The sequence below is a fragment of the Microbacterium sp. IO18 genome (genome assembly GCF_049099505.1).
Lineage (GTDB): Bacteria > Actinomycetota > Actinomycetes > Actinomycetales > Microbacteriaceae > Microbacterium > Microbacterium aurugineum.
The window spans coordinates 112166-158151 of sequence record NZ_JBMJAF010000001.1 but is presented as its reverse complement, the minus strand read 5'-3'; the positions used below and the strand labels follow the sequence as shown (position 1 = coordinate 158151).

The following is a 45986-nucleotide window of genomic DNA, read 5'->3' as shown; positions in this document are numbered from 1 at the left end:
GACCGGTGCGCACCGGTCGAGACGCCGCAGCGTTCGGAGAGATCCGCGGACGCGGATCAGACCATGCTCTTGGTGTGCCAGACAGTCTTCACCTCGGTGAAGGCACCGATCCGCTCCGGGGAGGCGACCACTTCCCCCGGGGTGAGCACGCGCTTGAGCGTGTCGGCGGCGGCGATCTGCATGTCGACCCAGTCGAGGTCGCCCGCGCCGGCCAGATCGAGGGCGTTCACGTCCTGATGCGAGGCGAGCCACGGGGCGATCTCGGCCGGCGAACCGGTGAGCACGTTGACGACGCCGCCGGGGACGTCGCTCGTGGCCAGAACCTCCGCGAGGCTGATGGCCGACAGGGGGTGCTGCTCACTCGCGACGACCACGACGGTGTTACCCGCGACCAGAACAGGCGCGACGACCGAGACCAACCCGAGCAACGACGAGTCCTGGGGGGCGACGATGGCCACCACACCGGTCGGTTCCGGTACGGAGATGTTGAAGTACGGACCGGACACCGGGTTCGCATTGCCCGCCACCTGGGCGTACTTGTCGCACCATCCGGCGTACCAGACCCACAGATCGATCGCCTCGTCGACCTGAGCGGCAGCAGCGGACGACGAAGCCCCCTCCTGCGCCACGATCTCGTCGATGAACTGCGCCCTGCGGCCTTCGAGCACCTCGGCGACGCGGTACAGCACCTGCCCGCGGTTGTAGGCGGTCGCACCCGACCAGCCCTTCACCGCGGCACGCGCGGCGACCACGGCATCGCGGGCGTCCTTGCGTGACCCCTTGGCGGCGTTCGCGAGGAACGCGCCCTTGGGTGAGAGCACCTCGTAGGTGCGTCCGGACTCGCTGCGCGGGAAGGCGCCGCCGATCGCCAGCTTGTACGTCTTCGGAACGGTCAGACGCTTGCTCATGCTGCGGCTCCCTTGAGGTAGGCGGTGAGTCCCTGACGTCCGCCCTCGCGGCCGTACCCGGATTCCTTGTAACCGCCGAACGGGCTCGACGGGTCGAATCGGTTGAACGTGTTGGCCCAGATCACACCGGCGCGCAGTCGATCGGCTACCGCGAGGATGCGCGATCCCTTGTCCGACCAGATGCCGGCGGAGAGGCCGTACGGCGTGTTGTTCGCCTTCGCGATCGCCTCCGCCGGGGTGCGGAAGGTCAGCACCGACAGCACAGGGCCGAAGACCTCATCGCGGGCGATGCGGTGCGACGCCTCGACCCCGGTGAAGATCGTCGGAGCGAACCAGAACCCCTGTTCGGGGATGGCGCAGTCAGCGGTCCACCGCTCCGCGCCCTCCGCCTCACCGATGTCGCTGAGCTCGCGGATCCGCGCGAGCTGCGCGGCGGAGTTGATCGCACCGATGTCGGTGTTCTTGTCGAGGGGATCCCCCAGCCGCAGCGTCGACAGGCGAGTCTTGAGTCGGTCGACGACCTCGTCGTGGATCGACTCCTGGACCAGCAGACGGCTTCCGGCACAGCACACATGGCCCTGATTGAAGAAGATGCCGTTCACGATGCCCTCGACGGCCTGATCGATCGGCGCGTCGTCGAACACGATGTTCGCCGCCTTGCCGCCGAGCTCCAGGGTGACCTTCTTGGCGGTTCCTGCCACGGCCCGGGCGATGTCACGACCGACCCCCGTGGAACCGGTGAAGGCGACCTTGTCCACGTCGGGGTGGCGCACCAGCGTCGATCCGGTCGCGCCGGCTCCGGTCACGATGTTCACGACACCGGCCGGAAGGTCGGCCTGCTGCAGGATCTCCGCGAAGAGGAGCGCCGTCAGCGGGGTCGTCTCGGCGGGCTTGAGCACGACGGTGTTCCCGGCCGCGAGAGCGGGCGCGATCTTCCACGCGAGCATCAGCAGGGGGAAGTTCCACGGGATGATCTGTCCGGCGACGCCGAGCGCGCGCGGGTTCGCCCCGAGTCCGGCGTGATCGAGCTTGTCCGCCCACCCTGCGTAGTAGAAGAACCAGGAGGCGACGAGGGGCACGTCGACGTCGCGGCTCTCCTTGATCGGCTTTCCGTTGTCGAGGCTCTCGGCGACCGCGAGTTCACGGGCGCGCTCCTGCACGAGGCGGGCGATGCGGAAGAGGTACTTCCCGCGGTCGCGTCCGCTCATCTTCGACCACGTCTTGTCATAGGCGCGGCGCGCAGCGGCGACCGCACGGTCGACGTCCTCGTCGCTGGCGGAGGCGATCTCGGCGATGTGCTTCTCGCTCGACGGCGAGATCGTCGAGAAGGACGAACCGGAGCCGTCGACGAACTCGCCGTCGATGAACAGACCGTAGCTGTCCTTGAGGTTCAGGATCGCGGTGGACTCCGGTGCCGGAGCGTATTCCAGAAATGACATGTTCGTCTTCCCGTCAGTCGATCGTGACGTAGTCGGGGCCCGAGTAGTGGCCGGAAGTGAGCTTCTGACGCTGCAGGAGAACGTCGTTGAGGAGGCTGGAGGCTCCGAAACGGAAGAGGTGCGGCTGCAGCCACTCCTCGCCCACCGTCTCGGCGACGGTGACCAGGTACTTCACCGCGTCCTTCGAGGAGCGGATGCCACCGGCGGGCTTCACACCGATCTTCTCCCCGGTCCCGCGATACCAATCGCGGACGGTCTCGAGCATGAGCAGCGTCGTGGGGAGCGTCGCGGCTGGCTGGACCTTGCCGGTCGAGGTCTTGATGAAGTCGCCACCGGCAAGGATGCCGAGCCAGGACGCGCGCTTGATGTTGTCGTACGTGTTCAGCTCACCGGTCTCGAGGATCACCTTGAGAGAGGCGTACGAGCCGTCCTCACGCCGGCAGGCTTCCTTGACCTGGGCGATCTGGTCGAACACGAGCCCGTAGCGGCCGGAGAGGAATGCCCCGCGGTCGATGACCATGTCGATCTCGTCAGCGCCGGCGGCGACCGCCTCAGCGGTGTCGGCGAGCTTGATCGCGAGCGACGAGCGCCCACTCGGGAATGCCGTGGCCACCGCCGCGACCGAGATCAGACCGTCGTCGGGGTCGCCGTGCAGACCGCCGAGCGCGCTCACCGCGTCGCCGACCATGTCGCCGTAGACGCAGACAGCAGCAACGCGCGGTGTCGACGGATCGGCGGCATCGGGGGTCTTCGCCTTGGCGACGAGCGAGCGCACCTTGCCGGGGGTGTCCGCTCCCTCCAGCGTCGTGAGGTCGATCAGCTTGATGATGGTGTCGAGCGCCCAGGCCTTCGACGTGGTCTTGATCGAACGCGTGCCGAGTCCGGCTGCGCGCTGTTCCAGACCGACGGCGTCCACTCCCGGAAGTCCGTGCAGGAAGCGCCGGAGAGTGGCGTCGTCCGGCTCGGCGCCGAGAACATCCACCGCCGCCCTGCGGCTGAGTTCTTTGGTCGTCACTGTTCCTCCAACAATGCTCGTGCTGTGGTCTCATCGGTCACCAGAACGCCGCACAGGCCACTGGTCACGACTGTACGTGCGATGTCGTGCTTGGCGGGACCCGCCGTCACGAAGATCGCATGGGTGGCTCCGCGAAGACGGTCGAGCGAGACGCCGACCGTCCGGGCGTCGAGTTGCGAGTCGACGATGTTGCCCTCCGCGTCGACGTAACGGCCGAGAACGTCGCCGACCGCGCCTCGGCGTGCGAGTTCCTCCACGTCCTCCGCACGGAGGTATCCGTTCTCGACATGGGCGGACGAGGCATCGCAGGGGCCTGCGGTGAAGAGGAACGCCTGCGCCTCCGCAGCCTCTTCGAGCACGGCCGCGACCGTGCGGTCCGACTCGATGGCCTGCTTGGTCTCGACTCGCTCGAGGATGGCGGGACTGGGGAGCAGCGATACCTGACCCGAGGCCCGCTGGGCGATCGTGACGGCCAGCCCCGCGGCGCCACCGGAACGGCGGTTCAGGCTCACTCCCCCATTGAGCTGCACCACGGTGACACCGTTGGCCCACCCGTCGGGAAGGGCCTCCGCGACGGCGCGCAGGGTGCGACCCCAGCTCACGCCGAGGGTGCGGGGAACCGGTCGCAGAGCGGTGAGGAAGTCGGCCGCGGCTTGCGCGACGCGCTCCAGCGTCCCGTCGTCACCCTCCGGCGAAGGAACGACGACGGCGTCCGTCAGTCCGAACCTCTCGACGAGGAGCCGTTCGAGGCCGAGGCGCCGGGCCCGAGGATGCACGATCTCGATACGCACGATTCCACGTTCCCTCGCCTGAGTGAGCAGACGACCGACCTTCCAGCGGGAGATCTTGAGAAGTCCGCCGATCTCGTCCTGGGTCTTGCCCTCGTCGTAATACAGCTCGGCGACGCGAACCATGAGCAGATCTTCTTCCACGGCATCCTCCTTCCTCCTCCAGGGTAGGCCCAATACTGCGTCCGCGCACCTGTGTGCTCATATGCGCAGATCGAGCGAAGGAGGTTGCACATCCGCCGGAGACGACGAAAGGACGCCCGTCAGATCCGACGGGCGCCCTTTCGATGTCATAGACGCTCAGACGCGCTTGCGCGTGGTGAGCACCTGGTCGACGATGCCGTACTCGAGTGCCTGCGTGGCGGAGAGGATGTTGTCGCGATCGATGTCGCGGTTCACCTGCTCCGGGGTGCGGTTCGTGTGCCCGGCCAGGGTCTCCTCGAGCCAGGTCCGCATGCGGAGGATCTCCGCGGCCTGGATCTCGATGTCGGAAGCCTGACCGTGACCGGCTTCGCCCATCGCGGGCTGGTGGATGAGCACGCGAGCGTTCGGAAGCGCGAGTCGCTTGCCCGGCGCACCGGCCGCGAGCAGCACGGCGGCCGCCGAGGCCGCCTGCCCGAGGACCACGGTCTGGATCTGCGGCGCGACGTACTGCATCGTGTCGTAGATCGCCGTCATCGCGGTGAACGAGCCACCGGGCGAGTTGATGTACATCGTGATGTCGCGCTCGGAGTCCTGGCTCTCCAGGACGAGGAGCTGAGCCATCACATCGTCGGCAGACGCATCGTCGACCTGCACGCCGAGGAAGATCACGCGGTCTTCGAACAGCTTGTTGTACGGGTCCTGACGCTTGAAGCCGTAGGCGGTGCGCTCCTCGAACTGCGGGAGCACGTAGCGGCTGGAGGGCAGGTCACCGGATGAGCGGAAGGTGGGTGTGTACATGAGCGTCCTTTCGCTTTCCGTTACTCGGTGTCCTGGTCGGTTCCGCCGCCGCCGATGACGTCGGAGGCCGATTCGCGGATGTGGTCGACGAAGCCGTATTCCAGCGCTTCCTCGGCGGTGAACCAGCGGTCGCGGTCACCATCGGCGTTGATCTGCTCGACCGACTTGCCTGTCTGGGCCGCGGTGATCTCCGCGAGACGGTTCTTCATCGACATGATGAGCTGCGCCTGGGTCTGGATGTCACTCGACGTCCCGCCGAAGCCACCGTGCGGCTGGTGAAGCAGCACACGCGCGTTCGGGGTGATGTAGCGCTTGCCCTTGGTGCCCGCGGTGAGGAGCAGCTGCCCCATCGATGCGGCCATACCGATTCCGACCGTGACGATGTCGTTCGGCACGAACTGCATCGTGTCGTAGATCGCCATGCCGGCGGTGATCGAGCCACCGGGCGAGTTCACGTAGAGGTAGATGTCTCGCTCGGAGTCCTCTGCGGCGAGAAGAAGGATCTTCGCGCAGATCTCGTTCGCGTTCTCGTCTCGCACCTCCGAGCCGAGCCAGATGATGCGGTCCTTCAGCAACCTGTCGAAGACGCTCGTTGCGAGGAGGGGTTCTGCAGCCATGTCAGCTCCTGATTCCGTGTTTCAGTGATTCGAATCTACCGGCGCAGGCGCGGCACCCAGGCCGTGTTCGCCGTCGGCATATCAGGTGTCGGCGTCAGCGATCTCGAGGGCGTATGCCGTCATCGACCGGTGGTAACGCGGAAGGTGGGGCACCAGGGCGAGCAACGCCACGGAGAGGCCCTGTGCCGGCCGACCCGCGCTCGCGAGGATGAGCGCGTGCACCGTGGCGACGGCATCGCGGTACGGACCGTCGGCCGACCGTTCCTCCTCCGCGCGGATGACGGCGAGGGCGTCGTCGTACTCACCGAGGTTCCGCAGCGAACTCGCCAACTGGATCACGCACTGCGGACGGTGCTCCTCGTCGAGCCCCAAAGTGAGAGCCCGTCGATACAGCGCGACCGCTTCGGCCGGCAAGCCCGCAGAGTCGCGGGCACCGGCCCGTTCGAACTCCGCACGGGCGTCATCGGGTCCGCGCTCCGCGGCCAGTGCGTCGATGCGCGCGATCGTGTCGGCGCCGACCTCCTCGCCGGAGGCCTGCGCCCACACCTCATCCACGCGCTCGTCCCAGCTCTTCGTCATGGTTGTCCCCTCGATAGGAAAAGAGGGCGGATGCCGCAGCATCCGCCCTCTTCACTGGATCGTGTCGATCACTCGGCCTTGTCGGCAGCCTTCTTGGCCGGAGCCTTCTTGGCAGCCGGCTTCTTGGCGGCCGGCTTCTCGGCCTCGTCAGCCTCGTCGGCCTTCTTGGCCGGAGCCTTCTTGGCGGCCGGCTTCTTGGCCGGGGCCTTCTTGGCGGGCTTCTCCTCGGCCTCGGCGGTCTCAGCCTCAGCCTCAGCGGCCTCGTCATCGGTCACGATGAAGTCGGACAGGTCGACGGCCTTGCCGTTGCTGTCGACGACCTTCACCTTGCCGAGCGCGATCGCGAGGGCCTTGTTGCGGGCGACCTCACCGACGAGCGCGGGGAGCTGGTTCGAGGACTGCAGAGCCTCGACGAACTCCTGCGGCGCCATGCCGTACTGCGCAGCCGACTGGATGAGGTACTGGCTGAGCTCCTCTTGCGAGACCTGCACGTCGGCCTGCTCGGCGATCGTGTCGAGCAGCACCTGCGTGCGGAACTGCTTCTCGCTCGCCTCGGTGACCTCGGCACGGTGCACGTCGTCCTCGAGACGGCCTTCGCCCTCGAGGTGGTTGTGGACCTCGTCTTCGATGAGCTGCGGCGGAACCGGGATCTCGATCTGCTCGAGAAGCACCTCGACGAGCTTGTCGCGCGCCGCGGAGCCCTGCGTGAAGACGCCCTGCTGAGCGACACGCTCGGCGAGGCTCTCGCGGAGTTCCGCGATCGTGTCGAACTCGCTCGCGATCTGAGCGAAGTCGTCGTCCGCCTCGGGCAGCTCGCGCTCCTTGACGGCCTTGACCGTCACGGAGACCTCGGCCTCGGAGCCGGCGTGGTCGCCGCCGACGAGAGCCGAGCGGAACGTGGTGTCCTCACCCGCGGTGAGGGACTCGATCGCGTCGTCGATGCCCTCGAGCAGCTCGCCGGAGCCGATCTCGTAGGAGACGCCCTCGGCGCGGTCGATCTCGGCGCCGTCGATGGTGGCGACGAGGTCGAGGTCCACGAAGTCACCCTTCGTGGCCGGACGGTCGACCGGGACGAGCGTGCCGAAGCGGGCACGCATGTTGTCGAGCTCAGCGTCGAGCGCAGCGTCATCCGCCTCGACGGCGTCGACGGTCACCGTGATGCCGTCGTAGGAGGGGAGCTCGATCTCCGGACGGACGTCCACCTCGATGTCGACGAGCAGATCGCCCGAGAAGTCCTTCTCGCTCGGCCACTGGGTGATGTCCGCCGCGGGACGACCGACGACACGCAGCTTGTGCTCGACCGTGGCGTCGCGGAAGAACTTGTCCAGGCCCTCGTTGACCGCGTGCTCGATGACGGCACCGCGGCCGATGCGCTGATCGATGATGGGCGCCGGAACCTTGCCCTTGCGGAAGCCGGGGATCTGCACGTCCTGAGCGATGTGCTCATAGGCGTGCGCGATGCTGGGCTTGAGGTCGTCCGGGGTGACCGTGATGGTGAGCTTGACCCGGGTCGGGGTCAGCTTCTCGACGGTGCTGTTCGCCATGCTGGTGTGTTCTCCTTGTGATTTCCGCGCGGTATCGCGGCTGTAAGGTCCGTGGGGCCGTGTCGGGGCGACAGGAGTTGAACCTGCGACCTCCCGCTCCCAAAGCGGGCGCTCTACCAAGCTGAGCTACGCCCCGGGGAATCCGCACGCAGATTCAGCCCCACCGAGTCTAACGGACCGGAGCATGCGCCAGAGTCCGGTATAGTCGTTGAGTCGGTACCGAGACTTCCGGAGTCTCGGATCCGGGGCTGTAGCTTAGTGGTAAAGCCTTAGTCTTCCAAACTAATGATGCGGGTTCGATTCCCGTCAGCCCCTCCACTCCAGAAGGCCCCCACCCCCGCGGTGGGGGCCTTCTCGTCTCTCCGCCCGACAGTCGAATACGCTGACAGCATCGATGCAGGCAGCCACCGGCCGGAAGGCCCCACCGAACGGGCACGATGTGACAATCCCGACCCCGCCACCTCTCGACACGCCGATGCCTTCTTCCGGCGAGCATCGACTACCCGTCGCGTTCTGGTCCACCCCGCCTCCCCTCTCCCCTCCCGCACAGCGGAAGAACCGCCGTGGGCTGATCCTGGGACTGGTCGGCGGTGTCGCGGTGATCGCCGCTCTCTCGATCACGCAGGTGGCTGCGAACCTCGGCTACGACAACGCCGCATCGCGGTACGCCGAGGCCGCGGAGACGGCGTCCACGGCGAAGACGGAGGTTCGCAGCGACATCACCGAACTGCGCGATGTCACCGATGCGGCGGAACAGATCCTCTCCGTCGAGAAGCCGGCTGTCGCCGTGGACGCGGAGCTGGGGGCCGCGCTGACCACAGCATCCGAGGAAGCGGAGATCGTCGCCGTCTCCGCCGAGGAGATCGTGGCGACCGAGGTTCCCTCATCCGGCGAGAAGCCGGTGTGGTTCTGGGAGCTCTTCGGAGCGACGACGCTTCTGGAGCAGCACCTGGCATCGACAAGCCGCCTCTCCGACGATCTGCGCACGGTGACGACCGAGATCGCCACCGTCGGTGACGGTGTCTCCCGGAGCGGGGTGGCCCTTCTCGCGACAGCGGGCGAGGCCGCCGCCGGCTTCGAGAAGGCGCATCTCTCCGCGAGGAACGATGCCGTGATCGCGTTGCGGAACGCCGCTGCAGACGCCGCCGCGACGACCACCCTGGACGCCGCTGCGGCGACGACGTACCTGTCCCTGCAGGGAGCCGCCGCCGAGGTCGTCGCCACCGAGGCCCAAGAGCTGGCGGAGAAGGCGGGGCCCCTGCAGAACGCGAGACTGGAGATCGAGGCCTTCGCGCGGTCACTCGCCCCCGGGGTCCTGTTGGAGTTCGACTGGGCTCCCGTGGTGAACGGCGCGGGGTACAACGGCAGCATGGGCGGCTACACGACGTGGTGGTGGGACGACCCGGATCGCGCGATCATCGAATTGTCGAACTCGGTCGCCGAACAGTGGCCCGCCGAGCGGAGCAAAGCACTCGTCGCACACGAGGTAGGCCACGCGATCAGCGTGAAGTGCGAGGACATGTACGACGCCTCCACGCAGGACAGCATCGAGAAGTGGGCGACCGCCTGGGCGATCAGCATGGGATACACCGATGACGCCAACGGAGTCTGGGCATACGGCTACCCGCCACAGGAGTACATCGACGCCGCTGCCGGGTGCCGCTGAGCGCCGCACCCGGGCGAGACGAAAGAAGCCGCCGCGATCACTCGCGGCGGCTTCTTCGATGTCAGGTCGAGGTCACTGACCCCGACGCTCACGCAGCTGCGTGAGCGCGTCGTCGAGCAGCTGGACCGCTTCCTCGTCTGTACGACGCTCCTTCACGTACGCGAGGTGCGTCTTATACGGCTCCGCCTTCGCGAGCGCAGGCGGATTCTCCTTGTCGCGTCCGGCGGGCAGACCGGACTGCGGGTGGTCGATCGTCTCCGGGATCTCCTCTTCCGGGAGACCGGCTGCGAAGTAGCGCACGGTCTCGTTGCCGAGCCCGTCCCAGTACGAGACCGCGATGCGGTCGGCGTGATAACCGTGGTCCTGCTCCCCCATCGGACCGGAGCCCACGCGGGTGCCGCGGATCGCGTTTCCACCGGTAGCCATCAGATGACCTCGAATTTCGTGATGAGGCCCAGCGCGACGATGGAGATGAACCACGTCAGAGCCAGGACGACGGTGAAGCGGTTCAGGTTCCGCTCCGCAAGGCCGGAGGAGCCGACGGCAGACGTCATGCCGCCACCGAACATGTCGGACAAGCCACCGCCGCGACCTTTGTGCAAGAGGATGAGGAGGGTCAGCAGGACGCTGGTGATACCCAGCACGACCTGCAGGACGAACTCAAGAATTGCCACGAGAAAGAGCCTTTCGATGGGGCCGGAGCGCCCCCGTAACGGTCAAGTATACGGTGCAGCGGGGCCGCAGCCCCGCTGCACTCACACGCCGACGTGCTTCTCGAAGCGGATGATCGCCGCGAACTCGTCCACGACGAGGCTTGCCCCGCCGACGAGAGCGCCGTCCACATCGGGCTCACGCATGAAGCTGGCGATGTTCGCCGCCTTCACGGATCCGCCGTAGAGGATCCGCGTGCGCGCCGCGGCCTCGTCGCCCAGAACCTTTGCGATGACCCCACGCAGTGCGGCGCAGACATCCTGCGCCTGCTGCGGAGTCGCCGCCTGACCGGAGCCGATGGCCCACACCGGCTCGTACGCCACGACGATGTCCGCCTGCGCGGAGACGCCCTGGAGTGCGGCCTCGAGCTGACCGGCGGGAACCGCGCTCGCACCGAACTTCTCGAGGTCCTCTGCCGTCTCACCGACGCAGATCACCGGAACGAGGCCATGCTTGAGGGAAGCCTGCACCTTGGCCGCCACGACGTCGTCGCCTTCGGAGTGGTACTCGCGACGCTCGGAGTGGCCGATGATGACGTACTTCGCGTCGAGCTTCGCCAGGAATGCGCCCGACACCTCGCCGGTGTACGCACCGGAGTCGTGCGCCGAGACATCCTGCGCGCCGAGAGCGAAGGGGATCTTGTCCGCATCGATGAGCGTCTGCACGCTGCGGATGTCCGTGAAGGGAGGGAAGACCGCCACCTCGACGGACCCGTCTTCGTGCTTCGCATCCTTCAACGTCCAGTGCAGCTTCTGCACGAACGCGACCGCCTGAAGGTGGTCGAGATTCATCTTCCAGTTTCCCGCGATCAGCGGGGTACGGGAGTTCACGCCCATCCGAGGACCTCCAGCCCAGGTAGTTTCTTGCCCTCGAGGAATTCGAGGCTCGCGCCGCCGCCGGTCGAGATATGACCGAACTGTTCATCGGAGAAGCCCAGCTGACGCACCGCGGCAGCGGAGTCGCCCCCGCCGACGACACTGAGACCGTCGACCTCGGTGAGCGCCTGCGCGACGGCCTTGGTCCCCGCTGCGAAGGCGGGGAACTCGAACACGCCCATCGGGCCGTTCCAGAACACCGTCTTCGAGCCGCGGATCACCTCGGCGAATCGCGCAGCCGTCTCGGGACCGATGTCCAGGCCGATGCCCGAGGCGCCGAACGGCGTGGATTCGATCGCGTCGGCCGCAGCGACCTCGTGTGCGGCGTCCGCGCCGAAGGACGCGGCGACGACGACGTCGGTGGGGAGCACGAGCTCCACACCGCGCTCGGCGGCCTCGGCGATGTAGCCGCGCACGGTGTCGAGCTGGTCCTCCTCCAGGAGGCTCGATGCCACGGCGTGGCCCTGTGCCTTGAGGAAGGTGAACAGCATCCCGCCACCGACGAGGATCTTGTCGACCCGCGGAAGCAGATGCGAGATGACGCCGAGCTTGTCGCTGACCTTCGAGCCTCCGAGCACGACCGCGTAGGGACGCTCCGGATTCTCGGTCAGACGGTCCAGCACATCGAGCTCGGCTGCGATCAGCAGACCGGCAGCGGAAGGCAGCAACTCGGCGAGTTCGTAGACGCTCGCCTGCTTGCGGTGCACCACCCCGAACCCGTCGGAGACGAGCACGTCGCCGAGCTTCGCGAGCTCTGCCGCGAAGGCCGCACGCGTCGCCTCATCCTTCGAGGTCTCCCCCGGGTTGAACCGCAGGTTCTCGATGACGACGACTCCACCGTCTTCGAGCGACTCGACGGCATCCGTCGCCGACTCGCCGACCGTGTCGCGTGCGAACGCGACCGGGGAGCCGAGGAGTTCGGAGAGGCGTTGCGCCACCGGCTCCAGGCTGTACTGCGGGTCGGGCGCGCCGTCCGGGCGTCCGAGGTGGGAGCACACGATGACGCGGGCGCCCGCGTTGATCAGTGTGTTGAGGGTCGGCAGCGAGGCGCGGACACGGCCATCGTCCGTGATGATCCCATCCCGCAGGGGGACGTTGAGATCACAACGGACGATGACACGCTTGCCCTCGAGCGACCCCAGAGTGTCCAGGGTGCGCAGAGTCATGTTTCTGAGTTTAGAGGCGCTCGGCCACGTACTCGGTCAGGTCGACCAGACGGTTGGAGTAACCCCACTCGTTGTCGTACCAGCTGGACACCTTGATGAGGTTTCCGCTGACGTTGGTGAGAGTGGAGTCGAAGATCGACGAGTGCGGGTTGTGCACGATGTCGCTCGAGACGATCGGGTCCTCGTTGTACTGGAGGAAGCCCGCGAGGCGACCCTCGGCCGCAGCCTTCTTGTAGGCCTCGTTGACCTCGTCGACCGTCAGGTTCTCGCGGTCGGTGATGAGGGTGAGGTCGACGATCGAGCCGGTGGGAACCGGGACGCGGTAGGACGAGCCGCTGAGCTTGCCCTGGAGTTCCGGGAGCACCTCGCCGATCGCCTTGGCAGCGCCGGTCGACGCGGGCGTGATGTTGATCGCGGCGGCGCGTGCACGACGGAGGTCGCTGTGCGGGCCGTCCTGCAGGTTCTGGTCTGCGGTGTACGCGTGCGCGGTCATCATGAAGCCGCGGTCGATGCCGAACGCGTCGTTGAAGACCTGTGCCAGCGGGGCAAGACAGTTCGTGGTGCACGACGCGTTGGAGATGATGTGGTCCGTCTCCGGGTTGTACGTGTCCTCGTTCACGCCCATCACGAACGTGCCGTCGACACCGGTACCCGGAGCCGAGATGAGGACCTTCTTCGCGCCGGCCTCGATGTGCTTCTTGGCGAGTTCGGCCTTGGTGAAGAAGCCGGTCGACTCGATGACGATGTCGACGCCCAGCTCACCCCACGGAAGACCGACGGGGTCGCGCTCGGCGAAGGCCTTGATGGTCTTGCCGTTGACGGTGATGCTGTCGTCGTCGTAGCTGATCTCGGCGTCGAGGACGCCGCCGACCGAGTCGTACTTCAGCAGGTGCGCCAGGGTCTTGTTGTCGGTGAGGTCGTTGACGGCGACGATCTCAAGGTCTGCTCCCTGCGCGAGAGCCGCGCGGAAGTAGTTGCGTCCGATGCGGCCGAAGCCGTTGATACCGATCTTGACAGACACTCAGGTCTCCCTGTTTCTCGTGCGCAGCACGCCACTTTCCAGCATGCGTGATGCGCGGGGGTTTTTTGGCTGAGAGAGCGTCCCGACGAGCCGAGGCCCGCCGGGACGCAACCCGATTACGACAGTACCAGCAGGCCGTTCGTCTGCTTACGGGCGACCTCGAGACGCTGCGCGACGTTCTCCCAGTTCGCGATGTTCCACGCGGCCTTGACGTAGTCCGCCTTGACGTTGAGGTAGTCGAGGTAGAACGCGTGCTCCCACATGTCGAGCTGGAACAGCGGAATCGTGCCCTGCGCGGTGTTCGACTGCTGGTCGAACAGCTGCTGGATGATCAGACGCGAGCCGATCGAATCCCAGCTGAGCACGGCCCATCCGGAACCCTGGATGCCGGTGGCGGCAGCCGTGAAGTGCGCCTGGAACTTCTCGAACGAGCCGAAGTACTCGTCGATGGCGGCCTTCAGCTCACCCTCGGGCTGTCCCCCGCCGTTCGGCGACAGGTTCGTCCAGAAGATCGAGTGGTTCACGTGACCACCGAGGTTGAACGCGAGGTCCTTCTCGAGCTTGTTGACGTTCGCCAGGTTGCCGCTCTCACGGGCCTCGGCGAGCTGGTCGAGAGCGGTGTTCGCGCCGGCGACGTAGGCCGCGTGGTGCTTGTCGTGGTGCAGCTCCATGATCTTGCCGCTGATGTGCGGCTCGAGCGCTGCGAAGTCGTAGGGAAGGTCGGGGAGCGTGTAAGTCGCCATATCGCTTTCATCCAATCCGCGCCGCGCCGCGGCGCTTGCCGATCCTCCGCGCCGCCGATGTGCGGCGTAGAGCGGACGTGATTCATCCTACTGACGACAACGCGGATGCGCCCTCGAACCTTCCGCCACATGACGAAGACCCGCGCCCTCATCGTGGGCGGCGGGTCTTCGTCGAAGGATACGGATCAGACGTCGAGTCCGACGGGGACGGCAGCTTCCGTCCCGGGGATGCCCTCCTGCTGCGCGCGCTTGTCCGCCATCGCGAGCAGACGACGGATGCGGCCGGCGACGGCATCCTTCGTCAGGGGCGGATCGGCGTGGTGACCGAGCTCGTCGAGGCTGGCGTCGCGGTGCGCGAGACGAAGCTCACCGGCGACCTTCAGGTGATCTGGCACCTCGTCGGCCAGGATCTCCAACGCCCGCTCGACACGCGCGCATGCGGCCACGGCAGCCTGGGCGGACCGACGCAGGTTGGCGTCGTCGAAGTTCACCAGGCGGTTGACACCGGCGCGGACCTCACGTCGCTGACGCAGCTCTTCCCATGCGATGGCGGTCTTCTGCGCGCCCATCTCGTTGAGGATCGTGCGAATCGCCTCACCCTCACGCACCACGACCCGAGGCATGCCCCGCACTTCGCGCGCCTTGGCGGCGACACCGAGACGGTGGGCAGCGCCGACGAGTGCCATCGCCGCTTCCGACGAGGGGCAGACGACCTCGAGCATCGCGGATCGACCGGGCTCGCTCAGGGACCCCGCCGCCAGGAACGCGCCGCGCCAGAGACCGGCGACCTCGGCACGAGAGCCAGTGGTGAGGCGGTTCGGAAGCCCGCGCACGGGGCGACGGCGCTGGTCGAGGAGACCGGTCTGGCGCGCGAGGGTCTCGCCCTGGGCGATCACACGGACGGCCCACCGCGCTCCGTCGTTCGCGGTGCTCGACTGCACCTGCGCGATCTCGGGGCGCACTCCGTAGATCTCGGCGAGGTCTCGCGCGACGCGACGTGCGAGCGTCTCAGCGTCCACCTCGGCCTCCACGGCCACGCGACCGGCGATCGAATGCAGACCACCGGCGAACCGGAGGATCGCGGTGACTTCCGCAACCCGCACCGTCGGGGGTGCGTTGCGGATGCTGACCAGCTCGGCCTTGACGTCGGTGGTTAGTGCCACGACACTCCTTCACGTTCACGCGTCGGATCGCGACGCAAACGTCCAGCTTACTCGGCCGGAAGGCTCGCTACTCTCGGCCGAGGTCCCGGTGACGGACGCTCACGGCGACGCCGGGGACGGCGGCGAGCCTGCGCGCAAGCTCTTCCGACATCGCGACCGAGCGGTGCTTCCCCCCGGTGCAGCCGATCGCGATCGTCGAGTGACTCTTGTTCTCGCGCTGGTATCCCTCCAGCACCGGCACCAGCGCCGACGAGTAGGCATCCAGGAACTCCGTCGCACCCTCGCGGGACAGGACGTACTCCCTGACCCGTTCGTCCTGGCCGGTGAGACCGCGCAGCTCCTCATTCCAGAACGGATTCGGCAGGAACCGCATGTCGGCGACGATATCGACGTCGGTCGGCAGCCCGTACTTGAAACCGAAGCTCAGCAGGGTGACGCGGTGACGGGCTTCCCCCTCTTCCGAGAAGATGTCCGAGACCTGGGTCGCCAGCTGATGGATGTTCAGCGTGGACGTGTCGATCACCATGTCGGCGCCCTCGCGGATCGGGGCCAGCCGGGTCCGTTCGACACGGATGCCATCGAGCAGGGTACCTTCGCCCTGCAGCGGGTGCGGGCGTCGGACGGACTCGAACCGTCTCACCAGCACATCATCGGACGCATCGAGGAACAGGACTCGCACGGAGCCGCGCGAGCGCAGGGCACGCGCCACACCCGGGAAGTCGTCGAAGAGATTGCGGCCGCGCACATCGACGACGGCAGCGACCTTCGGCAATGCGGTGCCGCCCATGTCGGTCAAGTCGAGCAGAGGGCGCAGGATCTGCGGCGGAAGGTTGTCGACCACGTACCAGCCGAGATCTTCCAAAGCGTTCGCCACGGTGGTCCGACCCGCGCCGGACATCCCTGTGACGATGAGGAACTCGCCCTTTTCCTCGTCAGCCATTACTCAGTGCTCCCTCTCCCCCTCGGACTCCAGCCTAGCGAGTGGACAGGTGCGTGTGGATGTTCTGGGCGAGCACGGGGCCGATTCCCTGGACTTCTTCGATCTGCGCCGGGGCGGCCGCACGGAGCGCGGTCACCGAGCCGAAATGCTTGAGCAGCAGCTTGATCCGTGAACTGCCGAGTCCCGGCACTTCTGCGAGCACCGAACTGATGTCGTTGCGCCGTTTCTTGCGCTGATGCGTGATCGCGAATCGGTGCGCCTCGTCACGCAGTCGTTGCAACAGATAGAGGGCCTCACTCGTGCGAGGCAGGATGACGGGGAAATCGTCTCCGGGCAGCCAGACCTCTTCGAGGCGCTTCGCGATTCCACAGACCGCGATCTCGGTGTGCCCCGCGTCGCGGAGTGCTCGTGCTGCGGCCTCCACCTGGGGCTGCCCGCCATCGACCAGCAGAAGCTGGGGTGGGTAGGCGAAGCGGGGCTTGCGACGCACCGTCGCTGCGCCGACGTCCTCGGACACGACCTCTTCGGTCGTCGGGTCGACCACCTCGGACTCCTCTTCGGGACGGTCAAGATAGGCCAACCGCCGACGGAGCACCTGGTACATCGAATCGGTGTCGTCCGTGGTCTCGGCGATGTTGAACGACCGGTACTGGTCCTTGCGAGGCAGCCCGTCTTCGAAGACGACCATCGACGCGACGACATTCGTCCCTCCGAGGTGCGAGATGTCGAAGCACTCGATCCGCAGCGGGGCTTCGTCCATGCCGAGCGCTTCCTGCAGGTCGGTGAGGGCCTGGGTGCGGGCGACGTAGTCCGTCGTGCGTCGAGTCTTGTGCCGGATCAGCGCCTGTTGCGCGTTCAATGTCGCCGTGCGCATCAGGTCGGCGCGCTGGCCGCGCTGGGCGACGGCGATCTCGACTCTCTTGCCGCGTCGCTCGCGCAACCACGTCTCGAGTTCCGCGGCGTCGTCGGGCAGTGTCGGAACCAGGATGCGACGAGGGACGTCTTGCGCTTCACCGTATGCCTGCTGCAGCACCTGCTCGACGAGCTCGCCGCTGGAGATGTCGATCTCCTTCTCGATGGTCAGCGCGCGCACACCGCGCACTCGGCCGCCGCGGATCACGAAGTGCTGCACCGCGGCGGAGAGCTCGTCCTCCGCGATGCCGAACAGATCCGCGTCCTCGTCCGCGGGCAGCACGAGCGCGCTCTTCCCCAGCACAGCCTCGATCGCGGAGAGCTTGTCGCGGTACTTCGCCGCGGCCTCGTAGTCCATCGCCGCGGATGCAGCCAGCATCCGCTTCGTGAGTTCCCGGGTAAAGCGCTCGTCACCGCCGGCCATGAATGCGACGAAGTCATCGACCATCGCGCGATGCTCCTCGATGCTCACCGTCATCGAGCACGGGCCACCGCACTTGCCGATCTGTCCGGGGAAGCAGGGTCTGCCCGTCTGCATGGCGCGCCGGTAGCTGGAGTCGCTGCAGGTGCGGATCGGAAACGCCTTGATCATCAGATCGATCGTCTCGTGCACCGCCCAGACCTTCGGGAACGGACCGAAATACCGTGCTCCGGGAATCTTGCGGTTTCGGGTGACGATCACGCGAGGTGCCTCGTCCGCGAGCGTCACCGCCATGAAGGGATAGGACTTGTCGTCCTTGTAGCGCACGTTGAAGGGTGGATCGAACTCCTTGATCCACATGTACTCGAGCTGCAGGGAGTCGACATCCGTGGATACGACGGTCCACTCGACGGAGGCCGCCGTGGTGACCATCCGTCGAGTGCGCTCGTGCAGCGTCCGCAGGGGCGCGAAGTAGTTCGAGAGCCGTTGACGCAGGTTCTTCGCCTTGCCGACGTAGAGCACGCGCCCGGCGGCATCCCGGAAGCGATACACACCGGGGTCGGTCGGGATCTCCCCCGGGCGCGGCTTGTACGGCAGCACGTCGGCCATCAGCTGGCCTTCCGCGCGGCGCGCCCCTCACCCAGGATCTCGCCGAGGAACAGGCCGGTGTGGCTCTCCTCGACACGCGCGATCTGCTCCGGGGTGCCCGTGGCCACGATCTGACCGCCGCCGGAACCGCCCTCGGGGCCGAGGTCGATCACCCAGTCGGCGGACTTGATCACATCGAGGTTGTGCTCGATGACGATCACGGTGTTGCCCTTGTCGACCAGACCGTTCAGGACCTCGAGAAGCTTGCGCACATCTTCAAAGTGCAGGCCCGTGGTCGGCTCGTCGAGCACGTAGATGCTGCGTCCGTTGCTCCGGCGCTGCAGCTCGGTGGCGAGTTTGACACGCTGCGCTTCCCCGCCCGAGAGCGTCGTCGCCGACTGCCCCAACCGCACGTAACCGAGCCCGACGTCGACGAGGGTCTTCATGTAGCGGTGGATGGCCTGGATCGGCTCGAAGAACTCCGCCGCCTCCTCGATCGGCATCTCGAGGACCTCGGCGATGTTCTTGCCCTTGTAGTGCACCGCCAGGGTGTCGCGGTTGTACCGCTTGCCGTGGCAGACCTCGCAGTCGACGTACACGTCGGGCAGGAAGTTCATCTCGATCTTGATGGTGCCGTCGCCGGAACAGGCCTCACAGCGGCCGCCCTTGACGTTGAAGCTGAAGCGGCCGGGCAGATACCCGCGGACCTTCGCCTCGGGCGTCTCGCTGAACAGGGTGCGGATGCGGTCGAAGACGCCGGTGTACGTCGCCGGGTTCGATCGCGGGGTGCGGCCGATCGGCGCCTGGTCCACGTGCACGACCTTGTCGAGGTTGTCGAGTCCCGTCACGCGCGTGTGCTTTCCCGGAACCGTGCGGGCACCGTTCAACCGAGAAGCGAGCACCTGGTAGAGGATGTCGTTGACGAGCGACGACTTTCCGGAACCGCTCACGCCGGTGACCGCGGTCAGCACGCCCAACGGGAAGTCGGCCGTGACGTTGCGGAGGTTGTTCGCCCGCGCACCGACGACACTCAGCATCCGCTTCTTGTCGATCTTGCGACGCTTCGTCGGCATCGGGATCTCGCGGCGACCGGAGAGGTACTCCCCCGTCATTGACGCGCTGTCGTTGAGCAGAGCCGAGTAGGGGCCCGAATGCACGACTTCGCCGCCGTTGACGCCGGCACCGGGTCCGATGTCGACGACCCAGTCCGCCGCCTCGATCGTCTCCTCGTCGTGTTCCACCACGATGAGCGTGTTGCCGAGATCGCGCAGCGTGAGCAGGGTCTCGATCAGGCGACGGTTGTCACGCTGGTGGAGTCCGATGGAGGGCTCGTCGAGCACGTAGAGCACGCCGGTGAGGCCGGAACCGATCTGCGTAGCCAACCGGATGCGCTGCGCCTCACCACCCGAGAGCGACCCCGCCGAGCGGCTGAGATTGAGGTACGAGAGCCCGACCTGCAGCAGGAAGTCGAGACGAAGCCGGATCTCACGCAGAACCTGCGCAGCGATCTTCGCCTCGCGGTCGGTGAGGGTCAGCGTCTCCATGAACGCGCGGGCGTCGGCGAGGCTCAGGTGCGAGACCTCTGCGATCGAGTGGCCGTGGACCTGGACGGCGAGCACCTCGGGCTTGAGCCGGTCGCCGTCGCAGACCGGGCACGGCACCTCGCGGAGGTATTCGCCCCACCGGTTGCGCTGGTTGTCCGACTCCGCCTGCAGGTACTGCCTCTCGATGTAGGGCACCACGCCCTCGAAACCGGAGGCGTAGCGCATCTCACGCCCGTAGCGGTTCTTCCACTTGACGGTGACCTTATAGTTCTCCCCCCGCAGCACGGCGTCCTGCACATCGGAGTGGAGCTCGCGCCAGGGCGTGTCCAACGAGAAGTCGAGGTCACGCGAGAGCCCCTCGAGAAGGCGCTCGTAGTACTGGAACAGACCCTTGCCCTGGGTGGTCCACGGGATGATGACACCCTCACGGATCGAGAGGTCTTCGTCGCCGAGCATCAGGTCGACGTCGACGGACATCCGGGTGCCGAGGCCGGAGCACGCGGGGCAGGCACCGAACGGCGCGTTGAAAGAGAACGTGCGGGGCTCGATCTCGGTGAGGGTGAGCGCGTGCCCGTTCGGACACGCCAGCTTCTCGGAGAACGTCTGCCACGCGTCGTCGCCCTCGCCGTCGACGTAGTTGATCTGCACCACTCCCCCGGCGAGCCCGAGTGCGGTCTCGACGGAGTCGGTGACGCGACCGAGGATGTCATCGGAAGCGACGAGGCGGTCGACCACCACGGCGATGTCGTGCTTGTAGCTCTTCTTGAGCGTCGGCGGCTCAGCGAGCTGGATCAGTTCCCCGTCGACGATCGCACGGGAGTACCCCTTGGCACCGAGTTCGCGGAACAGGTCGACGAACTCGCCCTTCTTCTGCGAGACGATCGGGGCGACGACCTGATACCGGGTGCGCTCGGGCAGCTCCATGAGCTGATCGGCGATCTGCTGCACCGTCTGACGCTGGATCCGCTCACCGCACTCGGGACAGTGCGGGACGCCGATGCGCGCCCAGAGGAGACGCATGTAGTCGTAGATCTCGGTGATCGTGCCGACGGTCGACCGCGGGTTGCGGTTGGTGGACTTCTGGTCGATCGAGACCGCCGGGCTCAGCCCCTCGATGAAGTCGACGTCTGGACGGTCGACCTGACCGAGGAACTGGCGCGCATAGGCGCTCAGCGATTCGACATAGCGACGCTGCCCCTCGGCGAAGATCGTGTCGAACGCGAGACTGGACTTCCCCGACCCGGACAGGCCGGTGAACACGACCAGAGAGTCGCGTGGGATGTCGATGTCGACGTTCTTGAGATTGTGGACGCGGGCACCGCGGACACTGAGTTTTCCTGAGGAAGCAACGGGGACGATGGGCACCCGACAAGTCTACGAGGGGCCACCGACATCGGCTCCGCTGGAGCCTCTCGCGATCTCTTCCGCCTCCGACGCGGGTCGAGGCGAAAGCGATGACGAGTCAGCCGAGCTCGGGACGCCGCCCTGCGAACGGGCTGAGGCCGTCCCTGAGTGCCGCGATCTCGTCGACGTCCATGCCCACCGCCGCCATGACTCGACGAGGGACGTCGACGGCTCTCTCGCGCAGGGCCGCCCCCGCCGTCGTCAGCGTGATCTCGAGACGTCTCTCGTCCTCAGTGCTGCGCTGCCTGGCCACAAGCCCCTCAGCTTCGAGCCGCTTGACCAGAGGCGATGCCGTGGCCGGTTCGAGTGCGAGGTCGACCGCCAGCTCGTTCAACGTGCGCGGGGCCTTCTCCCAGAGCGCGAGCATCACGAGGTACTGCGGATGCGTGAGACCCAACGGCTCCAGGATCGGTCGGTAGAGGGCGACGACATTGCGCGCCGCGGTCACCAGCGCGAAGCACAGCTGGTTCTCCAACTTGAGCAGGTCATCGGTCGCCGTCACAGGGGAAACTATACATCCGCGCTAATCATTAGTACACTAACCAACATGGCAAAGGACTCCGACCGCCCGCCCCTCCGAACGCGAATCCGCGAGGCAGGGGGCGTCTACTCCTGGGTGAACACGAACCTGATCCGGTTCGCGGGCCCCGCCTCCGTCGGTCCGTACGAGAAGACTCCTCCGCCCAGCCCTGCGGAACGCGCCGAACGGGCATGTCCGCTCTGCGGGGCACCCATGACGCTGCACACGATCGACCGTTCCGGGCCGAAACCGCTCGTGCACTGCCCCTGATGTCAGTCCGTCTCCGGCGTCGCCACGGCTGACCCTGTCGACTCCCGCGCGACGTCGAGCCAGAACATCAGCTCGTCGTCGTCTTCGATCACACCGGGCACGACGTCGAGCCAGCCTGAGCTCATCGTGCGTGATCCCATCACCGCGCGCGCGACTCCCGGTCGGGTGAGCAGCGTCGCCCCGCTCTCGTCATCGACCCGCACCAGGAGGACGCCGCCCGGTCGCGCTCCCAAGAGAATGTGGCCGTCGTCGAGGAAGGCCCGCGTGCCGAACATGCGCCGCTCCTCGATCTCGACGTCGGCGCTCAACAGTGCCCTGATCCGGTCGGCGAGTTCGTCTCCTGCTGCATCCATCGATCCCCGCCTCGCTTACGCGTGTCCCGCGCGCTCCATCGCGCGAAGCTCCTTCTTGAGGTCCTGCACCTCGTCACGCAGTCGCCCCGCGAGCTCGAACTTCAGCTCGGATGCGGCCGCGAGCATCTGATCCGAGAGATCCTGGATCGTGGCCTCGAGCTGCTGGGCCCCTTCGGCGGCGATGCCGGTCCGGCGAAGGTTCGGCGTGGGCGACTTGCCCTTGCCCGACGCGCGCCCACGACCCGACAGCATCTCTGCGGTGTCGGCACCTTCGCGTGCCAGCACCTCGGTGATGTCCGCGATGCGCTTGCGGAGCGGCTGCGGGTCGATGCCGTTCTCCTTGTTGTACGCGATCTGCTTCTCGCGACGACGGTCGGTCTCCTCGATGGCCTTCGCCATCGAGTCGGTCATCTTGTCGGCGTACATGTGCACCTCACCCGAAACGTTACGAGCGGCACGCCCGATCGTCTGGATCAGTGAGGTTCCCGAACGGAGGAAGCCTTCCTTGTCGGCGTCGAGGATCGCCACGAGCGAGACCTCGGGAAGGTCGAGGCCCTCTCGGAGCAGGTTGATGCCCACGAGCACGTCGTAGACCCCCGACCGCAGCTCGCTGAGCAGTTCCACACGACGCAACGTGTCGACGTCGGAGTGCAGGTAGCGCACCCGCACACCGTGCTCGCCGAGGAAGTCGGTGAGCTCCTCGGCCATCTTCTTCGTCAGGGTGGTCACGAGCACGCGCTCGTCGCGCTCGACACGGAGGCGGATCTCTTCGAGCAGGTCGTCGATCTGCCCCTTCGAGGGCTTGACCACGATGTGGGGATCCACCAGCCCGGTCGGACGGATGATCTGCTCGACGACGCCGTCAGCGATCCCCATCTCGTACTTGCCGGGGGTGGCCGACAGGTACACGGTCTGACCGATCCTGTTCTTGAACTCGTCCCAGCGCAGCGGACGGTTGTCCATCGCGCTCGGGAGTCGGAACCCGTGGTCGACGAGGGTGCGCTTGCGGGAGGCATCTCCCTCGTACATCGCCCCGATCTGAGGCACCGTCACATGCGACTCATCGATCACCATGAGGAAGTCGTCGGGGAAGAAGTCGAGCAGCGTGTGCGGCGGCTCCCCCGGCTCGCGACCGTCCATGTGCCTCGAGTAGTTCTCGATCCCCGAGCAGAACCCCAGCTGCTGAAGCATCTCGAGGTCGAAGGTGGTCCGCATGCGCAGGCGCTGCGCCTCGAGGAGCTTGCCCTGCCGTTCGAACTCCGCCAGGCGCTCCTCAAGCTCAGCCTCGATGGTGCCGATCGACCGCTGAATCACATCGGTCCCGGCCACATAGTGCGAGGCGGGGAAGATCGGCACGGAGTCGAGCTTCTCGATGACCTCCCCGGTGAGCGGGTGGAGTGAGTACAGCGCTTCGATCTCGTCTCCGAACAGCTCGATCCGGATGGCGTGCTCTTCGTAGACGGGGATGATCTCGATCGTGTCGCCGCGGACGCGGAAGTTGCCGCGGGAGAAGTCGACGTCGTTGCGGTTGTACTGCATGGCGATGAACTGCCGGATGAGTGCATCACGGTCATAGCGCTCCCCCACCTGCAGCGCCACCATGGCCCGGAGATACTCTTCGGGCGCACCGAGACCGTAGATGCACGAGACCGTGGAAACCACGATGACGTCGCGTCGGCTGAGCAGCGAGTTCGTCGTCGAGTGCCGGAGCCGCTCGACTTCGGAGTTGATCGACGAGTCCTTCTCGATGAAAGTGTCCGTCTGCGGCACATAGGCCTCAGGCTGGTAGTAGTCGTAGTAGGACACGAAGTACTCGACCGCGTTGTTCGGCATCAGCTCACGGAACTCGTTCGCGAGCTGCGCGGCCAGGGTCTTGTTGTGCGCCAGCACGAGCGTCGGACGCTGCACCTGCTCGACGAGCCACGCGGTGGTCGCCGACTTTCCGGTACCCGTCGCTCCGAGCAGCACGACGTCGGTCTCCCCCGCATTGATACGTGCCGCGAGCTCGGCGATCGCTTGCGGCTGGTCTCCGGCCGGCGCGTACTCGCTGATGACCTCGAAGGGGCGGACGCTGCGCGTGGGTTGCATGACTCCAGCGTATGCCGCCCCTCCGACATCGAGGCTGTGAGCGGCGGACTCGACCTCGAACGGAGAGAGACACGGGGATCAGGAAGACCGGTGAACGCCGGGAGCGCCACGAAGCGCCGAGATGGCGGCGAGAGCCGCGGCCGCGCACATCACGATGACGGCCGCCACGAACCATCCCCAGCTCGCGCCCACGAACACGAGGCCGAGCATCCATCCGAACAGGCTGGATCCGGCGTAGTAAGCGAAGTAGTACAGGGACGACGCCTGGGCCCTGCTGCCGGGGGTGGCCGCGACCGGTGTCCACCCCGAGGCGATGGCATGGGCTCCGAAGAAGCCGCCCGTGAAGAGCACGAGCCCCAACAACACCAACACCGCGACCTGCGCCAGCAGCAGCACGGCCCCCACAGCCATGACGCCGATCGAGGCGAGCAGCACGGGGAAGCGTCCGCTCCGCGAAGCGAGCACGCCGGCCCACGGCGAGGACACCGTGCCCGCGAGGTAGGCGAGGAAGAGCATCGTCACCAGCCACGCCGGCAGGTCGAACGGCTCTGCCGCGAGGTGGAAGCCGAGGTAGTTGTAGACCGCGACGAACGCTCCCATCAACAGGAACCCCTGCGCGTACAGCGCCCACTGGCGCGGTGAGCGCAACGGACCACGGAGCTTCTCGAGGATGCCAGGGCCCCGGTCCGTGCGCAGTCGTCCGGGGACGAATCCTCGGGCGCGGGGAGTGAGCCAGAGGAAGAGCACCGCGGCCACCGCGCACATCACGGCGACGGCCAGGACCCCGGCCCGCCATCCGGCCACTTCGCCGACGATCCCCGCGCCGATCCGGCCGAGCAATCCACCCACTGTGGTGCCCGCGATGTAGCTGCCGGCCGCGGCAGCAGCGTAGCCCGCCTCGACCTCCTCACTGAGATATGCGAGAGCCACAGCGGGGACCGCCCCCAACGCCACTCCCTCCACGAACCGCAGGGCGAGCAGAGCGAAGATCTCGTTGCTCAGCGGCGCCGAGAGACCGACGGCGGTGGCCGTGAGCACACCTGTGGCCATCGCAGGTACGCGACCGATACGGTCCGCCACCATCGACCATGGGACCACGGCCAGCGCCAGGCCGAGGGTGGCAGCCGACACGCTGAGGGCCGCCGTCGCCGGACTGACCGAGAGGTCGGATGAGATCTGCGGCAGCACGCCCTGCGCGGAATAGAGTTGCGCGAAGGTCGCGATGCCCGCGAAGAACAGGCCGACGATGAGACGCCGATACTCACGTGAACCACGCGCGTGACCGGAGAAGGTCACTGCGCGCTGATCCGCTCCCAGAGAGCGTCCGTCTGCTCATGAGTCCGCTCGAGGGTATCCGACGTGTCGATCACGACGTCGGCGATGGCGAGTCGCCGATCATCGGACACCTGGGCATCGATGCGGTCCTGCGCCGCGCGTTCGTCCAAGCCTCGCAGTTCGACGAGTCGACGGCGTCGAACGGCCGACGGCGCGTGGGCGACCACGATGAGATCCCACGGATCGTCGACTCGGGCCTCGACCAGGAGAGGCACGTCGTACACGACGACGGCGTGCGGATCACCGGCGAAGGCATCGTCGAATCGACGCTGAGACTCCTCGCGCACGGCGGGATGCACGATCGCGTTCAGCTGAGAGAGGAGCTCGGGCTCTCCGAAGACCCGCGAACCGAGGGCAGTGCGATCGAGCGCGCCATCCTCGCCGATGACGTCGGGGCCGAAGGTCTCCGCGATGCGATCGAGCACCGCTGAGCCCGGAGCCTGCACGTCGCGCACGATCTGATCGGCATCGACGACGATCGCGCCGTGCTCCGCCAGACGCCGGGCGATAGTCGACTTCCCGGAGGCGATACCGCCGGTGAGCGCGATGAGAGGCATGACGCCAGTCTAGGGTTCGCCCGATTGCGGTTCAGCGTGCGAGCAGCTGCCGCCGTGAGCTGATCACGCCCGTGTCGAAACCTGCGAGGTGGAGCCCGCCGTGGAAGCGTGCGTGCTCGATCTTGATGCACCGATCCATCACGACCGACAATCCTGCCGACTCCGCGATCGCTGCCGCGTCCTCGTTCCAGGAACCCAGTTGCAACCAGAGCGTCCGCGCGCCGATGTCGATCGCCTCCTGCGCGACGCCGGGGAGGTCATCGTGCCGGCGGAACACATCGACGATGTCGGGGACGACGGGCAGATCGCTCAGCGATGCGTAGACGGGCTGCCCGAGGATCTCCTTCTCGCGCGGGTTGACGAGATACACGTCGTACGCCGTGCTGGAGAGCAGATACGTCGCCACGAAGAAGGAGGCGCGCGCAGGGTTGTTCGATGCTCCGACGATCGCGATCGACGTCGCGCGCCGGAGCAGCGAGAAGCGCTCCTGCTGATTCGGTCCTCGCCAGCTCCGCTCCGGATGTGCGGCCGCGGTGCCGGGGAGTGCGCAGGAAACGGCCTCCGTCGTCGACGGCAGGCTGCACGCCTCGCCGCCGGTGGTCTGCGTCGCGGTCATCGGTTCGCTCCCGTCGCGGTCGTGAGTGCCTGGTCGAGGTCCCAGATGATGTCTTCGGGGTCTTCCAGGCCCACGGAGATGCGGATCAGGTCGGGGCGCACACCGGCGCCGGCGAGCTGCTCCTCGGTGAGCTGGCGGTGCGTGGTCGACGCGGGATGGATGACCAGCGTGCGGGCGTCACCGATGTTCGCAAGATGAGAGGCGAGCTGCAGGTTCTCGATCACGCTCTCCCCCGCTCTCCGGCCGTCGTCCGCTGCGACGCCGAACGCGAAGACGGAACCCGGTCCGAGAGGCAGGTACTTCGCCGCACGCTCGTGGTGCGGGTGTCCTTCGAGTCCTGCCCAGGTGACGTACGCGACCCGGGGATCGGTGGCGAGCCAGTTCGCGACGACCCGTGCGTTCGCGAGGTGCGCATCGATCCGCTGCGGCAGCGTCTCAATACCCTGCAGCAGATTGAACGCCGCCTGCGGGCTGAGCGCCGGGCCGATGTCGCGGAGCTGTTCGGAGCGGAGCTTGGTGAGGAAGCCGTACTCGCCGAAGTTGTCCCACCACTTGATGCCGCCGTACGACTCGACGGGCTCGGTCATCTGCGGGAACTTGCCGTTTCCCCAGTCGAACGTGCCCTTCTCGATCACGACACCGCCGAGAGTCGTACCGTGACCGCCGAGGAACTTCGTCACGGAGTGGATCACGATGTCTGCGCCGTGTTCCAGCGGGCGTGCGAGGTACGGCGTGGCGAGCGTCGCATCCACGACGAGCGGCACCCCCGCCTCGTGCGCGACGGCGGCGAGCCCCTCGATATCGGCGATCTCGCCCGACGGATTGCCGATCATCTCGACGTAGACGACCTTGGTCTCCGGACGGATCGCCGCGGCGAAGTCAGCGGGGTCGGTCGAGGCGACGAACGTGGTCTCGACGCCGAACCGCCGCAGGGTCACGTCCAGTTGCGTCACCGTCCCGCCGTAGAGCTGGGCCGCAGCGACGACGTGGTCGCCGGCACCGACGAGCGCAGCGAAGGTGATGAACTCCGCGCTCATGCCCGACGCGGTCGCCACCGCTCCGATGCCGCCTTCGAGCGAGGCCAGACGCTCCTCGAGTGCCGCGACGGTCGGGTTGCCGATGCGGGAGTAGATGTTGCCGTACTTCTGCAGGGCGAAGAGATTGCCCGCATCCGCGGCGTCATCGAAGACGAAGGACGTCGTCTGATAGATCGGCACCGCCCTCGCGCCGGTCGACGCGTCGGGGGTGCCCCCGGCATGCAGGGCTCGGGTGCGGAATCCGAAACGGTGTTCTTCCGTCATGCTGTCCTCAGTTCGGCGTCGGTGAGCGCGTCGGCGATGTCGTCGACGGCCCAAGGGTTCTGCAGCGAAGTGGTGTCGCCGAGCGGAAGCGGCTCGCGCCCCGCGCGGCGGTCCTGCTCGGCCTCCCACAACTGTGCCAGGAGTCGGCGCATGATCTTGCCCGAACGCGTCTTCGGCAGATCGGGGACGACGACGATGTGCTTCGGCTTGGCGACGGGGCCGATCGCCTGAGCGACCTGGGTGCGCAGATCGGACGGGGTCACGTCTGCACGCCCGGACGGGGTCACGAAGACCGCTACGGCCTGCCCCGTGACCGGGTCGGAGACTCCGGCAGCCCCGGCCTCTCCGACCGTGTCGTGAGCGACGAGCGCCGATTCGATCTCGATGGTGGAGAGTCGATGACCGGAGACGTTCACGACGTCATCGAGACGACCGAGGATCCAGATGTACCCGTCGGCGTCCCGGGTCGCGCCGTCGCCGGCGACGTAGAAACCGCCGAACTCACCGAGTCCGGCGAACGTGGACCAGTACGCGTCCCGATAGCGCTGCGGATCTCCCCACACGGTGCGGGCCATCCCCGGCCAAGGACGCCGGACGACGAGTGTCCCGGAACGGCCGGGCGGCACCTCGCGTCCGTCCGCATCGACCACCGCGACATCGATCCCCGGAAGCGGCACCGACGCCGACCCCGGTTTGAGGCTCGTGATCCCCGGGAGCGGGGCGATCATCGCGGCACCGGTCTCGGACTGCCACCACGTGTCGATCACCGGCAGTTCGTCGCGACCGAAGTTGCGACGGAACCAGACCCACGCTTCGGGGTTGATCGCCTCGCCGACCGTGCCGAGGAGCCGAAGGGTCGACAGGTCGTGACCGGCGGGAAGCTCGGCACCGAACCACGTCATGAAAGTGCGGATCAGCGTCGGTGCCGTGTAGTAGACCGTCACCCCGTAACGCTCGATGATCTCGAGGTGGCGTTCGCGATGCGGGGTGTCCGGCGTCCCCTCGTAGATGACCTGTGTGAGTCCGTTGGAGAGCGGGCCGTAGATCTCGTAGGTGTGCGCGGTGACCCACGCGAGATCGGCGGTGCACCAGTGCACATCATCGGGTTTGGCATCGAAGTGCGCCCAATGGGCCCAACTCGCCTGGGCGAGGTATCCGCCGGAGGTGTGTACGAGCCCCTTGGGCTTTCCGGTGGTGCCGGAGGTGTAGATGATGAAGAGCGGATGCTCGGCGTCGAACGAGTCCGCCTCATGCACCGGGGAGGCCGAGTCGACGACGTCGTGCCACCACACGTCACGACCGGAGGTCCACGGCACGTCCTGGCCCGTGCGGCGGAGCACGAGAACGTGCTCGAGCTCGGGCAGACCGGCGACGGCGACATCGGCCGTCGACTTGACCTCCGTGGCCACACCCCGTCGGTACTGACCGTCGCTCGTGACGAGGAGCTTCGCCCCAGTGTCCGAGAGCCGGAACCGCACCGCCTCTGCGGAGAACCCGCCGAAGACGAGAGAGTGCACGGCACCCACCCGAGCGCACGCGAGCGTGATGACGATCGTCTCCACGAGCACGGGGAGGTAGATCACCACGCGGTCACCCGGTCGGATGCCGAGTGCGACCAAGGCGTTTGCCGCGCGGGCGACACGCTCCTGCAGCTCGGCGTAGGTGACGGCGCGGCGATCGCCCGGTTCGCCTTCGAAGTGCAGTGCGACCTTGTCGCCCCGTCCGGCGTCGACATGCCGATCGACACAGTTGACGGCGACATTGAGACGCCCGCCGACGAACCAGCGCGCGGCGGGGACGGCGTCCCCGACCGGCGGATCCCACTCGTGTGCCGTCTCCCACGGGACAGACCAGTCGAGCCGACGCGCTGCCTCTTCCCAGAACACGACCGGATCGGCCGCGCCCCGTGCATATGCTTCCTCGGTGACGTTCGCGTCGCCGAACCCGGAAGCCGCCGCGTACACCCGCGACTCCTGCAGTCGTGCCTCGGTCACGCTCACACCCATCGGCGGAGCAGGTACTTCTCCAGCAGCGCGAGGATGCCGCTGGTCAGCGTTCCGAGCAGTGCGAGCAGCACGATGGAGAGGAGGATGCGGTCGATGCGCCCCGTGCTCTGCGAGTCCGTCAGCAAGAAGCCGAGGCCCATGGATGAGGCGATCAGCTCCGCAGCGACGAGGAACAGCCACGCCTGCGCGAGCGCGAGACGAAGGCCGGACACGACCGAGGGGACGACGGCGGGAAGCTGCACCGTGCGGAACAGAGACCATCCGCGCAGGCTGAACGAGCGTCCGGCTTCGACCAGATGCGGGTCGACGTGCCGGAGAGCCGAGGCCACCGTCGTGTAGACCGGGAAGAACGCGCCGATCGCGATCAGTGTGACTTTCGACTCCTCGCCGATCTGCATCCACAGGATGAGAAGCGGCACCCAGGCGAGCGACGGCACCGCCCGGGCCGCAGCGAGCGTCGGGCTGAGGAGCACATCGCCCCAGCGGGACAGCCCCACGATTCCCGCCGCGGCGAGCCCGATCACTGATCCGATCGCGAACCCGAGGAGGACGCGCTGCACCGAGATCGCGATATGCGTCCAGAGCTGCCCGCTCTCGGCCAGCTCGACACCCGCCTGATAGACCGAGGCGGGCGTCGGCAGACGATAGGACTCGACGAGACCGGACGTCGTCGCGAGTTGCCACACGAGGAGGATGACCGCCGGCAGCAGAAGCCCGCCGAGTACCCGCACCGCGGGACGATCCCAGGTGCGGCGACTCGCGCTTGCCGAACTCGCGAGCTTCCCCGTGGCGAAGTCGAGGGCGTCCTGCGAGTCCGCAGGGACGATCAGCCGATCCGGAATCGTCACTCGCCGCCGACCGCTTTCTTCGCGAACGTGTCGTTCACGATCGATGCCAGCGCCTTGTCGACGGACTCCTTGCCGCCCTGGACGTCGCCGGATTCGACGAGCACGGGAGCGATCTTCTCGAGCACCGCGATCTGGTCATCGCCCGGGATCCCGCTGACGTCGAGGTTCGAACGCTCCTGGATCACCGTCGTCGCGACCTCGGAATCGATACCGGCGACCTCGGCGAGCAGCGCCGCGGTCTCCTCGGGGTGCTCGAGCGCCCACTCGCGCGCCTCCTCGTAGGCGTCCACGACGGCCTGCGCGAGGTCGGGGTGGTTGGTGAGGAAATCCTCGGTGGCGTTGAGGAAGCCGTAGGTGTTGAAGTCCACGTTCCGGTAGATCAGCTTGTCCCCCGACTCGACCTCTGCCGCGGCCATGATCGGGTCGAGTCCGGCCCATGCGTCCACCGAGCCGCCGTCGAGCGCGGCCCTGCCGTCGGCGTGCTGGAGGTTCTGCACTTCGACGTCGGAGAGAGACAGCCCGCCCTCTTCGAGCGCCTGCAGCAGGAAGAAGTACGGGTCCGTGCCCTTCGTGGCCGCGATCGAGGCGCCCTTGAGGTCTTCGATCGAAACGATGTCGCTGTCCGGGCCGACGACGATGGCCGACCATTCCGGCTGCGAGTAGATGTCGATGACCTGGATCGGAGAACCGTTGGCACGCGCGAGCAACGCGGCCGATCCGGCTGTCGAGCCGACATCCACCGACCCCGAACGAAGCAACTCGTTGGCCTTGTTCGAGCCGGCCGACTGCACCCACTCGACGTCGACGTCGTCCCCGAGGATGTCTTCGAGAAGACCCTGGTCGCGGACGACGAGGCTGAGCGGGTTGTATGTCGCGAAGTCGACGGACAGCGTGTCGGACGACCACTCCGTGGACCCCGAGGTGCTCCCGGTGTCGGATGCGGTGGCGTTCTCGCCGGCGACGCAGCCGGTCGCGACGAGCATCATCGTCCCGGCGACCGCGATCGCAGGGATGATTCGGCGGGTGGTGATGCTCATCTGGACTCCTCGGTGATGCGGTGGTGGGTGTCGACGCCGAGGCCTTCGAGAAGCTCGGCGCGCAGGTCGGCGAGTCCGCGATCGGCGCGGTCGCGAGGACGGATGCCCGGCACGAGGATCGTGCGCGAGATGGACGGCTCGTCGACGTCTGCACCGTTCAGCGTTCGCAGCAACAGCACTCGGTCGGCGAGATAGAGGGCCTCTTCGACGTCGTGCGTGACGAGGAGGACGGTGGTGGGCTCGGCCGCATGGATCTTGAGGAGCAGATCGTGCATGCGCAGGCGCGTCAGAGCGTCGAGCGCGCCGAAGGGCTCGTCGAGCAGCAGCACACCAGGGTTCCGGGCGAGAGCGCGGGCGAGCGAGGCACGCTGGGCCATTCCGCCGGAGACTTCGCGCGGACGCTGATCGGCGGACTGTTCGAGGCCCACCAGGTGCAGCAGCTCCCGCACGCGCTCACGTCCGGCACGACGAGCCGTTCCGCGGGGCAGGCCGAGTTCGACGTTCTGCGCGATCGTGCGCCACGGCAGCAACCGGGGCTCCTGGAAGGCGATGGCGGTGCGCTCGTCGACATCGGTGACGCCGACGGCATCGAGGCGGATGTTGCCACGGGTCGGGGTGTCCAGTCCGCCGACGAGGCGCAGGAGCGTCGACTTGCCGCAGCCGGACGGACCGACCACCGCGAGGATCTCGCCGGCGCTGATGTCGAGGTCGATCCCCCGGAGCACGTCGCGTCGCCCGTGCGGCAGCGGGAAGGAGCGCTCAACACCGTCGAGCCGCACGCTCTGCGCCGTCCCGGCCGCAGTCGATGCGTCGGCGAGGCGCGGCGAGGGCAACAGCGTGGTCATACCCTCATGCTGGCCGACGGGCACCGATGTTACGAATGGGGCCGTAATGTTCCGTCACGCAAGACGTGGAGGGAACAGCGGGTACGCGAAACGGGCCGCCGCACCCGCCCGAAGGCGAGGCGACGACCCGTTTCAGAGACGTGCTTAAGCGTTGCCGCCCGAGAGCTTCTCGCGCAGAGCTGCGAGGGCCTCGTCGTCCGCCAGGGTGCCGGCGCCGGCAACCTCGGTGGCGAAGGCCTGGCCACCGAAGTCTTCTCCGGCTGCGGCCTCGGCCTCGGCCGCCTTGACGACCTGAGCCTTGTGCGCTTCCCAACGAGCCTGGGCTGCAGCGTACTCCTGCTCCCATGCCTCGCGCTGGGCGTCGAAGCCTTCCTTCCACGCACCGGTCTCGGCGTCGAAGCCCTCCGGGTACTTGTACTCGCCGTTCTCGTCGTACTCGGCGAGCATGCCGTACAGAGCCGGGTCGAACTCGGTGCCGTTGGGGTCGACCGACTCGTTGGCCTGCTTCAGCGACAGCGAGATGCGACGACGCTCGAGGTCGATGTCGATGACCTTGACGAAGACCTCTTCGCCGACGGAGACGACCTGCTCAGCCAGCTCGACGTGCTTGCTGGAGAGCTCGGAGATGTGGACGAGGCCCTCGATGCCGTCTGCGACGCGAACGAACGCACCGAACGGAACGAGCTTCGTGACCTTACCCGGCGTGACCTGACCGATCGCGTGGGTGCGGGCGAAGACCTGCCACGGGTCCTCCTGCGTCGCCTTCAGCGACAGGGAGACGCGCTCGCGGTCGAGGTCGACCTCGAGGATCTCGACGGTGACCTCCTGGCCGACCTCGACGACCTCGGAGGCGTGCTCGATGTGCTTCCAGGACAGCTCGGAGACGTGCACGAGGCCGTCCACGCCACCCAGGTCGACGAACGCACCGAAGTTGACGATCGACGAGACGACACCCTTGCGGACCTGACCCTTGTGCAGGTTGTTCAGGAACGTGGTGCGCGACTCCGACTGCGTCTGCTCGAGCAGCGCGCGGCGGCTCAGGACGACGTTGTTGCGGTTCTTGTCGAGCTCGAGGATCTTCGCCTCGATCTCCTGGCCGAGGTACGGCGTGAGGTCGCGGACGCGACGCAGCTCGATGAGCGAAGCCGGGAGGAAGCCACGGAGGCCGATGTCGACGATGAGTCCACCCTTGACGACCTCGATGACCGTACCGGTGACGACGCCGTCGTTCTCCTTGATCTTCTCGACGTCTCCCCATGCACGCTCGTACTGAGCACGCTTCTTGGAGAGGATCAGACGGCCTTCCTTGTCCTCCTTCTGGAGGACGAGTGCCTCGACCAGATCGCCGACAGCGACGACCTCGTTGGGGTCGACGTCGTGCTTGATCGAGAGCTCGCGCGAGGGGATGACACCCTCGGTCTTGTAGCCGACATCAAGGAGGACCTCATCGCGGTCGATCTTGACGATCGTGCCTTCGATGATGTCGCCGTCGTTGAAGAACTTCAGGGTCTTCTCGACCGCGGCCAGGAAGTCCTCAGCAGATCCGATGTCGTTGATGGCGACCTGCTTGGTGGCCGGGGCGGTCGTTGCGGTAGTCATGTAGTGGGTTGTCCTTGTTGAATGGAGACTCGGGCTGAGAGTCAACGACCGCGCACGGCCGACAGCATGCTTCTCAGCAGTTGGATTTTGGTTTTCTCGTCACGAGGGCATGCGCATGCACGCCACGAGTGACGGTTAAGGCTATCAGAAGTTCGCGCACCGCAGGAGTCGGATCCGAACACCCTCCCTGTGGATAACTCGAACCGGCCGAGGCCCATTCCTCCTACGGTGGCGGGGTGACACCGGCTACTCCCCTGACCCCCGCCCTTCCGACGCGACTTGCGATCCTCGTGGCTGCCGTCGCGCTGCTCGTGGGGTGCACCCCCGACCCCGTGCCGACCCCGACCCCGACCGCCGCCTTCGCTTCCGAAGAAGAAGCGTTCGCCGCCGCCGAGGCCACCTACCGCGCGTACAACGACGCGTTGAATCAGGTCGACTTCGCGAAACCTAAGACTTTCGAGCCGGTGTACTCGTTACTCTCGGAGACCGCCGCGGACTCCACCAGGAAGGCGTTCAGCGAGTTTCATGCCGAGGGCATTCGGACGGCCGGTGCTACGCACTACGACTCGTTCATCGGCGTCTCGGCAGATCCGCGCAACGGAGTCATCAATGCGGACGTTTGCACTGACGTAAGCGATGTCGAAGTCACCAACGCTTCAGGCACATCGATAGTGTCGGTAGATCGCCCGCCCCGTCAGTCCATAAGCGTGCGCTTCGTTGCGGGCCCGGGTGGCGACAGCCTGACGATTTCCGAACTGGAATCCTCCGAGGGTGACCGATGCGTACGTTGATCCTCGTGATCGCCTTGTGGATCCCAACTGCGGCGATCTCACTCCCCGCAGCCAGTTCATGCAACGCTGCCGTCTCAATGGTTTCAGGCTGCGCTCAAAACGACGGGAGCCAGTTGACGATCTCAGCCACCGAAACGGAGAATTCTCCGGATGGCGCTTCCCCCGGTTCACCAGGCACCCCCGACGCACCGCCGCCGTGTGTTCCCGATCCGGTCCGGACCACGAGTTGTGGGATCTCGGCGGAACGCGTGACGAACGACGACGGCGTGCCGCTCACGATCACCGATGTCGCACAGTTCGCGCCCGCACCCGTGACGACAGTGGGCGAGCCCGGCAACGTGGGCGTCGCAGGGTTGCCGATGAACTTCGTGGCTTCGGCATCGGTGCAGACTCGCAGCGGCACTCTCCTGGGCCGGCCGGTCAGCGTGCGGTTCTCCCCCGCTCGTTTCGTCTTCTCCTATGGGGATGGGAGCACGGCGACCTCAGCAGGCGGCGGCCAGACGTGGACCGCACTCGGGCAGGCGCCGTTCACCCCGACGCCGACGAGCCATACCTATCGCACACGCGGAACCTTCCTCACCCACGTCACGGCGTACTACACGGCAGAGGTCGACATCGGTGGAGGCTGGTTCCCGGTGGCCGGCGAACTCGCCATCGAGGGTTCCGCGCAGCGGATCCGTATCTATGAGGCCGACACCGCTCTCGTCGCTCGCACCTGTGCCGAGCAACCCCGCGCCACGGGGTGTTGAGCGCCAGGACAGTCCGCTCTCCGCACCCTGCGTCGGACCGCCGTGCCAGACTGTCGTTCGTGACCGATCGACTGATGCTGCTCGACACCGCCAGCCTCTATTTCCGTGCGTTCTACGGTGTCCCCGACAAGGTGACGGCACCCGACGGCTCCCCGATCAATGCCGCTCGCGGTCTCCTCGACATCATCGCCAAGCTCGTCACCCTCTACGAGCCCACACACGTGATCGCCTGCTGGGACGACGACTGGCGACCGCAGTGGCGCGTCGACCTCATCCCCACCTACAAAACCCACCGCGTCGTGGAGGTGGTCGCCAGCGGCCCCGATGTCGAAGAGGTACCCGACCCCCTCGAAGCGCAGATCCCCCTCATCCGTGAGACTTTGGCGGCCATCGGCATTCCCATCATCGGTGTCGCCGAGCACGAGGCCGACGATGTGATCGGCACCCTCGCCACGAAGGCCACGATGCCCGTCGACATCGTCACCGGCGATCGTGACCTGTTCCAGCTCGTGGACGATGCACGCGACGTCCGCGTCATCTACACCGCCCGCGGAATGAGCAACCTCGAGGTCGTGACCGACGCCACCGTCGTCGCGAAGTACGGGGTGCTCCCCTCGCAGTACGCCGATTTTGCGACCATGCGCGGCGATGCTTCGGATGGCCTGCCCGGCGTCGCCGGCGTGGGTGAGAAGACCGCGGCCACCCTGCTGCAGACGCACGCAGACCTGGAGGGCATCCGTGCCGCGGCGAAAGCGGGCGAAGGGATGAGCGCCGGAGTACGGGCGAAGCTGCTCGCCGCGTCCGACTATCTCGACGTCGCCCCGACGGTCGTCGCGGTCGCGACGTCGCTGCCGATCACGGTCCCCGACGTCCCCCTGCGCGTGCTCGACCCCGCGGAGGCGGATGCCGCAACGGCTCTCGCCGAGAGATGGAACCTCGGCGGCTCGATGACGCGTGCCCTCACTGCTGTGTCGAACGCCGCCCTCGCCGCAGACTGACGGCCGGGTTCCGACGGCGAATCACTCCGCCCAGGCGAGCAGCCGCTCGAGACCCCAGGTCGTGACGATACGCGATGACGGGACGCCGGCGCGCTCTGCACGTTCTGCTCCGTGGTCGAGCAGCGAGAGCTGGCCGGGCGCGTGCGCATCCGAATCGATCGAGAACAGGCATCCCTCAGCGAGAGCGATCGCGATCAGATCGTCCGGCGGATCCTGCCGCTCCGGTCGCGAGTTGATCTCGACCGCCACGCCGTTCTCCGCGCAGGCGGCGAAAACGGCCTGGGCATCGAACGTCGACGGAGGGCGCGTTCCTCGGTCGCCCTGCACGAGGCGTCCGGTGCAGTGCCCGAGCACGTTGACCCGAGGGTGCGCGACCGCGGCGATCATGCGTGCGGTCATCGCCCGCGCATCCATGCGCAGTTTGGAATGAACCGACGCCACGACGATGTCCAGCTCGGCGAGCAGACTGCCCTCCTGGTCGAGGCCCCCGTCTTCCAGGATGTCGACCTCGATGCCCGCGAGCAGCGTGAAGCCGTCACCGGATTCCGCGCGGACCAGCGGCATCTGCTCCCGAAGGCGCTCGGCCGACAGCCCCCGAGCGACCCGGAGGCGCGGCGAATGATCGGTGATCGCCTGGTACTCATGTCCGAGCGCCCTGGCAGCGGCAGCCATCACCGAGATCGGTGTGGTCCCGTCCGACCAGTCCGTGTGCGCATGCAGGTCGCCGCGGAGCTTCCCCCGGAGCTCCGACATACGCTCGGGCTCGACATCGCCGCGCAACTCGACGAGGTAGTCGGGGACCTGCCCAGCCTGCGCCTGGCGAATCACCGCGAAGGTGGACTCGCCGATACCTTTGGCTGCACGCAGCCGCGTGGGATCGCGCTGAACGTCGTCGGGCAGATCCCGCAGGGTCGCAGCTGCCTGGCGGAAGGCCTTCGCGCGATACCGCGACGCACGCTCACGCTCCAGCAGGGAGGCGATCTCGAGCAGCGCGTCGACGGGATCCACGGTCACTCCTTCGGTGACGAGAGCTCGCGACTCACACCGATCCACTGGTCGAGCTTCGCGAGCGCGCGCCCATCGTCGATCGCTGCCGACGCCTTCTCGTAGCCCTCGCGCAGGCGCTCCAGAATCGGACGCTGCACCTGACCTGCGTCCTGAGACAGCTCGAAGGCCACGATGCCGGCAGCGGCATTCAGCAGCACGATGTCGCGCACAGCGCCGGGCTCCCCCGCCAGCGTGCGTCGGAGCACCTCCGCGTTGTGCTGGGGCGAGCCACCGATCAGGTCGGCGAGATCGGCGATCGGGATGCCGAGGTCGCGCGGGTCGAGGTCATGCTCGTGGATGTCGCCGCGCGTGACCTCCCAGATCCGGCTGTGCCCGGTCGTGGTGAGTTCGTCGAGGCCGTCGTCCCCACGGAAGACGAGCGCCGTGGCGCCGCGGGTCCGGAAGACACCGGTGATGAGAGGAACGCGCTCGATCTGCGCGACACCTACGGCGTTGGCTTCGGCACGCGCGGGATTGCAGAGCGGCCCGAGCATGTTGAAGACGGTGGGGACGCCCAGCTCTGCGCGCACGGCGCCCGCGTGCTTGAAACCGGGGTGGAACGCGCCCGCCCACGCAAACGTGATGCCGGTGCGGTCGAGGATGGTCGCCACGGCCGCCGGATCGAGGGAGAGCTCGAGTCCCAGCGCCCCGAGGACGTCGGACGAACCCGAGGCCGAGCTCGCGGCGCGATTCCCGTGCTTGACCACCGGAACTCCGGTCGCACCGATGACGATCGCCGCCGTGGTCGACACGTTCACCGTGCCGACGCGGTCGCCGCCCGTTCCCACGATGTCGAGCACATCCGGCGACACCGGGAGGGGAACGGCCGCCTCGAGGATCGCATCACGGAAGCCGACGATCTCATCGATCGTCTCGCCCTTCGCCCGCAATGCGATGAGGAAGCCTGCGAGCTGGGCTTCGCTGACGTCGCCCTGCATGATCTGGCGCATGGCCCAGGTGGACTCCCAGACGCTGAGATCGCGACGCTCCAGCAGAGAAGTGAGCACGTCGGACCAGGTCAGCGAATCAGCCATGTGTGCGATCCTATCGGCGCGGAGAAAACATGCAGATCCTTCCCGTCGGAGCTCCGATCCGCGGCCGACCGCTGTTTCCCGCGGATTCACCAGGTATTCGCAGGGTTTTCTTAGGGTCCCCTAAGTCGAAGACGGGTGAATCGAAGGCCGCTGGTGCAAGAATCACGCCCGAGATCGGCCATAATGGAGGGGTGACGACCTCAGCGACGTATGCCCCGGCGGCGAGAACGATTAAGCGGCCCAACCCGGTAGCTGTCGGCACCATTGTGTGGCTCGGCAGTGAGGTGATGTTCTTCGCGGGACTCTTCGCGATCTACTTCACCCTCCGCAGCACCTCACCGGAGCTGTGGGCTGACCGGACCGAGCTGCTGAACGTCCCGTTCGCCGCAGTGAACACTGCGATCCTGGTCCTGTCCTCGTTCACGTGCCAGATGGGCGTGTTCGCGGCAGAAGACCTGCAGCCCTACAAGATCGGCAAGGGGCAGAAGAACGGCGCCGGCCGCCGTCGTCTGTTCGGCTGGGGAATGGTCGAGTGGTTCTTCCTCACCTTCGCCCTCGGCGCGATCTTCGTGTCCGGCCAGGTCTGGGAGTACGCACAGCTGGTCGCTGAAGGCATGCCGATCGGCGCCGACTCCTACGCCTCGGCGTTCTACCTGACGACCGGCTTCCACGCCCTGCACGTCACCGGTGGGCTCGTCGCGTTCCTGCTCGTCATCGGCCGCGCCTACGCCGTCAAGAACTTCCGGCACAAGGAGGCGACCTCCTCGATCGTGGTGTCCTACTACTGGCACTTCGTCGACGTCGTCTGGATCGTGCTGTTCCTCGTTATCTACTTCCTGAAATAAGAGCGGAGCTGATCCCCGAGATGGCACGAGAGAAGAAGCGCCGTTCCAGCGGTCGTCGCAGCCCTTTGGCGGCGGCCGCGCTCATCGGAGCAGGCCTCATGATCACCGGCGCGGTCTATGCCGGTGCGACCGCTGCATTCGCGGCGTCTGACACGCAGGCTGCGACGACCCAGCTGACCGTCGAAGACGGCGAGAAGCTGTTCACGGCGAACTGCGCCACCTGCCACGGTCTCGACCTGCAGGGAACCGCCAACGGCCCCAGCCTCTACGGCGTCGGCGAGCTGGCGACCGAGTTCCAGCTGTCGACCGGTCGCATGCCTCTGCAGATGCAGGGACCGCAGGCGCCGCAGAAGGAGCCGCAGTTCACCGAAGAGCAGATCCTCGCGATCTCCTCGTTCGTGCAGTCCACGGCCCCCGGCCCGACCTTCCCGGACGAGCGCATCCTCGACGGGGAAGGCGATGTCTCGCACGGAGCCGAACTGTTCCGCGTGAACTGCGCCATGTGCCACAACGTGGCCGCAGCCGGTGGTGCACTCACCGAGGGCAAGTACGCCCCCGCCCTGACCGAGACCAGTGCCCTGCACATCTATGCGGCCATGGTCACCGGCCCGCAGAACATGCCGGTCTTCGGTGACATGAACCTGTCCGACGAGGACAAGCGCGACATCATCTCGGCTCTGCTCTTCCAGCAGCAGTCCGTGCAGGTCGGCGGCTTCTCGCTCGGCTCCCTCGGACCGGTCTCCGAGGGACTGTTCGTGTGGATCTTCGGTATCGGCGCGCTCGTCGCCGCCACCGTGTGGATCACGGCGAAGTCCAACTGACGCTTATTCATCGAAGAGGAACGTACGAGGAGCACCATGGCACACGACGACGACTCGCAGGCTCTTGACAGGGCCTACCAGCCCTCTCCGGGGCTGGGTGTCGCAGTCAGCGATCCCGTGCAGAACCCCGGGCTTCCGCCGCATCGCGAGCGGATGACCGATAAGGACCCGCGCGCTGAGAAGGCCGCTGTCCGCACTGTCTACACGCTGTTCTACCTCTCGCTCGCGGGAAGCATCTGGGCGGTCGCCGCCTACATGCTGTTCCCGATCGAGAGCGGCGCGCTCATCGACATCCGGCAGAACAACCTCTTCATCGGTCTCGGGATCGCTCTCGCGCTCCTGGCCCTCGGAATCGGTGCGATCCACTGGTCCAAGGCGCTCATGTCCGACAAGGAGTTCATCGAGCACCGTCACCCCACGCGCGGCAAGGACTCGACGCGCGAGGCTGCGATCAAGGCCTTCTCCGACGCGAACGAGGAGTCGGGCTTCGGGCGCCGCTCCATGATCCGCAACTCCCTGTTCGCCGCGATCGTCGCCTCGATCATCCCCGGAGTCACGCTGTTCCGTGGCCTCGCACCGCACTCCACGCCTGACGACCCCATCGCCGGTGACCCGGTCGCACTCCTCAAGCACACGATGTGGGAAGAAGGCAGCCGCCTCGTCCGCGACCCCGACGGCACCCCGATCCGCGCTGCGGACGTGACCCTCGGATCCGCGTTCCACGTGATCCCCGAAGAGCTCGCCACGCTCAGTCACCACGACGGCTACCTCGAGGAGAAGGCGAAGGCCATCGTCCTCATGATGCGCCTGCGTCCCGAGCAGCTGATCGAGGCCGAGGACCGCAAGGACTGGTCGTACGACGGCATCGTCGCCTACTCCAAGGTCTGCACGCACGTCGGCTGCCCCGTGGCCCTCTACGAGCAGCAGACGCACCACCTCCTGTGCCCGTGCCACCAGTCGCAGTTCGACGTCACGGACCACGCCAAGGTCATCTTCGGCCCTGCGGCACGTCCGCTGCCGCAGCTGCCCATCACCGTCGATGACGAGGGCTACCTGGTCGCACGCAGCGACTTCAAGGAACCCGTCGGCCCGAGCTTCTGGGAGCGCCATTGAGCACCGCAACGCTGTCCAAAGACGACAACGACACCAAGGCGCCCCTCGGCGGTCGCTTCGTCGGTGCCGCGTCGAACTACATCGATGAGCGCACCAGCATCTCCGGTTTCGTCAAGGAACTCGGACGGAAGATCTTCCCCGACCACTGGTCGTTCATGCTCGGCGAGATCGCGCTGTGGAGCTTCGTCGTCGTGTTCCTCTCCGGAACCTTCCTGACGTTCTTCTTCGACGCGTCGATGGTCGAAACCCACTACACCGGCGCCTACGCTCCGATGCGCGGGATCGAGATGTCGGCGGCTCTCGAGTCTTCGCTGCACATCTCCTTCGATCTGCGAGGCGGCCTCCTGGTCCGTCAGATCCACCACTGGGCCGCTCTGGTGTTCATCGCCGGAATCGGCGTGCACATGCTCCGCGTGTTCTTCACCGGCGCATTCCGCAAGCCGCGCGAGCTCAACTGGGTCATCGGTTTCGTCCTGTTCATCCTCGCGATGGCAGAGGGCTTCACCGGCTACTCGCTCCCCGACGACCTGCTCTCGGGTAACGGCCTCCGCATCATCGACGGCATGATCAAGGGTCTCCCCCTGATCGGCACGTGGACCTCGTTCCTCCTCTTCGGTGGCGAGTTCCCGGGAACCGACATCGTCGGACGTCTGTACACCCTGCACATCCTGTTGCTCCCGATGCTGGTCATCGCGCTGATCGTCGTGCACCTGATGCTGATGATCGTCAACAAGCACACGCAGTTCGCGGGCCCCGGCCGCACGAATGACAACGTCGTGGGCTACCCGATGATGCCGGTGTACATGTCGAAGATGGGCGGCTACCTGTTCATCGTGTTCGGCACCATCGTGCTGATCGCGACGTTCTTCCAGATCAACCCGATCTGGAACTACGGCCCCTACGACCCCTCGCCCGTCTCCGCCGGTACTCAGCCCGACTGGTACATCGGGTTCGCCGACGGCGCGCTGCGCCTGGCTCCGTCGAACTGGGACATCGTGTTCCTCAACCACACGTGGTCGTTCGGGATCATCGCCCCGGTCCTGGTGCTCGGTCTGTTCATCGTGATCGTCGCGATCTATCCCTTCCTCGAGGCATGGGTCACCGGAGACAAGCGCGAGCACCACATCGCTCAGCGTCCCCGCAACGCGGCGACGCGTACGGCGATCGGTGCCGCCGGCGTCATCTTCTACGCGGTCCTGTGGGCAGCAGCCTCGTCCGACCTCATCGCGACGCACTTCATGCTCACGATGGAAGGCGTGATCCACACGCTGCAGGCGCTCCTGTTCCTCGGCCCGATCCTCGGATACTTCGTCACCAAGCGCATCTGCATCGCGCTGCAGAAGAAGGATCGTGAGATCGTCCTGCACGGATACGAGTCCGGACGCATCGTCCGTCTCCCCGGCGGTGAGTTCATCGAGGTGCACCAGCCCGTCGACAAGTACGACCGCTGGAAGCTCATCGACGTCGACAGCTACGAGCCCCTCGTGGTTCGCCCGAACGCCAAGGGCCGCATCCCGTGGACGGAGAACCTCCGTTCCTCGATCTCCCGCTGGTTCTTCGAGGACCGTATCGCTCCGCTCACGCAGGCCGAGGTCGAGGCAGCCGACGCCCACCAGCATCACGTCACGGCTCACAACGAAGAGACCGAGGCCGCAGAGATCCAGGGCGCCCACGAGCGCGCCGGCTTCCCTGACGCCCCGCTCACCGTCGATGAGACGCACGTCGACGAGACGCCGAACACCCCCAGCACGGTGATCGCCACCGAGCCGGTGAAGAAGCCTCGGAAGAACAAGTCGGAGGACGGCGAGTAGTCGCCACTCCCCCATCGAAGAAGGCCCCGCTCACACGAACGGGGCCTTCTTCGTCACCTGCCCGATGAAAGGATCGAACCATGTCATCCGTCGTCCGCCTGATCCGTGCCGACAACCTCGCGGAAACCCCCTACGCCTACGCTGCCACCGCACCGGCCGGATCCCGCCTCATCTTCCTCGCCGGCGCGTGCCCGCTCAACGATGACGGCTCGACCGCTGCGCCCGGAGACTACGCGGCCCAGGCGGCACGCTGCGTCGAGACGCTCAAGGGCGCACTGGAGGTCGCGGGCGCCGACCTGACCGACGTGATCAGCACGCGCGTGCTCGTGGCGTCCACGTCGCAAGCAGACCTCGTCACGGCGTGGGATGTGGTCCATGCCGCGTTCGGCGCGCACGATGTGCCCAGCACCCTGCTGGGCGTGACGGTCCTCGGCTATGACGACCAGCTCGTGGAGATCGAGGCGATCGCCGCCGTCGCCGACGAGTGATCATGGAGGTCTTGATCCGCGAGGCACGTCCCAACGACGACGCAGCCACGGAGCGCATCGAGATCGCCGCGGATACCCTGCTCGTCGAGAGGTTCGGTGCCGTCGACTGGCCGCCGCCCACGCCCCCGCACGAGCGTGCCACGGTGCCCGGGTTCGTACTCGTGGCCGAGCACGACGGCGATGAGACCTCGTCGTCGGACCTCATCGGCTTCGCGCATGTTCTGGAAATCGAGGGAGGCACCCACCTCGAGCAGCTCTCGGTGCTTCCGGAGTTCGGGCGACGCGGTATCGGACGCCGACTGCTGGCGGCTGCGATGGCGGAGGCCCGACGTCGTGGCAGCTCGAGGATGACGCTTCGCACCTATGCGGATGTCCCCTGGAATGCGCCGTTCTACGCGTCCTGCGGTTTCGCCGTGACGACGCCGGACACCCCTCTGCTGTGCAGCCTGGTCCAGGTCGAGGAGGAGCTCGGTCTCCTGCGCCACGGGCCCCGCGTGCAGATGACGGTACGCCTCTGACCGCGGCGGCGATATCGCTGACCGTTTTCGCACGCCGATCGGCAGGAACACGAAGGACGCCGCGGAGCTCGGCGAAATAGGCTGGGCACATGATCGACCGTGCCGACTACTACGCCGCCAAACTCGCCTACGAGACCGACGCCAGCGATGTCCATGCAGCCCGTCAGGCTCAGACCGACATCGTCGTGGTCGATGTACGGTCCGAAGAGGCATGGGCACAGGGGCGCGTGGCCGGTGCCATCCATATTCACTACAGCGAGATCGCGGCGAGAGCACCGCGTGAGATCTCCCCCGACGCCGAGGTCGTGGTGTACTGCTGGAGCCCCGGCTGCAACGCCGGTGCTAAGGGCGCACTCGAGTTCTCCCGACTGGGCTACAACGTGCGTGAGATGATCGGCGGCTTCGAGTACTGGGTGCGCGAAGGCTATCCGGTCGAAGACGCCGACGGGACGCACCGACGTCCGGTCGACCCACTGACCGGGATTGCGCGCATCCGAACCCGCGCCTGATCGCCTCGCGCTGAACATGAAGAAGGCCCCCGGACGGATCCGGGGGCCTTCTCGACGTCAGTCGCGTCAGCGAGCGAAGTTGCCGCGGTAGTACTCGTACACCCAGCCGACGATCGCGACGACGAAGATCGCGAGACCGATCGGGAGCAGGAAGTGCCCCACAGCCAGGCCGACGACGAAGACTCCCGCAGAAGCGGCAAGCACGATCGGCCACCAGGACCACGGGCTGAACTCGCCGAGCTCGGGGTCGCCGTCGTCGATGTCCGCGGTGAGGATGTCTTCGGGGAGCTCACCGCTCTGCGCCTTGTGCGTGCGGTCCAGGTAGAACGCGATCATCGCGGCCATGAACGCCGAGAAGAACAAAGCGACCGTACCGACCCACTCGATCCGCATGGCGAAGTTGTCCGCCGGCGTGGCCAGGATGTGCCAGCCGGTGTAGATGACACCGACGAGGGCGAAGAACGCCGTCAGGATCCACCAGAGAATGACATTGTCGCGCATGACTTAGTGGGCCTCTCGCTCGCCGGGTGCCGTGGTCGCGAACTCGGCGGCCTCCGGGTGGTTCAGGTCGAACGCAGGACGCTCGCTGCGAATGCGCGGGATCGACGTGAAGTTGTGACGCGGCGGCGGGCAGGACGTCGCCCATTCGAGCGAAGCGCCGTACCCCCACGGGTCGTTGACCGTGACCTTCGGTGCCTTGCGAGCCGTGATCCAGACGTTCAGGAAGAACGGAAGCATCGAAGCGCCGAGGATGATCGCACCGATCGTCGACACCTGGTTCTGCCAGGTCCAGCCGTCGGCGGCCGAGTAGTCCGCGTAGCGACGGACCATTCCGTCGACACCCAGCCAGTGCTGGATGAGGAACGTCATGTGGAAGCCGATGAAGAGCAACCAGAAGTGC

Annotated in this window: 46 protein-coding genes and 2 tRNA genes (1 of these 48 cut by a window edge); 13 read left to right on the top strand and 35 right to left on the bottom strand. The window is 66.8% G+C overall.

Annotated elements, in window-relative coordinates; genetic code table 11:
* Window positions 1–56: 56 nt before the first annotated feature.
* From ACLF6J_RS00805 to ACLF6J_RS00765, 9 genes are all read right to left on the bottom strand, one after another.
* A complete protein-coding gene (locus tag ACLF6J_RS00805; protein WP_134351469.1) occupies window positions 57–908 on the bottom strand; it encodes an aldehyde dehydrogenase family protein in 852 nt (283 codons plus the stop codon).
* Entirely contained in the window at window positions 905–2347 is a 1443-nt protein-coding gene (locus tag ACLF6J_RS00800) for an aldehyde dehydrogenase family protein (protein WP_047524017.1), read from the bottom strand. The genes ACLF6J_RS00805 and ACLF6J_RS00800 overlap by 4 nt, the downstream gene beginning before the upstream one ends.
* 13 nt (window positions 2348–2360) lie before the next feature.
* A complete protein-coding gene (gene deoC / locus ACLF6J_RS00795) occupies window positions 2361–3329 on the bottom strand; it encodes a deoxyribose-phosphate aldolase (protein WP_052193791.1) in 969 nt (322 codons plus the stop codon).
* 29 nt (window positions 3330–3358) lie between these two features.
* Window positions 3359–4294, bottom strand: coding sequence for a sugar-binding transcriptional regulator (locus ACLF6J_RS00790; protein WP_134351471.1), 936 nt, complete (start codon window positions 4292–4294; stop codon window positions 3359–3361).
* Window positions 4295–4450: 156 nt separating this feature from the next.
* Window positions 4451–5092 carry an ATP-dependent Clp protease proteolytic subunit gene (locus ACLF6J_RS00785; RefSeq protein WP_047524020.1) on the bottom strand — a complete coding sequence of 214 codons (642 nt, stop codon included), beginning with the start codon at window positions 5090–5092 and terminating at the stop codon, window positions 4451–4453.
* Window positions 5093–5112: 20 nt separating this feature from the next.
* On the bottom strand, window positions 5113–5709 hold the full coding sequence (locus ACLF6J_RS00780) for an ATP-dependent Clp protease proteolytic subunit (RefSeq protein ID WP_017830295.1): 597 nt from the start codon (window positions 5707–5709) through the stop codon (window positions 5113–5115).
* Between the two features lie 81 nt (window positions 5710–5790).
* Window positions 5791–6288, bottom strand: a complete 498-nt coding sequence (locus tag ACLF6J_RS00775; RefSeq protein ID WP_134351473.1) for a tetratricopeptide repeat protein — start codon at window positions 6286–6288, stop codon at window positions 5791–5793.
* Between the two features lie 68 nt (window positions 6289–6356).
* Complete coding sequence (tig, locus tag ACLF6J_RS00770; protein ID WP_131491248.1) at window positions 6357–7832, bottom strand: trigger factor; 1476 nt, start codon at window positions 7830–7832, stop codon at window positions 6357–6359.
* A 62-nt stretch (window positions 7833–7894) separates the two neighbouring features.
* Window positions 7895–7968: transfer RNA gene (locus ACLF6J_RS00765), tRNA-Pro, on the bottom strand.
* A 108-nt stretch (window positions 7969–8076) separates the two neighbouring features.
* Here ACLF6J_RS00765 and ACLF6J_RS00760 point away from each other — a divergent pair.
* Together ACLF6J_RS00760 and ACLF6J_RS00755 are read left to right on the top strand one after the other, a co-directional pair.
* A tRNA-Gly gene (locus ACLF6J_RS00760) sits at window positions 8077–8150 on the top strand.
* A gap of 121 nt (window positions 8151–8271) precedes the next feature.
* Window positions 8272–9498: a hypothetical protein gene (locus ACLF6J_RS00755; protein WP_134351475.1), complete on the top strand. Its 1227-nt coding sequence runs from the start codon at window positions 8272–8274 to the stop codon at window positions 9496–9498.
* Window positions 9499–9570: 72 nt separating this feature from the next.
* On the opposite strand, the gene ACLF6J_RS00750 is transcribed toward ACLF6J_RS00755, so the two are convergent.
* The 11 genes from ACLF6J_RS00750 to ACLF6J_RS00700 all read right to left on the bottom strand — a co-directional run bounded on the left by ACLF6J_RS00750 (window position 9571) and on the right by ACLF6J_RS00700 (window position 21488).
* Window positions 9571–9924, bottom strand: a complete 354-nt coding sequence (locus ACLF6J_RS00750; RefSeq protein WP_017830291.1) for an RNA polymerase-binding protein RbpA — start codon at window positions 9922–9924, stop codon at window positions 9571–9573.
* Window positions 9924–10172 carry a preprotein translocase subunit SecG gene (gene secG, locus ACLF6J_RS00745; RefSeq protein ID WP_047524024.1) on the bottom strand — a complete coding sequence of 83 codons (249 nt, stop codon included), beginning with the start codon at window positions 10170–10172 and terminating at the stop codon, window positions 9924–9926. The genes ACLF6J_RS00750 and secG overlap by 1 nt, the downstream gene beginning before the upstream one ends.
* Window positions 10173–10253: 81 nt before the next feature.
* The gene (gene tpiA / locus ACLF6J_RS00740) at window positions 10254–11045 is read right to left on the bottom strand and encodes a triose-phosphate isomerase (RefSeq protein ID WP_047524025.1); all 792 of its coding nucleotides are present in this window, start codon (window positions 11043–11045) and stop codon (window positions 10254–10256) included.
* The gene (locus ACLF6J_RS00735) at window positions 11036–12250 is read right to left on the bottom strand and encodes a phosphoglycerate kinase (RefSeq protein ID WP_047524026.1); all 1215 of its coding nucleotides are present in this window, start codon (window positions 12248–12250) and stop codon (window positions 11036–11038) included. The genes tpiA and ACLF6J_RS00735 overlap by 10 nt, the downstream gene beginning before the upstream one ends.
* A gap of 10 nt (window positions 12251–12260) precedes the next feature.
* On the bottom strand, window positions 12261–13271 hold the full coding sequence (gene gap / locus ACLF6J_RS00730) for a type I glyceraldehyde-3-phosphate dehydrogenase (protein ID WP_421076804.1): 1011 nt from the start codon (window positions 13269–13271) through the stop codon (window positions 12261–12263).
* Between the two features lie 116 nt (window positions 13272–13387).
* The gene (locus ACLF6J_RS00725) at window positions 13388–14014 is read right to left on the bottom strand and encodes a superoxide dismutase (RefSeq protein WP_017830287.1); all 627 of its coding nucleotides are present in this window, start codon (window positions 14012–14014) and stop codon (window positions 13388–13390) included.
* A gap of 185 nt (window positions 14015–14199) precedes the next feature.
* Window positions 14200–15177 carry a DNA-binding protein WhiA gene (whiA, locus tag ACLF6J_RS00720; protein WP_017830285.1) on the bottom strand — a complete coding sequence of 326 codons (978 nt, stop codon included), beginning with the start codon at window positions 15175–15177 and terminating at the stop codon, window positions 14200–14202.
* 67 nt (window positions 15178–15244) lie between these two features.
* Window positions 15245–16117: an RNase adapter RapZ gene (gene rapZ / locus ACLF6J_RS00715; RefSeq protein ID WP_047524029.1), complete on the bottom strand. Its 873-nt coding sequence runs from the start codon at window positions 16115–16117 to the stop codon at window positions 15245–15247.
* 34 nt (window positions 16118–16151) lie between these two features.
* The gene (gene uvrC, locus ACLF6J_RS00710) at window positions 16152–18059 is read right to left on the bottom strand and encodes an excinuclease ABC subunit UvrC (protein ID WP_047524030.1); all 1908 of its coding nucleotides are present in this window, start codon (window positions 18057–18059) and stop codon (window positions 16152–16154) included.
* Window positions 18059–20947, bottom strand: coding sequence for an excinuclease ABC subunit UvrA (uvrA, locus tag ACLF6J_RS00705; RefSeq protein WP_047524031.1), 2889 nt, complete (start codon window positions 20945–20947; stop codon window positions 18059–18061). The genes uvrC and uvrA overlap by 1 nt, the downstream gene beginning before the upstream one ends.
* 97 nt (window positions 20948–21044) lie before the next feature.
* Window positions 21045–21488: a MarR family winged helix-turn-helix transcriptional regulator gene (locus tag ACLF6J_RS00700; protein ID WP_134351477.1), complete on the bottom strand. Its 444-nt coding sequence runs from the start codon at window positions 21486–21488 to the stop codon at window positions 21045–21047.
* A gap of 45 nt (window positions 21489–21533) precedes the next feature.
* Between ACLF6J_RS00700 and ACLF6J_RS00695 the strand changes: the two genes are divergently transcribed.
* The gene (locus ACLF6J_RS00695) at window positions 21534–21776 is read left to right on the top strand and encodes a hypothetical protein (protein WP_081997077.1); all 243 of its coding nucleotides are present in this window, start codon (window positions 21534–21536) and stop codon (window positions 21774–21776) included.
* A gap of 2 nt (window positions 21777–21778) precedes the next feature.
* On the opposite strand, the gene ACLF6J_RS00690 is transcribed toward ACLF6J_RS00695, so the two are convergent.
* From ACLF6J_RS00690 to rpsA, 11 genes are all read right to left on the bottom strand, one after another.
* On the bottom strand, window positions 21779–22129 hold the full coding sequence (locus tag ACLF6J_RS00690; protein ID WP_244093462.1) for a TfoX/Sxy family protein: 351 nt from the start codon (window positions 22127–22129) through the stop codon (window positions 21779–21781).
* A gap of 15 nt (window positions 22130–22144) precedes the next feature.
* Window positions 22145–24217, bottom strand: coding sequence for an excinuclease ABC subunit UvrB (gene uvrB / locus ACLF6J_RS00685; protein WP_047524034.1), 2073 nt, complete (start codon window positions 24215–24217; stop codon window positions 22145–22147).
* A gap of 78 nt (window positions 24218–24295) precedes the next feature.
* Entirely contained in the window at window positions 24296–25513 is a 1218-nt protein-coding gene (locus ACLF6J_RS00680; RefSeq protein WP_134351479.1) for an MFS transporter, read from the bottom strand.
* Window positions 25510–26109: a dephospho-CoA kinase gene (gene coaE / locus ACLF6J_RS00675; RefSeq protein WP_134351481.1), complete on the bottom strand. Its 600-nt coding sequence runs from the start codon at window positions 26107–26109 to the stop codon at window positions 25510–25512. Before coaE ends, ACLF6J_RS00680 begins: the two co-directional genes overlap by 4 nt.
* A gap of 31 nt (window positions 26110–26140) precedes the next feature.
* Window positions 26141–26725 (bottom strand): CoA-binding protein, encoded by a 585-nt coding sequence (locus tag ACLF6J_RS00670; RefSeq protein ID WP_166804642.1) that lies wholly within the window; start codon window positions 26723–26725, stop codon window positions 26141–26143.
* Window positions 26722–28026 (bottom strand): O-acetylhomoserine aminocarboxypropyltransferase/cysteine synthase family protein, encoded by a 1305-nt coding sequence (locus tag ACLF6J_RS00665; RefSeq protein WP_134351483.1) that lies wholly within the window; start codon window positions 28024–28026, stop codon window positions 26722–26724. The genes ACLF6J_RS00670 and ACLF6J_RS00665 overlap by 4 nt, the downstream gene beginning before the upstream one ends.
* Window positions 28023–30032, bottom strand: a complete 2010-nt coding sequence (gene acs / locus ACLF6J_RS00660) for an acetate--CoA ligase (protein WP_134351485.1) — start codon at window positions 30030–30032, stop codon at window positions 28023–28025. Before acs ends, ACLF6J_RS00665 begins: the two co-directional genes overlap by 4 nt.
* Window positions 30023–30874: an ABC transporter permease gene (locus ACLF6J_RS00655; RefSeq protein ID WP_372492648.1), complete on the bottom strand. Its 852-nt coding sequence runs from the start codon at window positions 30872–30874 to the stop codon at window positions 30023–30025. Before ACLF6J_RS00655 ends, acs begins: the two co-directional genes overlap by 10 nt.
* A 2-nt stretch (window positions 30875–30876) precedes the next feature.
* Window positions 30877–31917 carry an aliphatic sulfonate ABC transporter substrate-binding protein gene (locus ACLF6J_RS00650; RefSeq protein WP_134351487.1) on the bottom strand — a complete coding sequence of 347 codons (1041 nt, stop codon included), beginning with the start codon at window positions 31915–31917 and terminating at the stop codon, window positions 30877–30879.
* Window positions 31914–32762: an ABC transporter ATP-binding protein gene (locus ACLF6J_RS00645; RefSeq protein ID WP_134351489.1), complete on the bottom strand. Its 849-nt coding sequence runs from the start codon at window positions 32760–32762 to the stop codon at window positions 31914–31916. Before ACLF6J_RS00645 ends, ACLF6J_RS00650 begins: the two co-directional genes overlap by 4 nt.
* Before the next feature lie 144 nt (window positions 32763–32906).
* Window positions 32907–34361 (bottom strand): 30S ribosomal protein S1, encoded by a 1455-nt coding sequence (gene rpsA, locus ACLF6J_RS00640; RefSeq protein WP_047524042.1) that lies wholly within the window; start codon window positions 34359–34361, stop codon window positions 32907–32909.
* Between the two features lie 290 nt (window positions 34362–34651).
* Between rpsA and ACLF6J_RS00635 the strand changes: the two genes are divergently transcribed.
* The 3 genes from ACLF6J_RS00635 to ACLF6J_RS00625 all read left to right on the top strand — a co-directional run bounded on the left by ACLF6J_RS00635 (window position 34652) and on the right by ACLF6J_RS00625 (window position 36899).
* Entirely contained in the window at window positions 34652–35152 is a 501-nt protein-coding gene (locus ACLF6J_RS00635) for a hypothetical protein (protein WP_134351491.1), read from the top strand.
* A 248-nt stretch (window positions 35153–35400) separates the two neighbouring features.
* Window positions 35401–35901: a hypothetical protein gene (locus tag ACLF6J_RS00630; RefSeq protein WP_244093464.1), complete on the top strand. Its 501-nt coding sequence runs from the start codon at window positions 35401–35403 to the stop codon at window positions 35899–35901.
* A gap of 59 nt (window positions 35902–35960) precedes the next feature.
* Entirely contained in the window at window positions 35961–36899 is a 939-nt protein-coding gene (locus ACLF6J_RS00625; protein WP_134351495.1) for a 5'-3' exonuclease, read from the top strand.
* A 21-nt stretch (window positions 36900–36920) separates the two neighbouring features.
* On the opposite strand, the gene ACLF6J_RS00620 is transcribed toward ACLF6J_RS00625, so the two are convergent.
* Together ACLF6J_RS00620 and trpD are read right to left on the bottom strand one after the other, a co-directional pair.
* Window positions 36921–37907, bottom strand: a complete 987-nt coding sequence (locus ACLF6J_RS00620) for a PHP domain-containing protein (RefSeq protein ID WP_194239259.1) — start codon at window positions 37905–37907, stop codon at window positions 36921–36923.
* A 2-nt stretch (window positions 37908–37909) separates the two neighbouring features.
* A complete protein-coding gene (trpD, locus tag ACLF6J_RS00615) occupies window positions 37910–38980 on the bottom strand; it encodes an anthranilate phosphoribosyltransferase (RefSeq protein WP_134351497.1) in 1071 nt (356 codons plus the stop codon).
* A 287-nt stretch (window positions 38981–39267) separates the two neighbouring features.
* Between trpD and ACLF6J_RS00610 the strand changes: the two genes are divergently transcribed.
* The 7 genes from ACLF6J_RS00610 (at window position 39268) to ACLF6J_RS00580 (ending at window position 45085) form a co-directional block, all read left to right on the top strand.
* Window positions 39268–39825 (top strand): cytochrome c oxidase subunit 3, encoded by a 558-nt coding sequence (locus ACLF6J_RS00610; protein ID WP_226533298.1) that lies wholly within the window; start codon window positions 39268–39270, stop codon window positions 39823–39825.
* A 20-nt stretch (window positions 39826–39845) separates the two neighbouring features.
* A complete protein-coding gene (locus tag ACLF6J_RS00605) occupies window positions 39846–40646 on the top strand; it encodes a c-type cytochrome (protein ID WP_047524047.1) in 801 nt (266 codons plus the stop codon).
* Window positions 40647–40682: 36 nt separating this feature from the next.
* Complete coding sequence (locus ACLF6J_RS00600; protein WP_134351499.1) at window positions 40683–41759, top strand: ubiquinol-cytochrome c reductase iron-sulfur subunit; 1077 nt, start codon at window positions 40683–40685, stop codon at window positions 41757–41759.
* Window positions 41756–43570 (top strand): cytochrome b, encoded by a 1815-nt coding sequence (locus ACLF6J_RS00595; protein ID WP_134351501.1) that lies wholly within the window; start codon window positions 41756–41758, stop codon window positions 43568–43570. The genes ACLF6J_RS00600 and ACLF6J_RS00595 overlap by 4 nt, the downstream gene beginning before the upstream one ends.
* Window positions 43571–43650: 80 nt before the next feature.
* A complete protein-coding gene (locus tag ACLF6J_RS00590; RefSeq protein ID WP_134351503.1) occupies window positions 43651–44058 on the top strand; it encodes a RidA family protein in 408 nt (135 codons plus the stop codon).
* A 2-nt stretch (window positions 44059–44060) separates the two neighbouring features.
* Window positions 44061–44576, top strand: coding sequence for a GNAT family N-acetyltransferase (locus ACLF6J_RS00585; RefSeq protein ID WP_421076803.1), 516 nt, complete (start codon window positions 44061–44063; stop codon window positions 44574–44576).
* Window positions 44577–44665: 89 nt separating this feature from the next.
* Window positions 44666–45085, top strand: coding sequence for a rhodanese-like domain-containing protein (locus ACLF6J_RS00580; RefSeq protein WP_134351507.1), 420 nt, complete (start codon window positions 44666–44668; stop codon window positions 45083–45085).
* Between the two features lie 66 nt (window positions 45086–45151).
* On the opposite strand, the gene ACLF6J_RS00575 is transcribed toward ACLF6J_RS00580, so the two are convergent.
* Complete coding sequence (locus ACLF6J_RS00575; RefSeq protein ID WP_047524053.1) at window positions 45152–45586, bottom strand: cytochrome c oxidase subunit 4; 435 nt, start codon at window positions 45584–45586, stop codon at window positions 45152–45154.
* A gap of 3 nt (window positions 45587–45589) precedes the next feature.
* Window positions 45590–45986, bottom strand: the final stretch of a protein-coding gene (gene ctaD, locus ACLF6J_RS00570) for a cytochrome c oxidase subunit I (protein ID WP_047524054.1). The gene runs 1337 nt beyond the window's last position; only the last 397 of its 1734 coding nucleotides appear in the window; the start codon falls outside the window, past its right edge; its stop codon occupies window positions 45590–45592.

Bases quoted from the DNA above. Each gene is read 5' to 3' on its own strand.
- ACLF6J_RS00590 (WP_134351503.1), top strand. From the start codon at position 43,651: ATGTCATCCGTCGTCCGCCTGATCCGTGCCGACAACCTCGCGGAAACC.
- acs (WP_134351485.1), bottom strand. From the start codon at position 30,032: ATGGGTGTGAGCGTGACCGAGGCACGACTGCAGGAGTCGCGGGTGTAC.
- uvrC (WP_047524030.1), bottom strand. From the start codon at position 18,059: ATGGCCGACGTGCTGCCGTACAAGCCGCGCCCGGGGGAGATCCCGACC.
- tig (WP_131491248.1), bottom strand. From the start codon at position 7,832: ATGGCGAACAGCACCGTCGAGAAGCTGACCCCGACCCGGGTCAAGCTC.
- rapZ (WP_047524029.1), bottom strand. From the start codon at position 16,117: ATGGCTGACGAGGAAAAGGGCGAGTTCCTCATCGTCACAGGGATGTCC.
- ACLF6J_RS00690 (WP_244093462.1), bottom strand. From the start codon at position 22,129: ATGGATGCAGCAGGAGACGAACTCGCCGACCGGATCAGGGCACTGTTG.
- ACLF6J_RS00775 (WP_134351473.1), bottom strand. From the start codon at position 6,288: ATGACGAAGAGCTGGGACGAGCGCGTGGATGAGGTGTGGGCGCAGGCC.
- tpiA (WP_047524025.1), bottom strand. From the start codon at position 11,045: ATGGGCGTGAACTCCCGTACCCCGCTGATCGCGGGAAACTGGAAGATG.
- ACLF6J_RS00645 (WP_134351489.1), bottom strand. From the start codon at position 32,762: ATGACCACGCTGTTGCCCTCGCCGCGCCTCGCCGACGCATCGACTGCG.
- ACLF6J_RS00575 (WP_047524053.1), bottom strand. From the start codon at position 45,586: ATGCGCGACAATGTCATTCTCTGGTGGATCCTGACGGCGTTCTTCGCC.
- ACLF6J_RS00665 (WP_134351483.1), bottom strand. From the start codon at position 28,026: ATGACGGAAGAACACCGTTTCGGATTCCGCACCCGAGCCCTGCATGCC.
- ACLF6J_RS00805 (WP_134351469.1), bottom strand. From the start codon at position 908: ATGAGCAAGCGTCTGACCGTTCCGAAGACGTACAAGCTGGCGATCGGC.
- coaE (WP_134351481.1), bottom strand. From the start codon at position 26,109: ATGCCTCTCATCGCGCTCACCGGCGGTATCGCCTCCGGGAAGTCGACT.
- ACLF6J_RS00585 (WP_421076803.1), top strand. From the start codon at position 44,061: ATGGAGGTCTTGATCCGCGAGGCACGTCCCAACGACGACGCAGCCACG.
- ACLF6J_RS00800 (WP_047524017.1), bottom strand. From the start codon at position 2,347: ATGTCATTTCTGGAATACGCTCCGGCACCGGAGTCCACCGCGATCCTG.
- rpsA (WP_047524042.1), bottom strand. From the start codon at position 34,361: ATGACTACCGCAACGACCGCCCCGGCCACCAAGCAGGTCGCCATCAAC.
- ACLF6J_RS00750 (WP_017830291.1), bottom strand. From the start codon at position 9,924: ATGGCTACCGGTGGAAACGCGATCCGCGGCACCCGCGTGGGCTCCGGT.
- ACLF6J_RS00650 (WP_134351487.1), bottom strand. From the start codon at position 31,917: ATGAGCATCACCACCCGCCGAATCATCCCTGCGATCGCGGTCGCCGGG.
- ACLF6J_RS00735 (WP_047524026.1), bottom strand. From the start codon at position 12,250: ATGACTCTGCGCACCCTGGACACTCTGGGGTCGCTCGAGGGCAAGCGT.
- ACLF6J_RS00725 (WP_017830287.1), bottom strand. From the start codon at position 14,014: ATGGCGACTTACACGCTCCCCGACCTTCCCTACGACTTCGCAGCGCTC.
- ACLF6J_RS00610 (WP_226533298.1), top strand. From the start codon at position 39,268: ATGTTCTTCGCGGGACTCTTCGCGATCTACTTCACCCTCCGCAGCACC.
- ACLF6J_RS00600 (WP_134351499.1), top strand. From the start codon at position 40,683: ATGGCACACGACGACGACTCGCAGGCTCTTGACAGGGCCTACCAGCCC.
- ACLF6J_RS00670 (WP_166804642.1), bottom strand. From the start codon at position 26,725: ATGACCGCGACGCAGACCACCGGCGGCGAGGCGTGCAGCCTGCCGTCG.
- ACLF6J_RS00605 (WP_047524047.1), top strand. From the start codon at position 39,846: ATGGCACGAGAGAAGAAGCGCCGTTCCAGCGGTCGTCGCAGCCCTTTG.
- uvrB (WP_047524034.1), bottom strand. From the start codon at position 24,217: ATGCAACCCACGCGCAGCGTCCGCCCCTTCGAGGTCATCAGCGAGTAC.
- ACLF6J_RS00580 (WP_134351507.1), top strand. From the start codon at position 44,666: ATGATCGACCGTGCCGACTACTACGCCGCCAAACTCGCCTACGAGACC.
- trpD (WP_134351497.1), bottom strand. From the start codon at position 38,980: ATGGCTGATTCGCTGACCTGGTCCGACGTGCTCACTTCTCTGCTGGAG.
- ACLF6J_RS00780 (WP_017830295.1), bottom strand. From the start codon at position 5,709: ATGGCTGCAGAACCCCTCCTCGCAACGAGCGTCTTCGACAGGTTGCTG.
- ACLF6J_RS00785 (WP_047524020.1), bottom strand. From the start codon at position 5,092: ATGTACACACCCACCTTCCGCTCATCCGGTGACCTGCCCTCCAGCCGC.
- ACLF6J_RS00695 (WP_081997077.1), top strand. From the start codon at position 21,534: ATGGCAAAGGACTCCGACCGCCCGCCCCTCCGAACGCGAATCCGCGAG.